Origin of the sequence: Paraburkholderia nodosa DSM 21604 (assembly GCF_000519185.1) — a bacterium.
Taxonomy (GTDB): domain Bacteria; phylum Pseudomonadota; class Gammaproteobacteria; order Burkholderiales; family Burkholderiaceae; genus Paraburkholderia; species Paraburkholderia nodosa.
The window spans coordinates 1-57,671 of the sequence record NZ_JAFA01000049.1; the positions used below are offsets into that span (position 1 = coordinate 1).

At 61.3% G+C, this 57,671-nt stretch carries 39 protein-coding genes and 2 pseudogenes (1 of these 41 running past the window's edge); 22 read left to right on the forward strand and 19 right to left on the reverse strand.

Features of this window, described 5'->3' with window-relative positions; translation table 11 throughout:
* From A3CW_RS49065 to A3CW_RS0139040, 3 genes and pseudogenes are all read left to right on the forward strand, one after another.
* Nucleotides 1-360, forward strand: a pseudogene (locus A3CW_RS49065) (amidohydrolase family protein); the annotation flags it as partial.
* 938 nt (nt 361-1,298) lie between these two features.
* A complete protein-coding gene (locus tag A3CW_RS49070) occupies nt 1,299-3,092 on the forward strand; it encodes a B12-binding domain-containing radical SAM protein (RefSeq protein WP_035515263.1) in 1,794 nt (597 codons plus the stop codon).
* Nucleotides 2,998-3,903 (forward strand): substrate-binding domain-containing protein, encoded by a 906-nt coding sequence (locus A3CW_RS0139040; protein WP_154678173.1) that lies wholly within the window; start codon nt 2,998-3,000, stop codon nt 3,901-3,903. The genes A3CW_RS49070 and A3CW_RS0139040 overlap by 95 nt, the downstream gene beginning before the upstream one ends.
* Before the next feature lie 87 nt (nt 3,904-3,990).
* On the opposite strand, the gene A3CW_RS0139045 is transcribed toward A3CW_RS0139040, so the two are convergent.
* The 14 genes and pseudogenes from A3CW_RS0139045 to A3CW_RS49085 form a co-directional block, all read right to left on the reverse strand.
* Nucleotides 3,991-4,854 carry an isocitrate lyase/PEP mutase family protein gene (locus A3CW_RS0139045; protein WP_028208382.1) on the reverse strand — a complete coding sequence of 288 codons (864 nt, stop codon included), beginning with the start codon at nt 4,852-4,854 and terminating at the stop codon, nt 3,991-3,993.
* Nucleotides 4,851-6,263: an FAD-dependent oxidoreductase gene (locus A3CW_RS0139050; protein WP_028208383.1), complete on the reverse strand. Its 1,413-nt coding sequence runs from the start codon at nt 6,261-6,263 to the stop codon at nt 4,851-4,853. Before A3CW_RS0139050 ends, A3CW_RS0139045 begins: the two co-directional genes overlap by 4 nt.
* A complete protein-coding gene (locus A3CW_RS0139055; RefSeq protein ID WP_028208384.1) occupies nt 6,260-6,880 on the reverse strand; it encodes a cysteine hydrolase family protein in 621 nt (206 codons plus the stop codon). The genes A3CW_RS0139050 and A3CW_RS0139055 overlap by 4 nt, the downstream gene beginning before the upstream one ends.
* Before the next feature lie 10 nt (nt 6,881-6,890).
* Nucleotides 6,891-8,966 carry a hydantoinase/oxoprolinase family protein gene (locus A3CW_RS0139060; protein WP_028208385.1) on the reverse strand — a complete coding sequence of 692 codons (2,076 nt, stop codon included), beginning with the start codon at nt 8,964-8,966 and terminating at the stop codon, nt 6,891-6,893.
* Complete coding sequence (locus A3CW_RS0139065) at nt 8,963-10,678, reverse strand: hydantoinase B/oxoprolinase family protein (protein WP_028208386.1); 1,716 nt, start codon at nt 10,676-10,678, stop codon at nt 8,963-8,965. Before A3CW_RS0139065 ends, A3CW_RS0139060 begins: the two co-directional genes overlap by 4 nt.
* Nucleotides 10,672-11,217, reverse strand: coding sequence for a LeuD/DmdB family oxidoreductase small subunit (locus A3CW_RS0139070; protein WP_051482019.1), 546 nt, complete (start codon nt 11,215-11,217; stop codon nt 10,672-10,674). Before A3CW_RS0139070 ends, A3CW_RS0139065 begins: the two co-directional genes overlap by 7 nt.
* A 4-nt stretch (nt 11,218-11,221) precedes the next feature.
* Nucleotides 11,222-12,481 (reverse strand): 3-isopropylmalate dehydratase large subunit, encoded by a 1,260-nt coding sequence (locus tag A3CW_RS0139075; protein WP_211254123.1) that lies wholly within the window; start codon nt 12,479-12,481, stop codon nt 11,222-11,224.
* Between the two features lie 73 nt (nt 12,482-12,554).
* Nucleotides 12,555-13,355, reverse strand: coding sequence for a GntR family transcriptional regulator (locus A3CW_RS0139080; RefSeq protein ID WP_028208389.1), 801 nt, complete (start codon nt 13,353-13,355; stop codon nt 12,555-12,557).
* A gap of 197 nt (nt 13,356-13,552) precedes the next feature.
* Nucleotides 13,553-14,464, reverse strand: coding sequence for an MmgE/PrpD family protein (locus A3CW_RS53665; RefSeq protein WP_211254124.1), 912 nt, complete (start codon nt 14,462-14,464; stop codon nt 13,553-13,555).
* A 17-nt stretch (nt 14,465-14,481) separates the two neighbouring features.
* Nucleotides 14,482-14,958, reverse strand: a pseudogene (locus tag A3CW_RS54625) (MmgE/PrpD family protein); the annotation flags it as partial.
* 17 nt (nt 14,959-14,975) lie between these two features.
* Complete coding sequence (locus A3CW_RS49080; RefSeq protein WP_051482020.1) at nt 14,976-16,322, reverse strand: MFS transporter; 1,347 nt, start codon at nt 16,320-16,322, stop codon at nt 14,976-14,978.
* Between the two features lie 586 nt (nt 16,323-16,908).
* Nucleotides 16,909-17,688 (reverse strand): GntR family transcriptional regulator, encoded by a 780-nt coding sequence (locus A3CW_RS0139095; protein WP_028208390.1) that lies wholly within the window; start codon nt 17,686-17,688, stop codon nt 16,909-16,911.
* 213 nt (nt 17,689-17,901) lie between these two features.
* The gene (locus A3CW_RS0139100) at nt 17,902-19,068 is read right to left on the reverse strand and encodes a porin (protein ID WP_028208391.1); all 1,167 of its coding nucleotides are present in this window, start codon (nt 19,066-19,068) and stop codon (nt 17,902-17,904) included.
* Between the two features lie 1,036 nt (nt 19,069-20,104).
* Nucleotides 20,105-20,641, reverse strand: coding sequence for a hypothetical protein (locus A3CW_RS49085; protein WP_154678174.1), 537 nt, complete (start codon nt 20,639-20,641; stop codon nt 20,105-20,107).
* Between A3CW_RS49085 and A3CW_RS52790 the strand changes: the two genes are divergently transcribed.
* The 10 genes from A3CW_RS52790 to A3CW_RS0139155 all read left to right on the forward strand — a co-directional run bounded on the left by A3CW_RS52790 (nt 20,641) and on the right by A3CW_RS0139155 (nt 39,931).
* A complete protein-coding gene (locus A3CW_RS52790) occupies nt 20,641-20,859 on the forward strand; it encodes a hypothetical protein (protein WP_154678175.1) in 219 nt (72 codons plus the stop codon). The two genes, A3CW_RS49085 and A3CW_RS52790, sit on opposite strands and share 1 nt — an antisense overlap.
* Nucleotides 20,847-21,305, forward strand: a complete 459-nt coding sequence (locus A3CW_RS0139115) for a hypothetical protein (protein WP_028208392.1) — start codon at nt 20,847-20,849, stop codon at nt 21,303-21,305. Before A3CW_RS52790 ends, A3CW_RS0139115 begins: the two co-directional genes overlap by 13 nt.
* 944 nt (nt 21,306-22,249) lie before the next feature.
* Nucleotides 22,250-33,568: a Tc toxin subunit A-related protein gene (locus tag A3CW_RS49090; protein WP_051482022.1), complete on the forward strand. Its 11,319-nt coding sequence runs from the start codon at nt 22,250-22,252 to the stop codon at nt 33,566-33,568.
* Nucleotides 33,569-33,590: 22 nt separating this feature from the next.
* A complete protein-coding gene (locus A3CW_RS0139125) occupies nt 33,591-34,664 on the forward strand; it encodes a glycosyltransferase (protein WP_028208393.1) in 1,074 nt (357 codons plus the stop codon).
* 17 nt (nt 34,665-34,681) lie between these two features.
* Nucleotides 34,682-36,418, forward strand: a complete 1,737-nt coding sequence (locus A3CW_RS0139130) for a glycosyltransferase family 2 protein (protein ID WP_028208394.1) — start codon at nt 34,682-34,684, stop codon at nt 36,416-36,418.
* A gap of 668 nt (nt 36,419-37,086) precedes the next feature.
* The gene (locus A3CW_RS0139135; RefSeq protein ID WP_028208395.1) at nt 37,087-37,746 is read left to right on the forward strand and encodes a tyrosine-type recombinase/integrase; all 660 of its coding nucleotides are present in this window, start codon (nt 37,087-37,089) and stop codon (nt 37,744-37,746) included.
* 177 nt (nt 37,747-37,923) lie between these two features.
* On the forward strand, nt 37,924-38,478 hold the full coding sequence (locus A3CW_RS0139140) for a hypothetical protein (protein ID WP_154678176.1): 555 nt from the start codon (nt 37,924-37,926) through the stop codon (nt 38,476-38,478).
* A gap of 61 nt (nt 38,479-38,539) precedes the next feature.
* Nucleotides 38,540-38,887 carry a hypothetical protein gene (locus A3CW_RS0139145; RefSeq protein ID WP_028208397.1) on the forward strand — a complete coding sequence of 116 codons (348 nt, stop codon included), beginning with the start codon at nt 38,540-38,542 and terminating at the stop codon, nt 38,885-38,887.
* Nucleotides 38,888-38,918: 31 nt separating this feature from the next.
* Complete coding sequence (locus tag A3CW_RS0139150) at nt 38,919-39,377, forward strand: hypothetical protein (RefSeq protein ID WP_028208398.1); 459 nt, start codon at nt 38,919-38,921, stop codon at nt 39,375-39,377.
* An 86-nt stretch (nt 39,378-39,463) separates the two neighbouring features.
* Entirely contained in the window at nt 39,464-39,931 is a 468-nt protein-coding gene (locus tag A3CW_RS0139155) for a hypothetical protein (RefSeq protein WP_028208399.1), read from the forward strand.
* Between the two features lie 133 nt (nt 39,932-40,064).
* On the opposite strand, the gene A3CW_RS52795 is transcribed toward A3CW_RS0139155, so the two are convergent.
* Both A3CW_RS52795 and A3CW_RS0139165 read right to left on the reverse strand, forming a co-directional pair.
* Nucleotides 40,065-40,415: a hypothetical protein gene (locus tag A3CW_RS52795; RefSeq protein WP_154678177.1), complete on the reverse strand. Its 351-nt coding sequence runs from the start codon at nt 40,413-40,415 to the stop codon at nt 40,065-40,067.
* A gap of 75 nt (nt 40,416-40,490) precedes the next feature.
* Entirely contained in the window at nt 40,491-40,829 is a 339-nt protein-coding gene (locus A3CW_RS0139165) for a hypothetical protein (RefSeq protein ID WP_028208401.1), read from the reverse strand.
* A gap of 313 nt (nt 40,830-41,142) precedes the next feature.
* Here A3CW_RS0139165 and A3CW_RS0139170 point away from each other — a divergent pair, with 313 nt between their 5' ends.
* Both A3CW_RS0139170 and A3CW_RS0139175 read left to right on the forward strand, forming a co-directional pair.
* A complete protein-coding gene (locus A3CW_RS0139170) occupies nt 41,143-43,545 on the forward strand; it encodes a xanthine dehydrogenase family protein molybdopterin-binding subunit (RefSeq protein WP_028208402.1) in 2,403 nt (800 codons plus the stop codon).
* Nucleotides 43,482-43,910 carry a (2Fe-2S)-binding protein gene (locus A3CW_RS0139175; RefSeq protein ID WP_322787986.1) on the forward strand — a complete coding sequence of 143 codons (429 nt, stop codon included), beginning with the start codon at nt 43,482-43,484 and terminating at the stop codon, nt 43,908-43,910. The genes A3CW_RS0139170 and A3CW_RS0139175 overlap by 64 nt, the downstream gene beginning before the upstream one ends.
* A 49-nt stretch (nt 43,911-43,959) precedes the next feature.
* Here the strand turns inward: A3CW_RS0139175 and A3CW_RS51620 are convergent, their stop codons facing one another.
* Nucleotides 43,960-44,199 carry a GMC family oxidoreductase gene (locus A3CW_RS51620; RefSeq protein WP_407669808.1) on the reverse strand — a complete coding sequence of 80 codons (240 nt, stop codon included), beginning with the start codon at nt 44,197-44,199 and terminating at the stop codon, nt 43,960-43,962.
* Nucleotides 44,200-44,712: 513 nt separating this feature from the next.
* Here A3CW_RS51620 and A3CW_RS52800 point away from each other — a divergent pair.
* The 5 genes from A3CW_RS52800 to A3CW_RS0139195 all read left to right on the forward strand — a co-directional run bounded on the left by A3CW_RS52800 (nt 44,713) and on the right by A3CW_RS0139195 (nt 53,654).
* The gene (locus A3CW_RS52800) at nt 44,713-44,931 is read left to right on the forward strand and encodes a hypothetical protein (RefSeq protein ID WP_154678178.1); all 219 of its coding nucleotides are present in this window, start codon (nt 44,713-44,715) and stop codon (nt 44,929-44,931) included.
* A gap of 265 nt (nt 44,932-45,196) precedes the next feature.
* Nucleotides 45,197-48,085: a hypothetical protein gene (locus A3CW_RS0139185; RefSeq protein ID WP_028208404.1), complete on the forward strand. Its 2,889-nt coding sequence runs from the start codon at nt 45,197-45,199 to the stop codon at nt 48,083-48,085.
* 28 nt (nt 48,086-48,113) lie between these two features.
* Nucleotides 48,114-52,889 carry a GMC oxidoreductase gene (locus tag A3CW_RS50470; RefSeq protein ID WP_051482023.1) on the forward strand — a complete coding sequence of 1,592 codons (4,776 nt, stop codon included), beginning with the start codon at nt 48,114-48,116 and terminating at the stop codon, nt 52,887-52,889.
* 28 nt (nt 52,890-52,917) lie between these two features.
* Nucleotides 52,918-53,484, forward strand: coding sequence for a sensor histidine kinase (locus tag A3CW_RS51625; protein ID WP_161782974.1), 567 nt, complete (start codon nt 52,918-52,920; stop codon nt 53,482-53,484).
* Nucleotides 53,454-53,654 carry a hypothetical protein gene (locus A3CW_RS0139195; protein WP_081772022.1) on the forward strand — a complete coding sequence of 67 codons (201 nt, stop codon included), beginning with the start codon at nt 53,454-53,456 and terminating at the stop codon, nt 53,652-53,654. Before A3CW_RS51625 ends, A3CW_RS0139195 begins: the two co-directional genes overlap by 31 nt.
* On the opposite strand, the gene A3CW_RS54095 is transcribed toward A3CW_RS0139195, so the two are convergent.
* Nucleotides 53,651-54,790, reverse strand: a complete 1,140-nt coding sequence (locus tag A3CW_RS54095) for a response regulator (RefSeq protein WP_245623855.1) — start codon at nt 54,788-54,790, stop codon at nt 53,651-53,653. The genes A3CW_RS0139195 and A3CW_RS54095 overlap by 4 nt on opposite strands.
* A 558-nt stretch (nt 54,791-55,348) precedes the next feature.
* On the opposite strand from A3CW_RS54095, the gene A3CW_RS0139205 reads away from it, so the two are divergent.
* Nucleotides 55,349-55,666, forward strand: coding sequence for a hypothetical protein (locus tag A3CW_RS0139205; protein WP_028208407.1), 318 nt, complete (start codon nt 55,349-55,351; stop codon nt 55,664-55,666).
* 336 nt (nt 55,667-56,002) lie between these two features.
* On the opposite strand, the gene A3CW_RS0139210 is transcribed toward A3CW_RS0139205, so the two are convergent.
* Nucleotides 56,003-57,268 (reverse strand): leucine-rich repeat domain-containing protein, encoded by a 1,266-nt coding sequence (locus A3CW_RS0139210; protein ID WP_028208408.1) that lies wholly within the window; start codon nt 57,266-57,268, stop codon nt 56,003-56,005.
* A gap of 397 nt (nt 57,269-57,665) precedes the next feature.
* On the opposite strand from A3CW_RS0139210, the gene A3CW_RS51630 reads away from it, so the two are divergent.
* Nucleotides 57,666-57,671: part of an IS3 family transposase coding region (locus A3CW_RS51630; RefSeq protein WP_028208409.1), annotated on the forward strand (this coding region is incomplete at its 3' end). 1,046 nt of the annotated region lie beyond the right edge of the window; the window shows 6 of its 1,052 annotated nt.

A 57,671-nucleotide genomic window follows, 5' to 3' on the forward strand; every position in this document is an offset into this window, starting at 1 on the left:
ACATGGTTGAGTACACAACCATTCGTGAACGAGGACGACGTCGGGCCGCTAGCGGGACCGATCCTCGACAAGTTCCGGGAAGTCATCGTGGGGACCGACAACTTGTACAAGCTCGCACGCAAGCACGAACTCAAGGTGGCGTTCGGGACCGACCTGATCTTCTCACCGGCCGTGACGGCGCGCCAAGGTTTGATGATCGGCAATATGGCCCGCTGGTACAGCGGCTCCGAGACTTTGCGGATGGTGACGGGGGGAAACGGGGAGTTGCTTGCGCTCTCCGGCGAGCGCAACCCCTATCCCGCCAAACTGGGGGTGCTGGAGCGGGGGGGCATGGGCCGATTTGCTGGTCGTCGACGGTAACCCACTCGACAACGTGGCATTGCTCGCCGATCCCGAGAAGAACCTGAAACTGATCATGAAGGATGGGCGCATCTACAAGGATGCCATGCGGACCTAGATCTGCCTGTACAGGTTGTTGACCAGGTGAAGGCGAATCATGCCGGCGGAGAGCTGGAGCAGCGCAGCGTGAATATCGAGCCAACATTCGAAGTGACAACCGGAGGAAGCGGCACCGATCAGCTGACAGCGGGATGAATGCGATCGTCTCGTAACAGCCCGTTGTCTGACCTGAGCCGACGTTTGAATCTCGGTCAAAATCTCCTGGTGAGCGGCAGGAGGTGGCCGCACTGCGTCCCACGACCGGGCACGGCCGGCGTCCCGGATGCGTGTCTCATGCAAAGGGCATGGGTCGACCCGTTGCTTCCGGTCGACCCGGTGTTCCCTCAACGGCAATTTTAAAAGGTACATCGGCCGTTCGCGTGGTCCGATTAGCGGGGGGCTTGTTCGGACGATTCCGTCCGCCAGGCAAAATATATGTATCTCGCGGGTCCGGACACCAAAGCCGATGATGCGAGGCGCCGAGTTCTCAAGCTGCTCGAGGATCGCATGCAAACGCTGCGTCCTTTCGCCGTTGCCAATCCTGACGAAGAGGAGTCTGCTGATCCTGAACTTGACGCCGCTGACCCATTGAAGGGATTCGGTAAGCCGGAACAACGAAAACGTGTCGAGCAAGCCGCGGAAAACCACTCATTGCCCACTACACTCAATTCAGATGGAGCCCATGCCGTCTCCTCGTCGATTTGCGCCTGGCGGCCGCGGAATTGTAAACACAGCAGGGGGCCAGGCGGGTAGGATGCGCGTTGTTGTACTGCGTGCCAGTTCACCATCCAACTCCAGTTTTCGGAAGACGGATGACCTTCACGGTTTTGTGACTCCCAGACAGGGCTACAGGGCAGACCATGGACACGATGTACTCGATTTCTGACAGTCTTCGATTCTCTCTCGTCCTCATCAAGCCGACCCATTACGACGACGACGGCTACCCGATCCAGTGGCTCCGCTCGGTCATGCCTTCCAATACACTCGCCTGTATGTATGCGCTCGCTGATGACGCGCGAAAGAGAAACCTGCTGGGCCCCGACGTCCAGTTTGAGATCGAAACATGCGACGAAACCAACCAGCGGGTGTGGCCAGAGCGCATCATTCGTGACCTGAAGGCAAAGGGCGGAAGATCGATGATTGGTCTGGTCGGTGTGCAGTCGAACCAGTACCCGCGCGCACTCGACCTCGCCCGCCAGTTCCGTGCCGCAGGCTTGCCGGTTGCGATCGGTGGCTTCCACGTTTCTGGCTGCATCTCCATGCTGCCGGAGATGCCCGCTGAGCTTAAGGAAGCGCAAGCAATGGGTGTGGCGCTCTTCGCTGGGGAGACCGAGGGGCGGCGTCTTGATGAGGTCCTTCTCGACGCGTGGAACGGTGCAATGAAGCCCTTGTATAATTTCATGGACACGTTACCGTCGCTCGAAGGTGCTCCCCAGCCCTTCTTGCCGCGCAGGCATATCGAACGCACGGCAGGTACCTATACCTCGGTTGACCTCGGTCGTGGTTGCCCGTATCAGTGCTCGTTTTGCACCATCATCAACGTGCAGGGGCACAAGAGTCGCTTTCGCACCCCTGACGATCTCGAAAAGATCATCCGCGAGAACGCAAAGCAGGGCATCGACCGGTTCTTCGTCACGGATGATAATTTCGCTCGCAACCACGACTGGGAAATCCTTCTCGACCGCATCATCGAACTTCGGGAAAAGGAAGGCATTCACTGCGGCTTCACGATCCAGGTCGACACGCTCTGTCACAAGATTCCAAACTTCATCGAGAAGGCAACGCGCGCGGGCGTACGTCGCGTGTTCATCGGGCTTGAGAATATCAATCCCGAGAATCTGATCGCGGCCAAGAAGCGGCAGAACAAGATCACCGAATACCGCGCCATGCTGCAGAAGTGGCGCGCCCACGGCGCGATTACCTACGCTGGCTATATCATCGGATTCCCGGCGGACACGAAAGAATCGATCCTGCGCGACATCGAGATCATCAAGCGTGAATTGCCAATCGACATTCTCGAATTCTTCATGCTTACCCCGCTTCCGGGCTCCGAGGATCATCAGACGATGGTAAGGAACGCTGAATGGATGGACCCGGACATCAACAAATACGACACCAACCACCGGGTCACGCACCACCCGAAAATGTCGGACGCTGAATGGGAAGAAGCGTATCGGTGCGCCTGGAGCGCGTTTTACTCGTACGAGCACATCCGCACTATCGTCAAGCGGGCAGCGCAGATCCCGAACGGCCGACCGAAGACGATCATGCGCACAATCGCCTGGTTCAGACTGATGATCGAACACGAGGGTGTGCATCCGCTCGAAGGGGGAGCCCTGCGAATGAAACACCGCCGTGACCGCCGTTGGGGGCTACCGGTCGAATCGCCGCTTCGCTTCTATCCGCGCTACTGGAGTGAGACCGCTGTCAAGTTGACAAAATATCTGCGCTTCTACCTCAGGACAGAGGCGACCCTCAGGGAAGTCATGAAGGCACCGGAACGTTACGCCTACACGGATATCGCCATCACGCCGCTGCAGGAAGAGGAGTTCGAGCAGCTTGGACTCTTTCACGCCACGAGCGGCGGCGAGGCAGCGCTGGCTGTCCACCACCGGCGTATTGCTATCCGGTCATCGGGCCCGTCTGCAGCGTGATATCGTTGACAATGTCATCCAGTTTTCCTGGGCATCTACCTGTTTTCTGGTCTGGCAGGCTGTTGAAATAGCTCCCGCCGTCGTTCAGAAGCCGCCGTCGCTCACGCCAATGGGAGTACAGGCTCTAGATCGCTGCCGGGAAATCCTGGATGGTTTCGCGCAGTTGAAATCCCTGGCCGCTACGCCCGAGCCGGAAGGCGTGTTTCGGCTGGGTCTCGTCAACGGACTCGCCGACGCGAGCCTGGCCGAGCGCGTGGCGGCCGTCATTGCGCGATTCCCTCGTCTCTCGCTTCGTCTGAAGTCCGGCTGGAGCAACGAACTGGCAGAGCAGCACCGCATGGGAATGCTGGACGCCGCGATCATCCTCGCCGGCGAAGACGTGGTTCATCACGCGGAGCCGATAGGGCAGGAAAGCCTCGTGGCGGTCGGCGCGCGCGGTCTTGCCGCAGCGCCCGACAGGTGGAAACGCCTTGGCTGGATTCTGAGCCCCGAACCGTGCGATGGGCGCCGCAGCCTCGCGAGGCGTCTCGCGCTAGACGACCGACCGCTGGTCGTGACAGCCGAAATCGAGCATCAGGGGCTCCAGACGGAACTTGTGCGCCAGGGCGTCGGCCTCGGGCTGATGCCAGAACGGTCGCTCGGAGCACCGAAATTGACCGGCATCGAGCCAATCATTGGCGCCTGCGGAACGCTGCGTTTTAACGTGCTGCTGCTGCGTTCGCCACATCTGGGACAGATGGGGAGGGTCGCGGACGCGATCGCCGAGGAGATGGGCGAAAGTTGGCTCGAAAAGACAAAAACATCTGGCTGAACTGGTATGTTCTTCGGCGCGCACGGTGGTGCGGCGGAATTGACTCAAATCCCCGCCGTCCAACAACCGCCCCGCGCTGCGTTTCTGCTATGCGTAGCGCTTCGCCTCCTGCAGCAATTCAGATGTCCCGATCACTGCATTGAGGCCGTCGAAATCGAGCATCCTTGCGCGCCAGTCGGCGGTCGATCCCGACGCGCGCAGCGTGGCGTAATACCCTTGCAGCGTGTGCGCCACCGCGCGCGCCGTGCCGCCAGGAAAGATCACGATGCCAAAGCCGAGTTCGGCGAGCGCCGACACGCTTTGCACCGGCGTCTTGCCGCCTTCGACCATGTTCGCGAGCAGCGGCACGCGCCCGGCGAAGCGCGTGCAGGCCGTTGCCATTTGCTCCTGCGTGCGTAGCGCTTCGATGAAAAGCGCGTCCGCGCCGGCTTCCAGGTAGTGCTCCGCGCGCTCGAGCGCGGCTTCGAATCCTTCCACGGCCACGGCGTCCGTGCGGGCGAGGATCAGCGTGCACGGGTCGTGGCGTGCGTCCACTGCGGCGCGCACCTTGCCAGCCATTTCCTGCACGCTCACCACTCCTTTGCCGTCCAGATGTCCGCAGCGTTTCGGGAAGGTCTGGTCTTCGAGCTGGATCATCGCGGCGCCGGCGCGCTCGAAGCCGCGTACCGTGCGCTTCACGTTGAGCGCGTTGCCAAAGCCGGTGTCCGCGTCGACGATCACAGGCAGCGCGACGCGATCTGCAATGCGCGCGAGTGTGTCTTCCACCTCGGGATAAGTGGTGAGGCCTACGTCCGAGCGGCCGAGCCGCGTATAGGCGATCGAGGCGCCCGAGAGATAAAGCGCTTCGAAGCCCGCTTGCGCGGCGATCAACGCAGAAAGCGCGTCATAAACGCCGGGCGCGAGCAACACCCCTTCGCCAAGCCTCGCTTCAAGTGACGGCGATGTCGTCATGCTGTGGACTCCTTTTCATTGGATATTGAGCGTTGCGCGATTACAGTTTGCGCCGCGATATGGCCGCCCGCGACCGCCGAGAGCAGGCCGTTGCCGGAGAGGTAACCCCAGACGGCATTACCCGAAACGCCACGCGCGGCGCCGCCCGCGGCCAGCAGGTTAGGCAACGGCGTGCCGTTTTCGCGCAGCACACGGCAGTGCGCGTCGATGTCGAGACCGCCTTGTGTGTGAAAGAGCGCGCCGGTTACTTTCACGGCGTACCAGGGCGCCTGGAGCGCGCGCGTGAACTGGCGCCCGTCCGGCGCCGTGACGCCGGGCACGATGCTCTCGAACGTGGCGCGCAGTGCGGCAGCGTCGCATCCGATGATCGCTGCCAGCGCATCCACGTTTTCGGCGGTTTTCAGCGCGCCGGCCGCCTCGGCTTCGCAGAAGTCTGGAAACGTGCGCGCGAGCGCGAGCGTCTGGGCGTCGAACACGTTCCACGCCACGCCGCCCGGTTGGGCAAGCACGTGAACGGCCGCTTCGGAATAGCCGTGCGTCTCGTCGTGGAAGCGCTGGCCCGCGCGGTTGATCTGTACGCCGCCATCCATGATCACGGCCCACGAAATCAGAATGCCGTGCGGGCTCGCCCACGAGCCGTGGCCCTGGTAGCCGCCCAGGTCGGCTTCGCCCGCGTCGAGCTGGCGGCCCCACAGCAGCGCACTGCCGTCGTTGCCTTCGTGGCCGCCGTAGACGGCTTCGGCCATCTCCGGCAACAGCGCCTCGCGCAACGCCGCATTACCGCCAAAGCCGTTGCAGGCAAGTAGCACCGTGTCGCAGAGCAGGTATTCCATCGTGCCGTCGGGCCGCTCGCCGCCAACCGCCACGACGCGCGCGTCGTCGTCCACCCAGAGTTCGCGCACCAGCGTACGCGTGAGGATCGCCGCATCGGTGGCGGCAACGGCGCGCTCCAGCGCCGCCATGAGCGCCGCACCGGTGCGCTCTGGCAGGCTGTGCATGCGCCGCGCGGTGTGGCCCGGATACAGGAAGCCGTCGAGAATCTCGAATTCGAGGCCGTGGCGCGCGAGCGCGTCGATGGCCGCGCCCGAAGCCTCGCTATAGGCGCGCACGAGATGCGGCGCGGCCGTGCCTTCGGTCTTGCCGAGGATGTCGGCGGCGAAGCGTTCGGGGTTGTCGTCGATGCCCGCGTCGCGCTGCACTGCGCTGGCCGCCGCCGGGATGAAACCGGAGGAGAGCGCAGTTGACCCTCTTGGCGCGGCGTCGCGTTCGAGCAGCACGCAGTCGATGCCGGCGTCCTGCAGCGCGAGCGCGGCGGTGAGTCCGCAGGCCCCCGCACCGACGATCACGACACTCACATGGGGCAGGTCGGCAGTGCCCGGCAGCCCGCGTTTGACGATAGGCGCGCTCATGTCGCGAGCCGGCCCGCGAAGGCCTCGCAAGTGGTGACGTCCGCCACGGTGCGCAGATCGGCTAGCGCCGCCTCGTGCGCCGTTTGCGTCGACGCCGCACAGCCGTCCGCAAGCACGAGCACGCGATAGTCGCGCATATGTGCGTCGCGCGCCGTGCTGGCCACGCCGCCGTTGGTGACGATGCCGCACACCGCCACGGTGGCGATGCCCGCGCGGCGCAGCACCCAGTCGAGCTGCGTGTTGAAGAACGCCGAGTAGGCGACTTTCCACACGCTGGCGTCGACGTATTGGGCCAGTTCGGGCAAGGTGGCGTGACTGGCGGAGCCAGCCACGAAATCGCCGCGCGCGAGGAACGGGCGCAACTGCCGCAGGTGGGGCGAGATCATGGGCTCGCCGTTGGCGTCGGGCCACAGCGTGAACTGGCTCGCCGCGACGTAGCCGCCCGCCGCCTTGAGCTGGCGGGCGAGGGGTGCTACGCGTGCAGGCAGCGCGCGAGCCTCGGGCGCCACCGCGCCGCCGCGATCGTAGGCGCCGCCCGCGCCAATGAAGTCATGCTGCAGATCGACGATCACGAGCGCTGTGCGCCGCGCGTCGATGCGGGTGTCGTGTGCTGTCATGGCGTGTCCGTCAGATCGCTTCGCGTGTGATGAGGAGGTTGCCGAGCGCATCCACCCGGGCGCTAAAGCCGGGCTCCAGCCAGATGGTGGTGTCCGACTGCTCGAGAATGGCGGGCCCGCTCACGGCCGCGTCCACGGGCAGTGCGAGACGCTCGTAGCGCGTGGCTTCCCACCACTGGCCCGCGTGATAGACCTGCTGCGTGCCGAGCGGCGCGGGCATGTCGTTTGCCTGCGGTGCGAGCACCGCGAGGTCGAACTTCGGCCGCACGCCGATCCGCGCATAACGCAGGTTCAGAATGCGCACGGGAATGCCGTCGAGCGCGCGCCCGAACGCTTCGCGATAGATCGTCTCGAACGCGCGCGCGATGCCCGCGCGATCGAGCGTGTCGCGCGTCACCGGCACGCGTACGGTGTGGCTTTGCCCCACGTACAGCATGTCGAGTTCGATGCTCTCGCGCACCGCCTCGAAGCGCACGCCGGCCGAGTCGAGTCGCTGCTGGCACGCCTGCGCCATGGCCTCGACGCGCGCGTTCAGATCGTCGACATCAAGCGCGGCGAGCGGCTGGTTGAGCGTCTGGACGCCGTCGTGCCGCATGTCAGCGATCACGCAACCGAGCGCCGAGGTCACGCCCGGGTAGCGCGGCACGATGCCCGTGGTAGTGCCCACCTCTCGCATCATCGCGCATGCATGCAGCGCGCCGCCGCCGCCAAAGGGCATGTAGGCGAACTGGCGCGGGTCGTGCCCGCGCTCGATCGAAACGAGGCGAATGGCGCCCGCCATACGCGCATTGGCGACGGTAAGAATCGCTTCGGCGGCGGCGTGTACGTCGAGACCGAGCGGCGCGGCAACGTGCGTGCGGATCGCTTCGGCTGCGCGTTCGCTGTCGAGCTTCGCGAGCAGGCCGCCGCCAAGCGGGCGGTCGGCGGCAATGCGCCCGAGCAGCACGTTGGCATCCGTCACGGTGGGGCGTGTGTTGCCGCGGCCGTAGCAGACTGGGCCGGGAATGCTGCCCGCCGACTCGGGGCCCACCTGGAGCAGGCCGCCCGCGTCTACGGAGGCGATCGAGCCACCGCCCGCACCGATGGTTTCGATCTGGATCATCGGCGAGCGCACCACCATGCCGAATTCGATCGAAGTCTGCGCGGAGAGCGACGCTTCGCCGCCCGCCACGAGCGAGACGTCGAATGACGTGCCGCCCATGTCGCCTGTCACGACATTGGGAAAGCCCGCCGCGCGGGCGATGGCCGCGCAGGCGATCACGCCGGCCGCCGGCCCGGAAAGGGCGGTGCGCACGGGCACATCGCTCGCCGTCTGGCGCGACATGATCCCGCCATTGCTTTGCACCACCAGCAATTCGCCGCCGAATCCTTGCGCCTTGAGGTCGCGCTCCAGCCGCCCGAGGTAGCCGCCCACGACCGGTTGCAGCGCGGCGTTGAGCGTGGCCGTCGAGCAGCGCTCGAATTCGCGGATTTCAGGTAGGACTTCGGTCGCCGCCGTGACGTTGCTGTTCGGCCAGAGTGCGCGCACGGCCGCCACGGCGCGCTGTTCGTTGACGGAGTTCGCGTAGGCGTTCACGAAGAACACGCAAACGGCTTCGCAATCCGCATCGAGGAGTGCCTGGGCGGCGGCCTTCACCTGTTCGAGGTCGACTTCGGTGTGCACGGTGCCGTCGGCGAGCACGCGCTCGTTCACTTCGAGTCGCAGGTTGCGCGGCACGACGGGTTCGAAGTCGCCGCGCAGGCCCCAGGTGGCAGGCCGGTCGCGCCGGCGCATTTCGAGCACGTCGCGAAAGCCTGCCGTCGTGATGATGCCGGTGCGCGCCACCTTGCGCTCGAGCAGCGCATTGGTGCCCACGGTGGTGCCATGCACGATGGTCGCGATGGCGCGCGCGTTGCCGGCGCTTGCACCGTCGCCCACGCGCTCGATGCCGTTCATGAAGCCGCGCGCCTCTTCGCCCCGCGTGGAGGGCACCTTGACGATGCGCGCCGCGCCGGCGGCTTCGTCGAGGACGAACAGATCGGTGAAAGTGCCCCCGACGTCGACGCCGACGACGAGCGGCGCTGCCGCGTTGATTGCTGCGCTCATGCCTGTCGCTCCTTGCTGCCTTGTATGCCGGTTATGCCGATCGTGTCGCTTTCGTCGTTCGCCGGCTGTGTCACGTAACCCATTGCCCGATCATGGCCGCGCGCCGCTGCGCTGCGCTTCGCTGGATTGCCATAGCCGCCGCCGCCCGGCGTTTCGAGGCGCACGCGCTCGCCGCGCGTGAGGCTGATGCCCAGCATCTTCGAAGCCATGGGAGGGCTGTGCCATTCCCCCTCGTGCTGATAGCGAAACACATTGGGCACCGAGGCCTCGCCGCCCGCGATGCCCTGCGGCGCCGAACGGCCGCGCTCGCCGAACACGAAAGCCTGTGCGCTCTCTTCGAGCAATTCGATCTCGTAGATGGCGCCGAGGCCACCGCGGTGCTCGCCGTCGCCCGCTGAGTCGGGGCGCAGCGCCCACTGCGTGAAGCGCACGGGGTACGCGGCTTCGAGGATCTCCACGGGCGGAATCGTCGCCGTCGAGATCGGGGCGTTGCCGTGCGAGAGGCCGTCGCCGTCGGCGTGTCCGCCGTGTCCGCCGCCGAAGAAGCTGAACATGACCCAGCGCTGGCCCTTGCGTTCCGGGTCGCTGCGGTAGCCCGCGATCGACAGCGCATTGATGGTCCCGTACGCCTGGGCCATGGCGCGCTCGGGCGCGGCCTTGGCCATTGCGCAGAAGATCACGTCGATCATGCGCAGAATGGTTTCGGTGTAGCCGCCCACCGGGCGCGGGCGCTGCGCCGAGATCAGCAGGTCGTCGGACAGTGCGAAGTCGACGGCGTCGAGCACGCCTGCATTCGCTGGCACGTCGGGGAACAGATGCTTGAGCGCCACGTAGCACGCCGCAATCGCCGTGGCGCGCGAGATGTTGACCGGCCCGAGGCAAGCGGGCGAGGTGCCCGCGAAGTCGAGCGTGAGCGTGTCGCCGGCCACGCGCATGGTGAGCGCGATGGTGAGCGGCTCGTCGCGTACGCCGTCGTTGTCGAGCGTGTCCTGGTAGGTGTATTCACCGTCGGGCAACGCGGCAATATGCGCGCGCATGAGCTTCACGGCGCGCTCGCGCAGCAGGCCGAGCGCGTCTTGCACCGTGGCGTCGCCATATACGTCGAGCAGATCGGCGAGGCGTTTCGCGCCGAGTTCAAGCGCGGCGAGCTGGCCGTTCAGGTCGCCCCACAAGCTATCGGGCAGGCGCGTGTTGGCCTTGAGAATCGCGAGCACGTCGGGGTCGAGTGTGCCGCCGCGCACGATGCGCACGGGGGGGATCTGCACGGCTTCCTGCCAGCATTCGGTGGCGGCCGGATTGTAGTTGCCCGGCACCGCGCCGCCCACATCGTGCCAGTGCGCGGCCGAAGCGAGGTAGCAGTAAAGCTTGCCGCCGCGAAACACGGGGCGCACGAGTTTGAAGTCGTTTGCGTGCGTGCCGCCTTCGTACGGGTCGTTGAAGAGCCAGACATCGCCCTCGCGCATGCCGCCGCGTTCGGCTGCCGCGCGCGCGGCAGCCTGCACGGCGAAGGCCATCGCGCCCACGAACACGGGCAGGCCCGACTTGCCCTGCACGAGCGTCGCGCCGCTCGCGGCGTCATAGATGCCGTGGCAGGCGTCGTGAGCCTCGGCGATGATCGGATTGAAGGCGCTGCGGTACAGGGTCGCGTCCATTTCGTCGGCGATCTGTTCCAGCCGGCCTTTGAGGACCGCAAGGGTGACGGGATCTAGCATGATGAAGCTCCGTTGGATTTCGGATAGCGCTGCTTGAGCAGATTCAGCAGGCCTCCGGCGTCGACCATGTCGAGGAGGAACCCCGGCACGCTTTCGCAGGCAAGGCGGCTGCCGTCGGCGCGTTCGATGTAGCCTTCGCGCGGTGCGAGCGCGAGGGCTTCGCCCTCGGCAATGCACGGCGCGTCGGCGCAGGTGAGCAGCAAGAGCCCCACGTTGAAGGCGTTGCGGAAAAAGAGACCGCTGAACGACGGCGCGATGACCGCGCGCACGCCGAGTTGCACGAGGGCGGCAGGGGCTTGCTCGCGCGAGGAGCCGATGCCGAAGCCGGGCCCCGCCACGAGCACGTCACCTGGCTGCACGTTGGCGGCAAACTCGGGGCGCACGCGTTGCAGGCAGTGGCGCGCGATCTCGTCGATGCCGAATTTCATGTAGGCGCCGGGCGCGAGCGCATCGGTGTCGATGTCGGCGCCCACGCACCAGGCGCGATGACGCGTGTCGAGCGCCGAGGCTGCGGAAGAAGTATGGACTGCGAAATTCATTGGCTCAGGCAAGCATGTCGCGCGCGTCGGCGATACGACCGGCGAGCGCGGCCGCGGCGACGGAGTAGGGGGACCCCAGGTAGACCTGGGCCGTTTCGGCGCCCATGCGCCCTTTGAAATTGCGCGCCGTGCTCGAGAGCACGGTAGCGCCTTCGGGAATCGAACCGCCGTAGCCGGCGCACGCTCCGCACGAATTGGCGAGCACCTGTGCGCCCGCTTCGCGCAGCACGTCCATCACGCCTTCGCGCGCCGCCTGCGCTTCGTCGCGCGCCGAAGCGGGCGCGACCACAAAGCGCAGCCCGTCGGCCACGCGGCGGCCCTTAAGCACGCGGGCCGCGGCGCGCAGGTCTTCGAGCTTCGCGCCCGTGCAGGCACCGAGGTACGCAACGTCCACGGCCACGCCGTCGAACGCGTGCACGGGTTGCGTGTTCGCGGGGCTATGCGGCGCGGCGATCTGCGGGACGAGCGTGCTCGCGTCGAAGCAGTGGACTTCTGCGGCGGCGTCTGGGTCGCCTTGCCAGCGCACCACGTCGATCTCGTCGGTCACGCCAACCGAGCGCAGGTAATCGAGTGTCACTGCATCGGGGGCGACGAGGCCGACCTGCGAGCCCAACTCGGCGCTCATGTTCGAGAGCGTCATGCGCTCCTGCATCGAGAGCGCGCGCACCGCCTCGCCGCAGAACTCCATCGCCTGATAGCGCCCGCCATTCATGCCGAAGCGGCCGATCATGTGCAGCATCATGTCCTTGGCGGTGACGCCGTCGGCCAGCCGGCCTTCCCAGCACATCCGGATCGTTTCGGGCACCTTCACCCAGATCTCGCCCGACACCGCCACGCCCAGCATCTCTGTGCTGCCGATGCCGAACATGTACGCGCCGAACGCGCCGCCGGTGGGCGAGTGCGAGTCGCCGCCCACGCAGAACATGCCGGGGCGCAGATGGCCGTGCTCGGGCAGCACGACGTGGCAGATGCCCACGGAGTCATAGACGTTGGGCAGCGACTGCTGCGCGGCCCAGTCTCGCGCAATGCGCACGATGCGGCGCGATTCGTCGTCCTGCGCGGGCACGTAGTGGTCGAGCACGAGCACGACTCTCGATTTGTCCCACAGCGTTGCGCCGAGCGTGTCGAGCATAGGCTGGAGGCGGCGTGGGCCACTCGAATCATGGAACATCGCGAGGTCGACGCGGCAGGTGACGATTTCTCCCACGGCCACCGTGTCACGGCCGCACGCTGCGGCCAGCAGTTTTTGAGTCAGCGTTTGCATGTCGAAAATTGATTACGCTCCGGAAGAGACCGGGAAAATGCAGCATGAATCCATGAGCGTGACTCCGGAAGATTCACCAGGTTTGGACGGTCAAATCTTCGCTAACCGACACTTTGGCGTCGACGTCGCCGACGCGGGAAAGCTGCAACTGGTACTGGTAGCGATCCGGCCGGTAGAGGCCTTGCAGCAGTTGAATCGGACGGTCCTGGCTATCGCGCACGAGGCGCGTGACGGAGAGCAATGCGGAACCCACCGCCACGTCGAGATGGCGGGCGATCACGGCATCGGCCAGACGTGCCCGGATGGTTTGCGTGCTGGCGCCCAGTTCGACGCCTGCTTCCTCGAGCAAGACCAGCAGGGGCTTGCGTTCGAGCGCCTTTCGGCTGATCGGGGCGAGGCCAGCCGGCACGTGCGTGGTGATGTGCGAGATCGGCCCGGATTGAGCACTACGCACGCGAATGCTTTTATGGACGAGTGCACCCGCTTCGAGTGAAAGCGCTTTCGCGACCGCGTCGGTTGCGTGCACAACGGTACTGTCGATCACGTGCACGCGCGTGCGCAGACCCATCGTGACGATGTTGCCAAGCAGGCCGTTCAAGTGGGCGGTTTCGCGAGAATCCTGCGGTGTCTTGCCATCGCCTGCGTTGCGGGCCTGATGCAGTGGCCAGGTTCCAAGGCCGGGCCGGCGCATGATCAGCCCATCGGCTACCAGCATTTCGAGCGACTTGCGAATGGTGATGCGGCCCACGCCGAATTGATCGGCGAGATGATGTTCTCCGGGTACGCCGTCGCGATCGAAACGTCCTTCCTGCAACTGCTCACGCAGGATGAGATAGATCTGGTGATACTTGGGCAGGGGAAGAGACATATCCATGAACGGCATTTTCGAAGTGTCGTATTGTTCCGTCAACCGAACAAACCACGTCGTGAATTGTTCTATCGGGAAAACACTTAAACGGTGTTGAGTGGCTGCGTTAAGAAACGTCCTTGGTGCGGCGTTGATGCTGCACAGGGCTCTTTGGCATCACGCCTGCGCTTGCGCCACGACGCGGGTCGTGCAATGGCTTGTCGTCACCGTGCTGCGCGCGGCGGTGTTGAGAGCAGATCGATGAGCGGGCGGCAGCTTGGCGCGCGATCGATCCCCATGACAGCCCGCTCGATTTCGGCCGAAAGCGTTTTTCCCCAAACCGGGTGCGCCAGGCGCCGGAACTTCGCGACGATCGCATCGAACGAATAGGGCGTTTCGGTATCGCCCCGATTGACACGTGTTTCGCCACTCAGACGCCGGCCATGCTTGAGCGTGATGGTCAGCCGCGCCGGTCGCTCGGCGGGCAGCGCGGCCGTCATTGCCATGTCTTCGCGAATTCGGACTTTCGCTGCGATCTCGATGATCGTGGGGTTGTCGAGCGCCTCCTGGCGGAACGCTTGAGGAGACGCCTCACCGTACACGAGCGTGGTAGCCAGCGCGAAGGGAATCGAGAATTTGCCGGCAAGCATGGTGCGGGGCGTGGGCGAGTCGAGTTGCGCCGCCCAGCTATACGTGTCGACATCGATCGATTCAATGGCTTCGGGGGCAATACGCCCGCCTTCACCGTGCATCAGTGTTTGCAGCACATCGAGTGACGCATGCGTATAACGGCAGGCCGCGTGCATCTTGAAGTAATTGCGCGCAATCTCCCAGCGCTCGCCGAGGCGATCCAACATGGCGTCAGGCGAGAACTCGTCGGCGATGATGCCGCCATAGACCGTTGCGACGGCATCGGCCTCGCCAGAGAGGCCGGAGCAGGCGAGGTCCCACGCGAGCAGGCCGAGTTGATTGGATAGCCCGGCGTAGGTGTTGCGTACCGTTGCCCCTTCCAGCATCGTGCGACGGCTGGTGGCGACACCAAGGCCGGCGGAGAGGTTGATCGTGTTGGCGAAGGTTGCCGCGTCGGCATTGCGAAGCGCGCTGCCACGGCAACGGCAGCGCCTACGGTTCCCCACGTTCCATGCGGATGCATCGTGACTCGCATTTTGGCGGCGATGCCGATGCGCGAGGCGATTTCGTAGCCGAGCGCCAGTGCTCGCAGCAGCGCGAGGCCGCTCTCGTCGCGGGCGCTCGCGAACAGTGCTGGAACTACGTGGATGGCCGGGTGGCCGCGCGCGAATTGATTGCCCTCGTCGAGTTCGAGGGTCGTGCCTGCCAGCCCGCAGAGGAACGCGGCCTCGCCAGGTGTGGCGTGCCTGCCGCTACCGAGCACGAAAGCGCTCCCGCCGGTGGCGCGACGGGCGACCAGCGCCGAAACATCGCTTTCCTGCATCCCTGCCGCGATGACGCCGATGCTGTCGAGCAAGACTAGGCGGGCGCGTTCGATCACATCTTGCGGCAACGCTTGGTCTCGCTGCGAGACGGCAAAGGCGGACCAGCGCTCGAGCCATCCCGAGCGGGGCTGTGCGAGCAGTACGCTTGCCGGGACCACAGTCGTATCGGTGATCATAAGTTTTCCTGTGTGATTCAATTATCGGACACGGAAAGTTGGCGCATGCGAGAGGCGAGCACGGCGAACCAGCCGGCTACGATCAGCGGGACAGCGAAGCAGGCAAAGGTAATCCACAGCGGCAGCTTCGCGGCGAGCAGCGCGCCACCGACCATCGGGCCGATGATCGCACCGCCGCGGCCAATCCCCACGGCCCAGCCGATCCCCGAACTGCGCACGCGCGCGGGATAAAGCTGCGCCGAGAGCGAGTAGAAGGCGCTGAAGCCACCTTGAAGGGTGAAGCCCAGCCCGAACGCGGTGAGGAGGACGAAAGCGAGCGACAGGTGTTGAGCGAAAACCATCATCAAGACCGCGCACAGCGTGAAAAAGAGGGCGATCAGCTTGCCGATCGAGCGGCGCACAGCGAGCCAGCCGATAACGAGATCGCCGATCACGCCGCCGAGATTGAAGATGCTGCCCGACCACAGCCCGTTGGCCTGGCTCAGGCCCGCTACCACTGCGATTTTCGGGATCCAGCTCGTCACGAAGTAGAGGACACCGAAGCTCAGAAAGGTGGAGGCCCAGAGCGCGATCGTCGCCTGGCGCAATTCCGGCGCGAGCAGGTCGCGCGGCTTTGGCAAATTGCCTGCCATGGCGCGCGGCGGCAGCGCCGGGAGTTCAGACCATCCCATACGCCGGCGCAGGCTATTGCTGAGCGCTAGCGCTCCGGCCGGCTGGCGCGATTCGAGGAACGCCACGGATTCCGGCAGCAGCGCCCAGACGAACGGCAGCAGCACGGCACTGATTGCGCCCGCACCAATGAGGGTCGCTTTCCAGCCAAAAGCCGGGATGGTGACGATTGCGACCAGCCCCGTGGCGACGGCCCCAATCGGGTAGCCGGCCTGAAAGATGCCCACGGCAAGCGAGCGGCGTCCAGCCGGCGCATATTCGCTGACCAGCGCGGCGACGCTGGCGAGCAGCGTTCCAAGTCCGATCCCGGTTAGCGCACGCAGCGCGGAAAACACGCCAATGCTGTTGGCGAAGCCGCTGCCTACCGCGCCGATCGTCATCAGGATCAACGCCAGCAGGACGATAGGCCGCCTTCCCAGGGTGTCAGCGAAGGGGGCGACTACGACGCAGCCGACCAACATGCCGGCCAGCCCCGCGCTGAACACGACGCCGAGTGTCGCAAACCCGACGTGCCAGTCGGCCGCCATCGCTGGCGCGATATAGGACATGATGAGCAGGTCCATTCCGTCCAGTGCGTTGATGACCGTGCAGATCGCCACGACGAGGATCTGGAGCGGAGTCCAGCGGGACGTGTGCACTCGTTCCCCTTGCTGCAGGCCGGGATGCGCGTCGTTGGTGGGGAGCGTTGCGCTCATGAGCTTCCTCCGATAATTTCTTTCCCTCAACTCGCGTATCGTCGCGATGGAAAGAAGTGAAAGCAGTTTTATTTAATGTCCACGCAAGTGCGCGGGGGATTCCAGTCAAGCAAATCTGCACAGCAACAAAAGATGATTCGAAACGCCGGATTAATTGATTCGTACTACATAGAAAGATAACGTGTGTTTAGTGCTTGTTCACGATTTCCAGTCTCAACGGATGCGGAAAATGTGGAAAGGAGCGAGGCTTGTCCTATGAAAATCATTCTCGATGTGCCATATTGGTTCGTCAATGGAACAAAGAATGTATTGAAATGTTCTGTAGGGAAAACAACTAGGCTGGAATGCCCGCGCGACGCCATGGAGCGTGACGATCGACTAGACAGAGCCTCATAAATCGCCATGGAGACGAATCTGTGAGGCCCAGTTTCTATGGTCAATGGAACAAACGGGCTGGGGGATACCTTATAGGGCAAATCCCCAGTGGGGTGCCGCGATGGCGATGCAAGATCGAGTCACGTCAGATATCAAAGGACTATTTAGGTAATCCGGGAATGAAGGCGCGCGGAAGCGTTAGGGCAGACAGCTATTCGCTCACTGAAATTTTGGCGTCGATGTCGCCAACGCGTGAAAGCTGCATCTGGTATTGATAGCGGTCTGGCCGATACAGGCCTTGCAACAACTGCACTGGGCGTTCGTTCATGTCGCGCACAAGACGCGTGACGGCGAGCAGCGCCGAGCCGACCGCCACGTCCAGGTGCCGTGCGACGTTGGCGTCGGCAAGCCGTGCGCTGACGGTTTGTGTGGCGGCGCCCAGTTTGACGCCGGCCTCTTCGAGTAGCACGAGCAGCGGCTTGCGTTCGAGTTCCTTGTGGCTGATCGGCGCGAGGCCGTGCGGCACGTGGGTCGTAATATGGGAAATCGGGCCCGCCTGGGCGCTGCGCACGCGAATGGACTTGTGTACCGGTGCGCCCACTTCAAGGCCGAGCGCTTCAGCAATCGCTTCGCTAGCATTGACAACGGTGCTGTCGATCACCTGCACACGGGTGCGCAAACCCATGGTGAGGATATTGCCGAGCAAGCCGCTGAGATGCGCTTTTTCGCGCGAAGTACCGGGCGTCTTGCCACCGCCGGTGGGCTGGCCTTCATGGAGCGGCCAGGTGCCTAGCCCCGGGCGGCGCACAATGAGGCGATCCGCGACGAGCATTTGGAGCGCCTTGCGTATCGTGACGCGGCCCACGCCGAACTGTTCGGCCAACTGGTGCTCACCGGGCACGCCGTCGCGATCGAACTGCCCCTCCTGCAGCTGTTCACGCAAGACGAGGTAGATCTGGTGATACTTCGGCAGGGGCAGAGACATATCCATGGCGTCGATTCTCGAAGTGTCATATTGTCCCGTCAATGGAACAAAATGCGCATGGAAATGTTCTATGGGGAAAACCCCTAAACGTCCCTGCCGTAATCCAAAAATGCCATCGGCGGCCGCTTGCGCGCTGCACGATGGCCTTGTACATGCAGAAGGCACGCATGACGTCGCAGGTGCAAGTCATGCGGTACCGCTCGCGGAAGAGGCGAGCGCCTAGAAGCGGTGGCGCAGGCCGACGTAGTAACTCATCTGGTTGTCGTGGCCGTTGAGCTTCACGCCGGAGCCACCCGTCCAGTTCGTCGTCGTGGTGCCGAACAGACCCGACCAGCCGCCGTCCACGCGGTCATAAGCGGTGGCGAAATAGACATCGGTGCGCTTGGAAAGGAAGTAGTCGACCACACCGTAAAGCGTCTGCCGCTTGCCGCTGAAGTTGCTCGCGGTCGTGTTGTTGTACATGTACGCGCCGATCAGTTGCCACGCGGGCGCGGGCGTGTAGCTCGCGCCGAGTGTGAAGAACTGGTCGCGCCGCGCCTCCGAGAAGACCGAGCCCATAGCGGCCACGGTTGTGGGCGTGGCGGCCGTGCTCATGTTCGTGATCGAGGCGTAGTCGGTGCCGCCGTTGGTCACATCGAAACCGGCATCGCGCTGGCTCTGGAGATAGTCCGCGTGCAGTTTCAGCGCACCGAGCGAGACCTTCGCGCCGAGCGACCAGGTTTTTGCCGAGCGGCTTTGCGAATCACGCGTTTGCTGAAGCTGCCCGGTGAAGACGTTGTCGCCGCGCGCGTACGAGAGGCCGCCTGAAGCCGACGAGCGCGCGGAGTTGTGCCCCGCGACGCCACCAAACGCATACTGGAGATTCACACCTAGCGGGCCGAACTTCTTCGTCCAGGTGAGCGCGTTGTCGTAGCGCTGACCGGTGAGGAACACGAGCCACGAGTTGGTGGGCGGCGCGCCGATAAAAATCGGATCGACATTGGAGATGGCCACCACCGCGCCGGTGTACTGGCGGCCCATATCGATCTCACCCCACGCGCCCTGCAAACCCACGAATGCCTGGCGGCCGAATAGCTGTCCCTGCTGGTCGAAGGTTCCCTTGTTCGAATTGAAACCGTTTTCGAGCACGAAGTGCGTCTTCACGCCACCACCGAGGTCTTCGAAACCCTGCAAACCAAAGCGGCTCGCGGAGAGAAAGCCTTCGCCGGCCTGGTTCATCGAAACGACACTGCGGCCCGATGGGTCGGCGTGATTTTGTACGACGATGGCAGATTCAATGACGCCATAGAGCGTCACGCTCGACTGGGCCATTGCGGGAGCGGCACAGGTGGCCAAGAGCACGGTGGCACCTGCCACGACTGGCCTGTTGCGTGAGATTCGATTCATGTTCTTTTACGCCTGGATGGGAAAATGCGTGAATAACGCCGTCGCCGCCGTTTGCGTTGCGCGCGTGCGCGCAGCCGCGACGCGTGCCGGAACACGCATCGGCGGTGACTAATACATATCAGCGGAAATCGGGCAGCGAATGGCGCGCACACCGCGCGCGCGAATCACTCGCGTTGAACGCGAGCGATTAAATGAGAACGGACCAAAGACATGAAAAACACCGTGCAAGTCATCACGGTTGCGACTCTATGAGGGCCGATATGTAGCGTCAATGGAACAAATGCGCTGGGGAATGTTCTATCGGGCAAATCCCTGGAATTTGGCCAAGCGCAGTTTTGCAGGTAATCGGACGGCTTCGATGAGTTGGCGTGCTGCATCGCCTTGATCGCCACCCAGGCGGCGACGTATCGTCGCCTCATCCACGAATTTCCGAAAAAACGAATGTTTTCGAACGGCTAAAGCATCCAGGTCTATCGAGCTGACGTCGACACGTAATGAGTGATAGTTTCGACAGCCTGCTCAACCGAGACGTCCGCTGTGTCGACTACCAGATGCGCTGATTCCGATACATCATATTGACGCTCAAGGACGCTCTTCCATGTCCGCAGCTTGTGACCAGGGATATCTGCCTGTCGCCCGTCGACTCTCAGACGGTGTGCGGTTGCATCGGAGCAAATCTGCTCTATCTCGAAGACGGCTACACCTGCTTCGAGTGCCACAATTCTCCAGTGACTACGCGTCGATAGGAACCATTCATCGGAACGCATCGGAACGTTTCCCGCCGAAACGCCAATATGGTCCCGGCCGGGAACACTGGATTGGGCTTGTGGTGGCAGCCACTGTCGGCAATCTGCCACGTTGCTGACGGAGAACCCGGCGCGCGCCAATGTCGGCTAAGGCCGATATGCGCGCATTCAATGGTAGGCGGCTTTCCGAGTGATCCGGCCGTTCGAGCGAGCGCCGCACGACTCACGTGACCGCCAGCAATTGGGCCGGTCTGCGCCTTACCGGACGAAATGGGGGCGCACGCGATCTCCTATCCGCGTTTATCCTCCCGATCGAGTGCCGAAAATGCTTCGCGCAGCAGCGCTTCCTGAGTAGCAAAGCGCTGTTTGTCGCGAGTCTTGAGCTTGCGCAGATTCTCGATCTTCCAGCGTATCGCGGGCATGCCTTGCAAATGGTCGTAGGGCATCAGCGCCCAGTCCGGATCGAGGCTCACGAGGGAGAGAAGAAATTCGCGGTGATCCTGGCTCAGCGCGCGTGGCAGATCATGATGAAGCTGCGCCTGAACTGCCTCGAGCTGGGCAAGAATGACCTCGTCCACCGTCATCCCAACAAAACCCGCCTCGTATTCGTGCGCCAGCGAATGGGGAGTTGCAAAAAGCACTTCGTGAACGGGGCGGTTGTGGCCGGCGAGGTAGCCAACGAACGCGGTAACGAAATCGTCGCGCAGACCGTACTGCGCAGTCTGTGGACTCAGAGACCACAAAGCCTTGGAGCAAGCATAAGGCCAATCGCGCGATTGTTCTCGTGGATCCGCTATGTGAAATTCCGCACAACTCGCCAGATGCAATGTCGGTGAACCTGACCAGCACGCTGCCCCGAGCCGTTGATATGTTCAAGCAAACCAGCCGGTTTGCGACCGCTGACATCTGTGATTTTCTTCATCAGGATGTGTACAACAGGTTTCTGGTTGCTCCGAAAAGAACCAATCCTCAACAGCCCACACAGTTTGAGGAAGGCGCAAACGCCAATGCGGAGAAGGCCTTGGGGCGTTCATGGGGTTCTTGACCCCGAAATTTCGGCATCACGATTTCATGCTGGGCCGGTTCAACTGCCAGGCTTTTCTCGAAGGCACCTTTACGCTTGCCTCGACGAACGAGGTCTTCGATAACACGCCAAGCCTCGCAACCCGGGTGGGCGCGCGCCCCGCAACGGGCACCTACGATGGCCCCCTCGCGCCCACCGGGGAATATCCCATTATTCCGCTGTGCGGGAGCGCAACTGTCCGCATCAAGGAACCTGTCTGGCCGCCGAAAGGCTCATTCAACCCGAATTCCATTCACGAAGATGTGAAGAAGCGCGCTAGAAAGACTATGAAGAGCCTCGGGCAGGTGCTACCCATGAATTGGTTTCAAAAGTTCGTTTACGGCATTGTCGTCTGGTGGATGGGCAGACGCGCCGCCGATAAATTTGTGCTGATGGTCCAATCAGCCCTGAAAGCGAAAGACCTGTAGTATCCGGCTACTACGCAAGAAAGGAGGGGGCAAGGCCCCCTTTGCATTCGAAAGGCGATACTCCCAAGTTAGGGCAGATACTCCTGGGAGGCACAAACTTCGTGCATACGAAGTGACTGCTGCAAGTCGCATCGACGGGGCGTGCCATTGCCAGATTGCCTGCATCTATGTTGGCTTGACAAAAGCACCTATTTTCCTAGATTGAAGGGGTATGTGACGAGCGGGTTGACTGATGTTGTGAGCGCAAAAATGTAGGGAATAATGTCGATCCTATGACAGCTACTCTTTCGTAAGTTCACTTCCCTTACCGATCTTCCTGTAAAGCGCATGTTGGCATGCGCGGAGAGGAGGGCGATTTGCTTTCTTTAACGAAGGTTTGTTATCCGTTGTCGCTTAAACGTTAGGAATGCTAGACAAACGGAATTGATTGCAGCAGCAAGCGTGCCCGTTGGAGCGATTTTGTTGATGTCGGTCTTCTCCTTTGAAGTTGGTCAACGAGGGCGCTTTTATCATTCGAGTACAGGTCCACTGAAGCTTGTGGTTGGATGAGCGAAATCAGAGGGCGGTGCCATGGTTAGTTTACTTCGTCACCATGTGAATAAGGATGTCCTCGTCTCGATTCCTGCGCTATTCGGGAGCGATGTGCCGTTTCGCTGCCAGCTCGTTGGCTTTGAACTCGCTGGACTGTGGCTAAGAAGTGATCGCCTGTCGCAGATTGCGCTCGCCGACGGCAAAGGCGAGCCGGCGACGACATTCGTGCCCTACACGCAGATCGCTTACCTCACCGCCGCACCCACCGAGCCGCCACCCGCCTCTGCAACCGGGGAGACGCCCGGGCGACGACGCAGCGCAACCCATGCGGGAACACGTAAACCACCAGGCCGTTAGCCTCCCGACGTTCAACGTACGAAGCGTGCTGACTTCGGGTGAAGAGGTGCAGAACAATGTCAAACTCCATCGTTCTCAGGCTCACTCCACCGGCCGCGGTCGATCCGGCCACCTTCGCCAACTATCTCACCGGGCTGACGGTCACGGTCTACGACATCTCCTACGCCCGGGCGACCAATCCGCAAGCGAGCGTTGGCCCGTCGCTCGGCTCCGCGACCACGTCCAGCAAGCCGCTGCCCATCGTGCAGACGCCAGGGGATTCGGTGGCAACAGCGGTTTTCCCGTACACGTCCGGCTCGCCTGAATACCAGTCCCCAGACCTGCTGGTGAAGTTCCAGTTCAGCGGCACGACCGCCCCGGTCTTCGCGCCGGAGGCCTATTACAACGTCAAGCTTTACACGGGCACGGTGTCATCAGCGGCTGATATCGCGGCGATCGCCGACGCCGACGTCAGCGCCTTCATCACGCTGCCGCCAGCCTCGACTCTCCTCGCATTTCAAGGCGGCGCGACGCCGTCGAGTTTTAGCGATCTCGACGCGGCGGTAAAAAAGGTGCTCGACAGCGACCCGGGCGCAGGTTCCGGCAGCGCCACCGTGATCGCGGGGCTCACGGTCGACCAATGCCGCAACATCGCGAACGAGATCATTGCCAGTAGCCCGGCGCCGCTTCCTTCGCCGCCCGATACCCTGGCGAACATGTACACGACGCCGACGAACGACGGGACCGTCTCCAACTTTTACGAGCAGGAACGGCAACAATTCGAAGGCCAGCTCCATGCTTACTATGCCGCCCGGGATACGCAGGTTCTTGCACTGACCAACTACGTCTTCGCCCTTTCGGCCGCGTACTGGATGGAGGCTCAAACCCAGTCAGCCACGCAGGCGCAGATCGCCTTCCCCACGAACCCCAATCCGCCGTCGACGCCGCAGGCGACGCCGGCGAGTTCGGAGGCCCCGGTGATCATTGCCGGCACATTGGGGCTGGACGTGCCGGCGGCGTATTTCTACGCGCTCAACTACGACGTGGCGGTGACGCCCGGTCAGGACAGCCAGCAAGCGAAACTGAATCGCCAGCAGCTCGTGTTCGGCGCAGACCAGCAGGCCAATCTGAATCGCCTGACCGCTTCGCTGAACAACGGCGTCATTGAGCAACCAACCACACCCCCACTCAACCCGGCGCAGGCCGTACGAATTATCGAAGCGCTCAATCTCCCCGTCACCTTGCCCGGGCTGCCGTGGCCCATTGCGTCCGCTTCCAGCACCCCGATCTACGCAACAGGGTGGCAAATCTTCGAAGCGGGCTTTGCCGGGTCCCCGGCAATTCCGGGCTGGTTCGGTTATCCGGCGGACGCGACCTCATACAAGGCCGGCGACGACGTCGCCGGGTTCTGGCAACCGTTGGCCGAGAATCAGGCCGCTGCGTTCCTGGACGTCGTTCTTTGGGCCTTGACAGGCGGCATCATTGTCGATGGGACCCCGCTCGCCTCAAAGATTGCAGCGGACCTCAAACTGAAGAGCATCGGCGATCTGATGGCGACGACCCCGGCGCAGTGGCAGACGTATTTCAACGCGCACCCAACGTATCTGCCCACGCAAACAGGAACGGTCTCCGAACAGATCGCGCTGTTCCTCCAGCGGATCGAACAGTTCCTCCCACTCGCGGGCACGCCCTTCGTCGCGCCTGCGCTGCCGAACAACGTTCCATCCCAATACGCCGCGCCTTCCTCCGACCTGATCTCCGGCGCTATCGCGGGCTACTCCGGCTTCTCCTTCGGCATGGTGATCGATCCTGCGACGCTGGAGTCCGCCGCGGCCGCGATTACAGGCGACGCAGCGGCTCGAGACTGGGTGGTGCAGGCAATCGGGACGCTCAATGAGCTGTACATCCTGTCGCAAATCCAGAACCAGCCGGCAGGCTTCAAATTCTCCTTGATGGAAGCGCTGTTCGCGCGCGGTTTCACCAGCCGAGAGATGGTTCTGGACCTCACGCAGGACGAGTTTCAGCAGGCGCTCACAGGAACGATCGCCTATGACCAGGCCGCGGCGATTTACGTCCTTGCGGGCACTCCACAGCCTGGCCCGACGCCCCCCGGCGGGCCGTTCGGACCGGTCAATCCCGGATGTCTGACTGATTGCATCGCGCCGCCGTGGTTCTCGCCGCTCGGGCCGGTCGCCTATCTGCATGAGATGCTGAATGTTTCGCAGCTTTCAACCTGCGATCAGCCGCTCGCACCGCCGGCGCCGGGAAGCACGACGCTGCAGGCGATCATCGACGCTCGACGCGGCCCCGTCGAAACGCTGGACGTCACGCGCGCCAACCTCGAAACACCGCTGCCGCTGATCGATATCGTCAACGAGTGTCTTGAGATGGTGGCGTCGAAGTCCCCGCCTGTGCCGCCGGGCGTGGTCTACAACACGTCGGAGCACGACCTCGGGCCCTACGCGCTTTGCGACGACCATTGTGATGACGACGAGCTACGCCACGATTGCGCCTGCCTGCCGGATCCCTGCGATTGCCACGACGAACGTCACGAGCCCGAATGCCACAAACCGGCCGCGATCTTCGCCGCGCTGCCGGAGCACTCCTCACCGTCGGCGAACACCGACGTGGAGCCAGCTGTCTGGAACACGCTCAAGGCCGACTTCTCGGCCTGTTGCCTGCCCTACGATCAACCGCTGGATATCAACCGGACCTACCTGGAGCATTTCCGGACGTGCCGGTTCGAGGCGATGCGAACCTTTCGCCGCTGCATCACCGAGTTCGCGCTTGATCCGGTCCATGAGCCTGCGGACTTCCAGACCCATCTCTGGCGCTATCCCGTGCGGCTCGACATTGCCCTCGAGTACCTCGGACTCTCGCCGGAGGAGTTTGCGACGCTGTTCAAGGGCGTCATGCCGTCACCCTGCGGAGCGCGCGATCAGGAGCCGCCGCCGATTCACGCCGGCAATCCCGGCGCGTGCCTGCGCAAGGCCATGTCGCAGCAAGGTGTGATTCGCTTGTCCAGCTTCCTCGAATGCACCTGCCTGACCTATTGCGAGTTCCTGGAGCTTTCGCGTTGCGGTTTCGTCCCGTTCGTCAACGATTGCGGTCGTGACAATGGCCGGACGCGCGTCTCGCCATGCTTTCCCGAATGCGAGCCATGCTGCCTCGACGATCTATGTTTGCGTTTTTCAGGGGACGACCCGGAAGTCAGCCTCGACAAGGTCGGCGTATTCGTGCGCTTGTGGCGCAAGCTGCGGCACCTTTGCGGGGCTGGCTATTCGTTCACCGAGCTTGCCGATATTTGCACGGTGCTCAACTTCTCCAGCCCCGACTTCATTCGCCAGCTTGCCGCGTTCCAGATGCTGCGCGACCAGTTCCGGTTGCCATTGACCGGCATGGACATGCCGGCGACGGGGGCCACTGGCGCGGATCGCACCTTCCTGCTTTCGCTGTGGAAGGGGCCTGCGGCGAAACATTGGCGATGGGCGTTGCGGCACTTGCTTGAAGGCATCGAGAAGCATGCCGAATGCCACCACGAATGCCGTCGCCGGGGGCCGGAATTCGTCAGGCTGCTGGAGGAAAATTTCGACGCGCTGTCGCGTCTGGCGGGCTTTGATCCTGCGGTGGCGATCTACACCTGGCACGCGGAGCCTACGCACACGCTGCGTTTTGCGGAAGTCCTGTCAAAGATCTACGCCTCCGATTTTTCCGTGGGCGAGGTGTTATACCTGTTCACGGCAGATACGCATCTGGATGGCGATGACCCGTTTCCACTCCAGGACATCAACGAGGCGGACGACGAACCGCTGGAACTGCCGGAGGATGCGCACCATCAGACGCTATGGGCGTTGCGCCAGAAGCTGCTGAAGGCGCATCCGCGCGACAAGGAGATCGATCGCTGGAACTGGCCGGAAATCGCATCGGCGCTGGAGCATGAGTTCGGGTTTGAAAGCGCCGCCATCACGCGCCTGGGCGCGCATTGCTTCGCGCACGTGCTGGAACAAGCGGGCCAGCCTGTCAGCCCGGCGGCGCGGCGCTTTGCCCAGCCTCTCGCGCCGACGTCGGCGTCGATGTGGAACGCGCCGCCAGCCGGTCCTTTCCATTACGACCCGGGCACGTCGGAACTCTGGGCCGATCTGCCCATCTCCGATCATGAAGTGCTCGAACAGCTCTCGCGCATCTCGCAACTGTCCCCCATCGAACGGCAAGCGGTGCAGGACGTTTATTTCCGCCCGCGGAGACTGCTTGCGCATTTCGCGATGCTGTTCGACGACTTCACCGAGGCGCAGCAGCGACTGATCGAAGAGCGAAGCGTTGAAGCGCGCTGGAACTGGTTTCGGCTGCAGTTCAGCAAGGCGCGCCTGCGCTGCCGGATCATTGCGGCGCATTTGACGGAGCATGTGGAGGCGGCGACGTCCCAGCGGCACCCGGAAGGCCGCGAGGCGGCGCTCGTCGTGCTGCGCCATCTTTTCGCCGACGAAAACGCATCGACCACAGGAACCTGGGAGAGCGACGCCGGCAGCGTGCCGCAGGTGACCTGGCACCCACCGGCGAATGGCGGCGCGTTCGCCGCCTTGCTGGGGCTGGTCGGGACCGGGCTTGACTGCGCGTTCAAGTCTGGCGGCGCCCTGGCCTGGCGCGAGATCGGCGATTCGATGAACGTGTTCGGGCATGTACGCAACCGGGAGAACTGCCCCGTGCCGACGGTGATACCCGCTTTGGGGCTGACCCTCACCGCGCAGCAGCAGGCGCATGTCAGCGTGCGAAACGGTCTGGCGATGGCCGACGTCACCGACACATGGCTCGGCGGCGCACAAGGCTTCGAGGCGAGGTTTCATGGCGTTTTGTGGGTCGACGAGGCGGGGGACTATGCCTTTGGCGCCGGAGCTCCAGGGGGGGAGCACAAGGAGCACGAGGAGTCGGGCGAGCGCGAAGCACGGCATCGCTCATGGCTGATTGTCCTGCGCCGTGGCCAGAAGAAGTGGCGCCTGCTGCGTCACCATTGGGAAGGCGAGGAGAACATCGACGCTGCCCGGCTGTACTTGCGGCGCGGCGCCTACGAGATCGAAATCGAACTCGTCCAGCACGCGCCCGATTTCCTGCATGACCCAGCGCACAAGCAGCACTCCGGGTTCGAGGTCAACTATTGCGGGCCGGACACGGACGGGCATCGGATCGCCTTGCCACGCTCGCATCTGTTCCGCACACATGTCGATCATGAATTGAGCGTCGCCGGCGTGAGCGGGGTCGCGGCGGAGTTCCTGCACGCCCGCTATGGCAGTTCGCTGCGCGATATGCGCCGGACTTATCAGCGTGCGTACAAGACGCTGCTGTTCGTTCATCGCTTTGCATTGTCGGCCAGGCCGCGCAAGGACGAAGGCTCCGAACTGGGATACATGCTGTCGCAACCGCAGCAGTTCGCCGGCCGGTCGACCTATTTGCGAGCCGGGATATGGACGACGCACCAGGCGTATTTCGACTTCAATTTCCTGCCCGTGGGAGACCCGTATATCTCGCCCGTGCCTGGAGACGATCGCGCCTATCCGACCGCGCAAAGAGTATCGGCGCTGTTCGACTGGTGGGAGAGAATTTTCGATTACACGCGCATGCGCAAAGAGGTTCGCGCGCACTGCGACCGCCATGTCTGGCTGTTGTTCGAAGAGGCGCGCGATCAGGCGCCAGCCGATCCGACCATCCTGTTACGCCATATGGGCGCCAACGCATTGCACTGGCCGCTCGATCTGACTTTCTACCAGAGCCCTGCGGCGCCCATTTACGCGGTGACGAGTGCGGACCTCGAAGACGCCCAATGGACGGAGCGCTCATGGCACGCCGACCTGTGGCTGCGCCGGCTGGAATGCCATTTCACGGTCAAGGACATACGCGCAGCCAAGCCCTGGCTGTGGGCCGAGGACGATCCGTCGGTAGCGGTCGCCGGAGAGAGCGGCAATGCCAATCTGCTGCGATTCCTCTGCGACGGCTGCTTCGAAAACAAGGAGCCGCGGCGTTACGAGGACGTCAGGCGATTGAATGACGGGCTGCGCGAACGCGCGCGGGAGGCCTTGATCGGCTATCTGTGCGGGCCCAACGGCCTGACGACTTCGCCGGAGGAACTCAGCGGGATCCTGCTGCTAGACGTGCGCGCGGGCCTGCGCGAGACGGCGAGCCGGATCGAGGAGGCGATCAGCGCGGTGCAGACCTTTATCCGCCGGGCGCGCATGGGGTTGGAGCCGGGCTGGCCAATTGGCGGCGCCTTCATCCATCTGTGGAACTGCCGGTTCATCAGCTTCCGCGTATGGCAATCCTGCAAGCGCCGCGAGCTCTATAAGGAAAACTGGATCGACTGGCACGAGCTGGAAAAGGCGTCGAAGATCGAGTCGTTCAAGTTCCTCGATGAACAGCTCAAGCGTGCGACGCTGACCCTCGCCGTTCCGGGCGGCGTCGACTACTGGCCCGACCACCTCCCGCCCGCGCATCCCGCGCTGTGCCTGCTGCAACATCGCGATCCCGCCGAGATGCACCTGCTGGCAAAGCCGCGCGAAGGCCTGGATCTGCTGGCGACGCCGGAACGCGACGCAAGACCTTCATGGATCACCACGGTTCCGCCGCCCCCTCCGTCGCAGGTCGCGCCGTTGCCCAAACTGCCCTACTGGATCGAGTGCGCCATTCGCCTCGGCGCTCGTTTCGTCCGTATCGCAGCGGCAACCTACCCGCCCGCCTCGACCGGGTTCAAGCCCTGGCACCAATGCGAAGACGAGGCCACGCAGAACGGGCAGGACAAGGCATGCTGCGGCACATGTTGCCGCGAATGCGGCTGCGAGCATCCGGCCCATCTGGATGAATACTATTTCTGGCTGATCGATTCCGAGCACTTCGATCCTGCAAGCCAGCCGGTCTACACGGGGAACTTCGACGGCGAACAGAACGAATACTACGACCAGAATGCGCATGCTTCGACGCCCTGGCGCGACCCGGCGAATCTGCCCAAGCTGCTGTCATGGCCCTCGGAACCGATGGTGCGGCTTGCCTGGTGCCGCGTGCACAATGGCGAACTTCAGCAGCCCCGGCGATCGGATTGGGGCATCGTCTATAAGTCTGGTGGTTCGCAGCCCGATCTGGTGTTCCTCGGCCGGGTTGGCGACTCGATCTATCTGGAAGTCACGAATCCGGGAACGTCTGGCTTCCGTTACGACATGGCGCCAGACGCTGCGGTGACGATCGACACGCTCACCTTGCCGTCGCCCCCACCGCCGCCTCCACCCGGCGGACTGCCGGCTTACCCCTGGTTCTCCTACTACGAGCCGGGCGCCCCGCTGTTTCCGCCGCGACTGTATTCGCCCGCCGTTGCCGTGGCGCATGCGCTGCGCGCGCATTGCCGGTTCGAGGCTGCGTTGAAGTGGTACGAACTCGAAGAAACGCCGCTGCAGCGCGACAACCGTTGGGCACTGTGCGCAACGCAAGATCAGCAGCCCGACGGCGATAGCCAGATCGCCACAGAAAACGATTGCTGCTGCGACACCACCGACATCACCTGCCGAGAGGCCAGGGACCGCTCGTTGCTGCTGCACTATCTCGATACGCTGCGGGAATGGGGCGATGCATTGATGCGACGCAACTCGCCAGAGGCATTCGAGCAGGCGCGGGTCGTCTTCGACATGATGCGCAAGATCATGGGGCGGCATCCGCGCGTGGTGCGGAATCCTTATCATCCCGTGTTGACGGTTGCGACGTTCGCGCCGCTGTGGGCACCCATCAATCCGCGGCTCATGACGCTCTATGACCAGCTCGATGACCGTTTGGCGCTGATCCACGAAACGTTGAGCCGCCGCCGCTTGCGCGAAATGCGGCGTCACATCGATGCGCAGTACTGGGACGACGACCGCGTGCACGAAGGCTGGCGGGACGACGAAAGCGGCTGTTGCGACACCGATGGGTCTTGTCGGCCCTGTACCCCCTATCGCTTCGTCACGAAGGTCCAGAAAGCCAGGGAGCTGGCCATCTTCACGCGAGAACTCGGAGGCCAATTGCTCGCCGCGTTCGAAAAGGGCGATGCCGCGTTCCTGGCCTCCGTTCGAGCGCGACAGGAGCGGGAACTCGTCCATCTACATATGCGGGTGCGAGAGGATGTATGGCGTGACGCCGACTGGCAGGTGCAGGCACTAGGCAAGTTGAAGCTCAGTCTGCTTTCGAATCTTGACTACTACAACGGACTCATAGCCGCAGGCAACAACAGCCATGAAAATTCCTTCGTCTCGGACATCAACGACTCCAATCAATCTCGAAACTCGGCGATCCAGTCGGAAAACTCAGCTGCTACGGATCAGGATATTCCGGACGTCTTCGAGGGCGAGGTTGTTCTCACATTGAATAAAATGACTAGCGGCATCAAGACCGCTGATGTCGACCAGACACAAGCGCGAATCCAGAACACGAATGCCGCCATTTCGCTCGCGAAGGCATGGCTCGACCTGACCCAGGCGGGTTGGGATCGCCGTATGCAAGAATGGAAACAACAGGTCAAGGTGCTGAATATCCAGATCGAGCAGGTCGAGCTTCAGATCCTGGGAGCGGAACGCCGGCGCGATCAGGCGCTTCGCGAGCTCAATATCCAGCAGCGGTCGATCGAGCAGGCGACCGAGGTTCTCGACTATCTGCGCGACAAGTTCACCAATCACGCGTTTTACCTGTTCCTGCAGAAGCAGACGGCGGACCGTTACCGTCAAGTCTACGAGCTCGCCGTGAACGAGGCGCACGAGGCGGAACGCTCGTTCAACTTCGAACTCGGACACACGAGCGCCAGATTCGTCGACTGCGACGAATGGGACAACCTGCATGAGGGCATGCTCGCCGGCGATCGGCTGCAGGTCCAGTTGGCGAGCATGGAAAAGGCCTATCTGGACCATCACTGCCGTGAATATGAGCTGACAAAACATATCTCGTTGCGGACGTGTTTTCCCATTGAGTTTTTGCAGCTGAAATTGACCGGATGTTGCGAGATCGAAATCCGCGAAGCCATGTTCGACGCGGATTATCCGGGGCAGTGGATGCGACGTATCCGGAGCGTTAGCCTGACCATTCCTTGCGTAAGGAGTCCATACGATGAGGTGCACTGCCGGCTGACGCTGTTGCGCAGTGGGACCCGCATCGACCCGCTCTTGATCGACCCTGCCACGCGCTGCTGTGACTGTTGCCGGTCGCGAAACGGATATCCGGTGTGCCCGCATGACACCCGCTGGGTCAGCGAGAACGGAGCGCAGGAAGCGATCGCGACTTCGAGTGGGCGCAACGATGCCGGCCTTTTCGAGCTGTGCTTCCGCGACGATCGCTATTTGCCGTTCGAATTTCGCGGGGCAGTGAGCCGGTGGCGCGTCGAGTTGCCGCAGGAGAACAATCCGTTCGACATGGATCTGCTGACCGATGTGGTCATGCGCGTGCACTATACGTCGCGCGAAGGCGGCGAGGCGCTCCGCCGCGCGGCGCAAGAAGCCAGTATTTGCGACCTGCCCGGGTCCGGCTGGTGTCTGTTCGATCTGCGGCGCGATTTTGCCTACGCGTGGGAAAGGTGGGAAAAGCTGCATCCGTGCGACGAGGATGAGCCTCGCGAACGCTATATAGATCTGCAGTTCAGGCGCAGCATGTTCCCGTTTGTACCGGGCGACGGTTACCTGTTCATCAAGGGCATGGCGCTGCTGTTCGACCGGCCGCGCCATTGCGGTTGCGAATGCCCGGGCCAGTGTCCGTGCTGTTCCGATCCGGCATGCACGCACCACGAGCTGGTTCTGCGGCGCCGCGACGAGGAGGAGCGGCGGTTCACCTGCGTGGAAACCGATGATTGGCCACGCAGCTATTTTGGCGTCATCGATTGCCTGACAATCGGACCTCTGCATGGGAAGTGGGAGCATGCCGAGGTCAGGATCGGGTTCCCGCATACGGTCCGCAAGATCGAAAATGCCTATTTGCTTTGCCGTTACTGTGTCAGGGACGAATGCTATTCGATGGAGGCCCCAAGGCCGAGACCGCAGCCGGTCCCGCCCTGTCTGCCGCCGGGTTCAAGCTCCAGTTCAAGTAGTTCATCGAGCAGTAGCTCGTCGAGCTCGAGTAGTCCGCCCAGTTCCAGCAGTTCGTCGAGTTCGAGCAGCAGTCCGCCCAGTTCGAGCAGTTCGTCGAGTTCGAGCAGTAGTCCGCCCAGCTCAAGCAGTTCGTCGAGCTCGAGCAGCAGTTCGTCGAGTTCAAGCAGCAGTTCGTCAAGCTCAAGCAGTTCCTCGAGTTCCAGCAGTAGTTCACCGCCGCCGTGCGTCGAAACGATTGGACAGCCCAGCACGTACAACGTCGTGCCAATCCAGCTTACTTCTTCCTCGAGTCCTTATACGCTCGACCCGACCGCGCTGAACTACACCTTGGGAACCGGCCCGCAGCTGATCGATCACAAACTGGTTGTCGCAACCCTGCCAGCGCCGTCTAACACTGCGCTCACTTTTACCCCTAACGAAGATCTTCGTTTTAACACGACCCAACCCACCTATCAGGCGCTGCTTTATGAATTGCAGGATGGAAGCGGCAATCCCTTAAATGCCGTGCCGAATTGGTTCGGCGTTGCGATTCCTGATCCGGACAACTTCGATCTCTCCGGCGACGTCTACGTGATCCTCTATTTTCATCCGACGCTCACTCAATCTGGCGCCCTCTATAGCAATGCCGATTATCTTGGAAAGACCGGCGCAACAGGAACAGACTGGAAACAGCTATACGGCTATATCGACCGGCTCGGCGCCCAGATGGCGGGGGCAATTCAAGCCGGTGCGCCCGCCAATCGGCTGGCTATTTTTCCGTTCTTCCAGACGCCGCCGTATGCATCTGGCGCTACCGCAGTATCAACAAGCGACTTGTTCAACATCATTCACGACATCCTGCAAAATATAAACAGCAATGTGATCAATAACATCTGCACCCGGCCGAAGAAGCTGATCGTCGCTACTATCAGCGATGGCTCCGCTTACCTGAACCCATTTCTGGCAGACGCAGCTGCGGCGGCAGATCAAACCAATAACAATGCTATCGTTGAGGTTTGGGACTTCGACAGCGATATCGCGTCGTCGCCACCGGGGCCGGTCAATCCTCTTGGGAAACCTTTGAGGGCCTATTGGCAGAACGCCCACGCAAATACATCTACTGCCATCTACACTCAGTTGCCGGACTCGAGCTGGACGAGTTATCCTCCGAATCCGCCTGTGGAAGTGCCGCCTTTAGTTCCCAATCCCAGCAATAGTAACCCGGCCAACAGCACACCCGATACACGTCCGGGTTTGTTTTTCAATCACCACTGTATCCGCGACACCATGTTCCTGGATGCGATCCTCAACATCGAAAATGACAGGACGTCCTTTGGGTGGTGATTGACAATTTCGGAGGGCCATAATGGCGCGCCAGCTTTGGGTTGCAGGCTTTCCGTCCAGGTACGGCGGGGCCGATACGGAACTGGACCATCAGATCGATCTCTGGCGCGCTTATGGCGTCGACGTTCATCTCGTTCCCATGTACGGAGCAGACGAGGACATGCTAAAGAGCGTCCGCGGCCGCGGTTGCCACGTTCACGACTATCGAGACGACATCTTCAAGGACCGGTTGGTAGTGAGCTACTGCAATGGCTCTTTCCTGGAGCGGTTGCCGGCCATTGCCGCGGCCGGACGGCCGCAATTCACCGTCTGGTTCAACTGCATGACGTGGATCTTCGAAGCCGAGAGAAAAGCGCACGCCAAAGGGCTCATTGACGGATTCGCTTTCGTGAGCGCGTACCAGAGACAGAGACTTCTCCCCGAGCTCGAGCGAATCGCTCCAGTGCACGAAGTCAAATACCGACCGTACTTCGCTTCCGGGCGGGTCGAGTGGCGCTATCGGGAATGGAACGGATGCTACCGACTCGGGCGCATTTCGCGTGACGACGGGGCAAAATTCGCGCCGGACACGTGGCGGATTTTCGATCGCGTGCTCACGCCGGCGCATTTGAAAAAGAAGGTCTTCATTCTGGGGTTCGGCCCAAATGCACAGCGGGCAATTGGGTCAGCACCACCCTCGCTTGACTGGCGAACCTGGGCGGGAAACGAGATCTCCTCGACCGACTTTTTTCGCACTGTCGACACCATGGTCCACAAGACCGGCGGTTCGCGGGAATCGTATTGCCGCGTGCTGGTGGAGGCCTATGCGCACGGCGTCGTTCCCATCGTGGAAAACGACTTCGCCTTTCCGGACCTGGTGATTCATGGAGAAACGGGCTTTCTCACGTCCGACTCTGAGGAAATGAGCTACTTCGCGAGCTGGCTCGCAATGAACCCCGCGGAGCACCGCCGCATCGCGGAAAATGGGCGGTCGCATCTCGAGCGGGTGTTGAGCGATCCGGACGCCTGCTGGAGATGCTGGGAGGATCTCTTTCGCTCGCTGGAAGCGCGGGCGAGCAGAGAAGAGCGGACCAGTCTTGCCTCGCTTGAGCAGTAGTCTCACCGGAGACTTCAATGGGAGCGCTACCGTTCATCAGTTGCATCATGCCGACCTACGGTCGGCCGGACTACGTGAATGAATCGGTCGCGATGTTCCTAGCACAGGATTACCCGCACAAGGAACTTATCATCATCAACGATTGTGCCGGTCAGCATTTCACGAGCAAATTTCCCAGTGTTCGCGTCTTCAACCAGAATGCCCGTTTTGCGTCGCTCGGTGAAAAGCGCAATCAATGTATTGACTTGGCTAACGGATCGGTGATCGCCGTCTGGGACGATGACGATGTCTATCTGCCGTGGCGGCTTTCACTTTCGTGGTCGGAGATGGATCGACTGGGAACACCGTTTTATCGGCCCGCTGAGTTCTGGGCGTACTGGGGAAGCGAGAATCTTCAGGACAACCAACCCGTTCATGGGTGGTTGGGCCACGCGTGGGTCATGTTCAGGAAGGCGTTGTGGGAAAAGGTAGGCCGCTATCCGGCCGCAGATCTTGGCGAGGATGCTCAATTCTTTGAGCGCATCCATCGGGAACTCGGGGAAACGTTCATTAAATACCCCCTCGCTCCGAAAGACCGCTTTGGCATCCTGCGAGGCACGTCACAGTACCAGCACATGTCGATTGGCGGCGGAAAGCAGCCTCTCGACACCACTCCCAGGAATTATCCAATCACGCCGGCCGCCATTTGCGATCCGGTCTTGCGTGCCGCTCGCGATCGCCTTGTCGCAGCGCATCCTCGCAAATCTGAAACCGTCAGCGAACGCAATGGCGGGTTGTGTCAGGTCGTCCACGAAACGAGAGGTGCCAATACGTATGCGAAGCCGGCGATCTCTGTTTGCATCAGCTTGAAGAATCGGTCGAGAATCAAGAATGGGGAGCGCGAGTTAAGGCTCTTCCCTCGTTGCGTGTCCTGCCTCGCCGCCAGTCATCGTCCCGACATGCCCATCGAACTCGTCGTTTCGGACTTTGCCTCAGATGACTGGCCTCCCGGCGAATGGATTGCGGATTGCGCGGCCAGGATGCCCGTGCGGGTCGTTTCGGTGGAAGGGAGCTTCTCGCGAGGCCGTGGGTTAAATGTGGCGGTGGCGTATGCCAGAAGCGATCTCCTTTTGCTATGCGACGCCGATCTCCTCGTCTCTCCAGCGACGCTCCGCCGTGCGATCGAGGTTAATAACAATCAGCAAGCGTGGTTTCCTGTCATACGTTGTCTTAACGAAGATGGCGCCCCTGGGTTCTGGCTTGACAATGGCTACGGCGTCGCTGGAGTGAGCCGCAGCGTGTTCAATGCCGCGGGCGGAGTGCCGGAATTCCTGAGCTGGGGTGGTGAGGACGATATCTTCGCAGCGCGGGTCGGAAACCTTCTCGACATTGTGCGGGAACGGTTTGATGGGATTCGGCACCAGTGGCACCCTGAGTGGTGCCGATACGAGAATTACGAACACCCCAGGCATGCGGACTACCAGGACCATGTCGAAGCGCAGGCATTGTGGGCGTCAATGCGCTCGGGAGAAATCTTCAAAGTATTTCGCGCCTCGCATCCGCTGTGGGGAGGCACCAGCCAACTGGTCATCCTTCTTCGCGATGGAAGGATGGAACGAGCAGGCGTCGACAAAGGCGGGTATGAATACGAGGAGGAGGAGTACATCGCCTTAAAATGGGACCACTGGCCGGCAGAGATTCTTAAGTGGAACGAGAGCCAGAGAATTTTTTGTGATTCGACGAAGTCATTCACCTTAGTACCAGTTGTTCTATAGGCTGAAATCCAGCCTCATGGTTGCGGGGGCAAGTCATTTGACCTCTCCTCTCATGTAACCCGTGGCCCGAAAATCACGCAGCAGAGACTCGATAGCCTGCTCCTCGCCGGCCGCGCAGCCGACGGTGCGCAAGACGGGCGTCCCCGAAAAACACTAAACTTCGACACGCCGGCTGAGCGATTTAACCAAATCGTTGCATCGACCCGTTGAATCCGTGACCGACCCGGCCCGACCCGATTGCTGACTTGCGCGGCTGGCGCTTTCATGACGCAACGGCACATCGCCCGCGGAGATTGGACGTGGCGCCGTGCCAGCGTCCGGCTCCGCTGGAAGCCCTGAATCCCAATCGCACGGATTGTCATTGCACATGGCAGCGCTGGCGGGTTGTTGCGCCGGCAATCGAAGACTCGGCTTCCGTTTGAATGCGCAACTAACAGTTCCGTCGCCACAACCCCCGTAACCGCCGGTCCCCGGCGCGTTACTTCAGCCGGCAGGGCAGGTGGTGTGCACGGCCGTTTTCCTCCGGCTGGCCTGGGCGTCTTGAGCGTCGATGGTCAACGTCCTTGGATTTTCCGAGGAAGTTCGATTTGCTGCGGCCGCTGGTTGTGTTTGCAAGCAGGCAGGACCATACTTCCTCGTAATGCGTTCAATATCGAGGGCATTACAGGATGGCAAAGCCGCCAGTCATCGCGCCACACGAGATTCGCCACGCGCTCAAAGTCGCTGCGGTGACTGGGCGAAACCCGGTCCGCGATGTTGCGCTGCTGACCGTGTTCTACGGGACAGGACTCACACCCAATGAAGTTGCCAAGTTACGGGTATCGGATTACCTGATCGAGGATGGGCAGATTCGCGTTGATTCGAAGCTACGGCCGGAGATTGCTTTCAACGGTAAGGCTAGGCCGCTTGTTTGGGCAAACGCCAAGACGTGCGCTGCTATCGATAGCTACTTAGCCTATCGCCTGTCTGCGTATCACGGAATTACCACGCGCCGCGCGGCGTATCGTGGCCTCGATCCGCACAGCCCGCTGTTCCTGACGGGCGAGGGAGAGCCGTTTGCGTTCACGAAACGAGTCACTGGAACTGGTGCGGTCAGCTATTCTTGCGAGTCTCTGACTGAGATCGTCCGGCGCCTGCATCAACAGGCCGGGATCGAGAATGGGAATGCCAGCGCTGCACGCCGAACGTTTGCTGTACGACTCCATCGCGATGGCCGTTCGTTGAAGCTCATTCAAGAGTTGATTGGAGTTTCGAGTCTTACTGCCGTTAAGAATCTGGTAGAGGGCAACCCTGTCAGGCTGTCGGCGATCGTACGCGGCGTTATCTGATGGCGTGAATTCGTGACAGCGGCACCAGGTGAATGTGACGACTAATGGCAAGGAAAGGGGCAATTTCGAACTACGCGACCTGGTCTTTCCTAACGTGTTAGCGTGCCCATGAAGCGCTGAGCATGTGGATTGCGCCACCAGAAATAGCTGCAGCATCGCTTTCAAACACGTACTCGCATGGAGATGCTTTCCTTTATGGCAGACACGCACACCTATCTCGTGAACTATGATCCATCGACGATTGCCGGCGCAATTCTTTGGGGAGTCGTGGCTGGTATTTTCACCACTGCCATACTGATGTTGTCCGGCCAGCTGCTTCAAAAGATTGTCTTGCCATCGTACTTGGGCTTGATTTATAAGGGTGTCGACTTGCGAGGCAAGTGGATTGCGCAGAAAACGTTCAGCGGTGGCATTACGTACCACTACGTCTTGATCCTGAAACAGAATGCACATAGCCTGAAAGGCTCAATGACGATTGCAAAGATGAACTCACAACCTGGGTCCCCGGGCGGGTATTTGGGAGACTACGTGCAGGGATTCGAAGCCAGCGGTGTAACCTGGGAGGGATTTGTGACACTCAACATGAGCAGTGACGATCGTCGGAGTCTGTCGTTTGTCACGACGCTTCTTCAAGTGCGTAATCGCGGACAGTCCCTTGTCGGGCACATGGCATATCGCAGTTCCGTCGTCGACAAAGTCGACAGCGAAGAAATGACGTGGACGCGCGGCTAACCCTTGTGTCTCTCTGTCAGGGTCGGCATGAAATGAGGAAGAGTGCAAGGAGAAGGCGAGAATGGATCGAACGACTTTATCGCGGCTGCGTCAATCTATTGACGACCTCGAACGCTTATCAATGACTCTTCCGCAAGAGAGTGAACGATTCATATTTCTCGCTCGGATCATCCACCAGTTGCGGATCCTTCAGGACACGGTCATTGCGGGGGATGCCCGCGAAACTGTATTTGTGTGCTCAGAGCAGATTGCGTCGATCGGGCGCTCGCGTGAGACGTTCGTGCGTGTTGCTGGCCTCGTCCTGTTTGCCCAGACCCTTGATATCCTGACGGCGCTACAGAAGGAGGCGCACGTATTCGCCGCCATTCAGCCGCAACATCACGGTCCTAGGAAGATGATTCACGGGTAATCAACGCGCTCCCAACGGAAAACGAGAAGAAATGAAGGCATCGCTTGTTGGCACGGTTTTGCTCGCCTCAGTCTTGAGTGCAGCTCTCGCGCTGGCTGAACAACCGGTAGAGTCGGGGCAGAAACCGTCGCACGAGGCAGCTTGGTGGTCTCGTGGCGTGGTCCTCGAACGAAGGGCAGCTGACCGCACTTGGGCTATTCGATGGTTTGATGATCTGACAGTGCGCGGGGCCTCGAAGGCCTACGCGGGAAATGAGAAGGATGAGCCGCTCGTCGAGATTACTGCGCTTCGCTCCGAGGATGACGCCATTTCCTCGCGTGGGATCACCGTCAGCTGCTTGGGCAATTACGAAAGACGGTTCATCGTAGCAGCCGATGTGGTTGATGGGGACGATCTGAAGCAGGTCTGGATGCAGCAGTTCCGATGCGGCGATAGCGAATGGCGAGTGAGAACCGCCAATGCGACCAGATTGCCGTCGACGGATCACTGATAACGGAAAATGGAGCCCCGCGGAGCACAGGGAAATCGCAATGCGGTGGACGAACGGTAAGACGTGACTACATGGAAAGCGACGCCATGGACTCGCAAGACACTCGAATCGCGGAAAGGATCGTGCTCTGCAAGCGGGAACGCAGAGCGTATGAAATCTGGCTTGAGACTCTGACACCGGTGAATTTCCTGCTCGTCGGCGTTGGTGGCGTGATGTCCCTGGTCGCTGGGCTGTCCATCGTCACAAAGGCCGGCGTCGATCCAAAGATCGCTGGCTGGGTAGCGATCGTCGGCGCACTGCTAACTGGTTTGCACAGCCGACTTAAATGTGATCCTCACCAAAAGGAATGCGTCCGATTGTCCAACCAGTTCGCCGAACTGCAAATCGAATACGAACGCCTTCAGGTTGACACAGACGCGAGCAGAAGGACCGCGCAGTTACTGGCACTCGAACATAGGTTGGCTACGATTAGAGGTACAGGGGAAGCACGGCCAAGCAAAAAAAGTATTGCCCAGGCAGAAAGAGAAATCGAGGGTACTAAGCAGTCGGCGTGATGCGAAGGAAAACAGCCCGCACGGCTGTTCAAATCTCGAAAATTCGATCTGTAGTGTCAAGATTCGCGTGGCGAACAACTCCGCGTCTCGTGCATGTCGGGGGAGGGCGGTGATCCGCCCGCCTGCAGCGTAGTCAGGCATCGGACGCCCAGAAGGTCGAGAGTAGGGGCGGTGTGAAAGCTGGCGAGCTACGCGTCCCGTTGCTATGCACCGGCTCAATGAATGCGCGGTGTGCGTCACCGCGTTGCTCGCCTCCGATCAACGTGAGCCCGCCCGGTCCCGATACCCGCCGGACGAGAAATGCACCATAGCGCGCGGGCAATACACGGACGTGTTCTGGCTCGTTCTCGAAGCTTTCCTCGGTCTTATCTTTGATCTTATTCACGACCTTACGCTTGACGTGCGGCACGAAGCAGCGAATTGACGCATCGTATAGCGCTTCTGTATCGCCATTTCGCGAGATGCCGAGCTGCGAAAACACCATGTCCGCGTGCTGCTGATGCCCGGTACGTCTGGCGGGTCGATACGGGTAGGCGAGTACGGCTATATCGAGTTTCGTTTAATCGGACGGCAAAGGTGCGAGCGAGTAGAGATAGTTTTCGATCAGCTCGATATTTTCCAGACTGACGCCAGCATCGGGCGAGGGACATTCCGAAAGCGCGAGCAGGTGATAAAGCAGGCTGCGTGCTGGGCCACCCGGTTCTATTGCGCGTTCGGTGCTTCGGCAAAGATCCTGGACGCGTGAATCTTGCCAGTCGATATTGAGTATCTCGCTCAGCAACGCGGCGGTGCGCTGAGGCGAGTCCAACGATGACAGATCGAGACCATGCTGTCGCAGCACGCTCTTCCACGGGGATGATAACCCGGCAAGGAGCGCATGGATTTCATCGATCAGCATTTACCACCTCCCAGTGAGTGGCTTGCTAAAGGCTGTGCGAGGGGAGTTTTTCTCCTGTTTGCATACCTTCCGTTGATCTACTGTTGAGTATTCCGTTTTCAGCGATCGCTACAAATTCATACTGTATTTCGGATTCGCAATCGCCACAGGCAGTGACTAATATAGGTGATTCAAGAAGGAGAGAAGTGCACGTTTTTATGCAGCTGCTCGTAACTCGTATTGCAACCGATAACGGTGCAAGATGCAGGGAGAATTCCGGGCTTCGGCCTTCGCCGACCACAATGCGCGGTAAGAACATTCGGTGGACGATGTTATGTTGACGCGAAGAACCTTTCTTGTCGGCGGTGCGAGTTTGGCGGGGATGAGCGTGCTCGCGATCGGATGGTCGGTATCGCAAGCACGTGAGGAAATATGCACCGGGAGAACCATCGGGACGTCCGGTACCAACGTGAAGCTCAACGGCTGGCTAATGATCGATCGCGCCAACAACGTCACGATCATCATGAGCAAGGCCGAGATGGGGCAGGGCATTCACACCGGCGCTGCGATGCTGCTGGCAGATGAACTCGGAGCGGACTGGTCCCAGGTCCGGCTCGCCGATGCTTCCATAGAGTCGCTTTATAAAAACCGCGTAAGCCTCGCGCGCGCGCTTCCTCGCCGCCCCAAGGATCACAGCTGGCAGGCGAAGGGCGAAGAGGATCTCGCGCGGCTTCTAACGCTTTTAGGCGGAACGATGGTGACGGGCGGTTCGACGAGCGTCGCCGATCTCTGGGGACCGATGCGCGAGGCTGGTGCTTCCGCTCGCGCGATGCTTTGCAGCGCGGCGGCGAAGGCGTGGGGGGCGCCGGTTGACGAATGCGAAGCACGAGCGGGCCATATTGTCTGGGGTTCGAAAAAATCGGCTACATTTGGCGAGCTTATCGACAAGGCGAAGCTCGAGCACCCGCCCACGCACGTCACGCTCAAGGATAGATCGAAGTTCACGATTATCGGCCAGCGGCGCAACCGGATAGAGGCGCCTTCGAAAATCGACGGATTGGCGCGGTTCGGGATCGACGCGCTGCCAGAAGGCCTGCTATACGCGAGCGTCAAGATGTGTCCAACACTCGGCGGAATCGCAACCGGACACGATAGTTCGAACGTGAAGAACACCGAGGGTATTCACGACATCTTCACAGTTGATCCCTACCACGGCGGTACCGGCGGAGTCGCAGTCATTGCCGACAACCCGTACATCGCCATGCGCACGCTCTGCCAGTTGTCGTACACGTGGGACCATGGTCCGTCAAAAAACCTCAGCGATGCAGAGATCAGCGTAGCCTTGGTCAAGGCGATCGAAGGTGGCGCTCAGCCCCAGTACTTCTATTCGACCGGGGACGTCGAAACGAAATTGAAGCAGTCAAAGCCGCTGAAAATGCAGTATGAGGCCCCGTACCTCGCACATGCGGCGCTGGAACCCATCAACTGTACTGCCCAGGTGAACGAATGCGAAGCGTCGATTTGGGTATCCACGCAGATCCCGATGGCGGCGCGCAAGGCTGTGGCAAAGTTCCTTGGTCTGAAAGAAGACAATGTGCAGGTGCATCAGTGCCTGATCGGCGGCGGATTTGGCCGTCGACTCGAGGTTGACTATATCGTGCAAGCGGTGGCAATCGCGCGCCATGCCAACGGACGTCCCGTGCAGACAATCTGGCCACGTGCACAAGATACGACGCACGATTTCTATCGCCCCGCATGCGTGTCGCAATTCTCCGGGGCGCTCGATAAAGACGGCAAACTGATTGCGTGGAAGAACCAGTCGGCCAGCCAGTCGATCAGTGCACAAGCGCTGCCTCGAGCGTTCGGCATCCCAGCGTTGGCCGCAGAGATGTTCACCGACACCACGAACGCAGAAGGCGCGTTCGATCAGCCGTACGAGTGCCCGAACATTTCGGTCACGCACAACACGGTGACGCTGCCGATACCCGTGGGTAACTGGCGCTCGGTTGGGCATTCGCTTCATGCGTTCTTTGTCGAGAGCTTCATCGACGAGATGGCGGTAGCCGCACACAAGGATCCCTTTCAGTTTCGGCTTGACATGCTGACGAAGCCGGAACACAAGCGACACGCCTATGTACTGCGAACACTCATGGATTTTTCCAGGTGGCAGAGCCGGCCGAAGGGTGATGGAACAACGGCCAGAGGCATGGCAATGCACGAAGCGTTTGGCAGCGTGGTGGCACAGGTTGCTGAGGTGGAGCGGCGTGGCGACACCTTTCGGGTTACGCGAGTCCACTGCGTGATCGATTGCGGGGTCGCGATCAATCCGAATCTCGTCGAGCAACAAATGGAGAGCGGCATTATTTTCGGGCTTTCCGCCGCCTTGCATCAACGGATCAGCATCGTGAATGGCCAGGTTCAGCAGAAGTATTTTTCTGAATTTCCACTCGTCAATATGTCGACCTGTCCTGAGATCTGCACAAAAGTGCTTCAGTGTGGTACTGAACCACAAGGCGTTGGCGAAGCGGGTACGCCGCCCATTGCGCCTGCCGTAGCGAATGCGCTTTTCGCACTCACAGGGAACCGGGTTCGGCACCTTCCACTCCTTGATCCGCCAGCGCCTTCCGGAGGTGATACATGGTGTCAGTCCGTATCAACGGAAAAACCGTTGTCATGCATTCTGCCCCCGAAACTCCCCTGCTCTGGGCACTCCGATGCGAAATCGAACCAAAACTGACGGGAACCAAATTCGGCTGCGGTATCGGCGTTTGCGGTGCCTGCACGGTCTTGATCGATAACGTAGCTTTTCAGTCTTGCCAGATACCCATATGCGCCATCGACAAGGCGGAAGTCGTCACGATTGAAGGACTGGAGAGTCCGGAAGCTCGCGCGCTAAAGAAGGCATGGATCGAATGCGATGTCGTGCAGTGCGGCTATTGTCAAAGCGCGCAACTGATTGCCGCAACGGCGTTGCTTTATTGTCATCGTCATCCGACCGACTGCGAAATCAACGATGCCATGCAGGGCATCGCATGCCGCTGCGGCGCGTTTCCCCGGATTCGCAGGGCAATCCACCAGGCGGCCGAGTCGCTGCGGCCGTAAGTGGACGCGTAAGAAGGCGCCGCGGATGAACTCGCTGAATCACCGGCGGTCAAGCAGCCTGCGAAGTTGGCACATTACGCTCAGCCAACGCGGCGATCGTACGCGACGGATTCGGCCCTAATGCGCGCGGAATGACCGCGCCGTCCATCACGTACAGACATTCGTAGCCGAACACTTTACCGCTGGCATTCACTACGCCATCCGCTTTGGTGGGGCCCATGTTGCAGCCGCCTGGCGGATGTGGGGTGATCAGCTCGCCATGAAAGGTATTGAATGCTGACTGTGGCACATTTTCCCGTATTCGCAAGGCAATCCACGAAGTACCTGATCGCTGCGGCTGCAATTGGCCGGGCGAACAGGTTGTCCGGGTGTCTCAACAACGAATATGCTTTGCGCATTGGCGTAAATGTTGGGGTTTTACGGATAGTTGGAGGGTGCCGCGCAAGAGATGCACGCAGAGGCTTCTTAGCCGCATTGTCGAGTCAGTCTGCATCGTTGACGCATCCTCTGCGTGGCTTTTGTGAGAATCGATCAATGAGAAGGATTCCGAACCAGTGGAACATAATTGACATTCGATAGGCGTCGCCTATATTCTCCTCACGATCGGACAACGTATGTAGGTGACGCCAGTACACGAGCGGGCCAGACTGCCCGCCATCGGGCTGCGGTATTGAGCGTTTCGAGAGTGCGGCCGGAGGGTGCCGGCCGCGCGCGCCACGGCACCCCGCTTTGCGGGAGCAACACTGAAGCCATCGCGCCTCGGGTTTCGCACCTTCAGAGGAGGCGCGTCCATGCGTTCACTATGCAGTTCACGAAGCGAACGACCTGTGCTGGCGAAGCAGCACCGAGTTTTGCGGCCCGCGCTAGTGAGTGCGCTAATGGTCGCTTCTTGCCTTTTGGCATGGAGAGCGGCGAATGCCGCTGGAACGTCTGCATTGGCTCCGGCGACGTGCGCAGCGTCGAGCTGCCCGCCAGCGGCGTCAAAGCCGGCGGCGTGCAAACACGTTGCATCGGCGGCTAACGCAACGTGTGAGGCTGATGCGACCGAGCTGGAGAATGCGATCAAACGCTATCCGGCTGCGTCGATCGCGCCAACGCTCGATAGGGATGCCCCGCCGGAGGGCGAGGTCGAAAAGGGCGCTCCACCCGACGAAGCCAGGGCCACGAAAACGGCAGGCGGCGTACGCCTGTTTCCGCGTAACGAGCAGTGCTTTCCGACGGAGACGCGAAACATTTTCAGCGAGGTTGACAAGGTCGTCGTTGGCGACGACCCCAAGCCGCGACCAATGGACTGGTTCGACGGGCAGACCGTTCCGAAGGGCGCTCGCTCAGCCATCATGGGGCAGAACACCTGGATGCTGTGGGGCGAGGGCAATGAAGCGTTTTGGGGCTGGGTCCAGGAGAACGGGTACGGCATCGCGGACTTTCTTGTCCTGCTGAATTCGAAGAACAGGACACATCGTTTCAGGGACGGCGGGCTGATCAATCAGCCTGGCATGGTGGAGCGCGACACGCCGATGACCGGGCTGGGTCTCTATATCGACGGACCCGACGGCGACAAGATCAAAATGCACGCGCCGGAGAATGACGTCGGCGCGGACGGAAAACCTGTCGAGCGTGTGACCATGCCCAAGGACGCGGCGCACGATCACCAGACATTCTTCGAGGTCGGCGACCCCGCGCTGTATGACCAGGCAATCGCTCAACTCGGCGACGATGGCGTCGACCCGCTCGTCTACGGCTATCCTTCCGGCGTCGTGGGGCTGCGGCTATTTCCGAATCCGGACTTCTTCGGCAAGTCGCCAGCCGCGGAGAAAGCACGCGAGCATTGGAAGGAGCAGGTCGTCAGCGATAATGGCGCGAGATACTACTCGACCGATCCCAAGGACGCCGACTTTCACGCGGACCCTTTGCTCGTACGGCCATTTCGCGTGAGCATGGCGTGCTCGTTCTGCCATGTCGGTCCGCATCCGCTCGTGTCGCCGCAAAGTACGGAGCATCCCGAGTGGGGGGAGATGTCGAGCATGATTGGTAACCAGTACTGGCTACCCTCGAACGCATTCACAAACCTGAAGACGCCGGATAGTTTCCTCTGGCAGTTCGTCGCGAGCCAGCAGCCGGGGACCATCGACACGTCGCTCGTGGCCACGGACCACATCAACAATCCGAACACGATCAACGCGATTTTTGAAGTGAACGCGCGCCTTGAGCGCGCCGCCATCAACCCACCCGAGGAGCAAGGCAAGAGCAACCTCATGCTGCGGGGTATCGAGGATGCTCCCGTTTTCACGCTCGACCCGCGCCACACGCCACGCGTGTTGCTCGATGGCGCCGACAGCATCGGCATCGAAGGCGCGCTATTGCGGGTGTATCTCAACATCGGCGCTTATTCGGAGCAATGGCGCATGGTGCAGAACACGATCGTCGGATTCAAGCCGCAGCGGCCGTTCGATATCGCGACCATCAAGGCCAAGTCGGTCTACTGGAATACGACTGAAGCCTTTCGCGTGCAAGAGCTGGAGGCCCTCTTTACTTACGTCACGCAATCTGGCGCCACGATAACCCAGCCGATGAAGCTGGCCTCGACCGAGGAGGGGCTCGCGCGGATCAATGCCAACAAGGAAGATAGCGGCAAAGGCCGCGAGGTGTTCATCCGCAATTGCGCGATCTGCCATTCGAGCAGGCAGCCGCCAGATCTGCAAATCACATTTTCGCGCGAATGGCGCACCGCAATCGCGGGCAACCAGGGCGGAATTACGCTGCCCATGGACTTTGCCGACTGGGAAGCGTTCAAGCTGAGCAAGCCGTGGCTCGCCTATGTGGACCGGCTTCAGAAGTACATCGTGGCACAGCCGGACGGAGGGCAGGACTTCTTCGAGAAAAATAACTATCTCTCGACGGATGTGCGTGTGCCAATCACCCTCGTCGGCAGCAATTCGCAGCGCGCAGTGGGCACGAATGCCATGCGCGGCCAGGTTTGGGACAACTTCTCTTCGGAAACGTACAAGTCCCTGCCTGCGGTGGGACTGATTCACTTCTTCAATCCGTTCAGCAAGACGAGCGCCGTCGACAAGTGGGGGAACAACGACGAATATGCGCCGCCTGGCGGCGGCCCGGGCTACTACCGGCCGGCCTCGCTCGTGAGCGTCTGGGCGACCGCACCATTGCTACATAACAATGCACTAGGCATCTATAACCGCAAGCCGTCGGTGGAGGGCCGGCTCGAGGCGTACGACGACGCCATCGACAAGCTGCTCAACAATAGCAAGCGTGCTGTCATTGGCACGCTCGCGCATGGCGCGGCGCAGCGCGTGAACTTCTATCCCGCGCAAAAGGAGGAGTTCTGTCGCGACAACCCTGCTGACCAGAGCCTGGAATGCAGCGCGCTGCGCGGGGACTTTCGCCGGTCGTTCGCGGCGGCAGGCGTAGCCGATCAACCGGGCTTCCGGGACATCGGCTTTATCTACAGGACGACGAAGGATTCATATATCGACTTTGCGCCGAGGTTCATCAAGCCGCTCATCACCGGCATAGTGGGCGAACACATGACACCTTTCCTGTTCATCTATGTGTGGCTGGTGCTAGCACTGATTGCCGTCGTGCTGATTTTCGTGGGGCAACCGCGCCTCGCAGGCGGTCTGCTCGCTTTGCTCGTGGCGGTGCTCGCGACGCTGCTGCACGTTTCGGGCGTGGCCGCGATCTACCCATGGCTATGGGTCATTCCTCTCGTCGTGTTGGGGCTTGCGGCCGCGTTCTTCCGCTTTCCCGACGCGCGGCGTTGGGCGCGTGCGTTCTTCGCAGTTAGCGCCGTGGTTTTCGTCGTTATGGGCGGCGTGGGGAAGGCCTTCCTCGACGGCCGCCTGATTGGCATTAACGTCGGTCCCATTCCGCGCGGCACGCCGGTGAATCTCCTCATGAACATCAACCCCGACGCACCCACGTTCGATCTCCTCAGTGCGGTGGCCGGACTCTCGCGCGGGGTGCTGCGGGTGCGTCGCGACGACCCGAAGGATGGCAGCTTCAGGGCGCTCGACGAATTCCAGCAGGAGGCCGGCCCGGCGCTGCTCAAAGCGAGCAAGTGTCCCGACTTCGTGCTGGACCGGGGTCACTGGTTCGGCGAGTCGCTTACCGACGACGAAAAGCGGCAATTGAAGGCTTTCCTCGAAACGCTCTGACTTGTCAATCTTGTCCACGGGAGCTGCGATGAACCCCGATGACCCGCTGTGGCAAGCCAGGAATCCGCAAACCACGCCCTTCGATTACGTGATCGTGGGATCGGGCGCGGGCGGCGGCCCGCTCGCCGCACGGCTTGCGCTCAACGGGCGCCGCGTTCTGCTGATCGAGGCAGGCAACGACCCCGCCGTCGCGCAGCCCGATGCGCGGGCTCAGCCGATGACGCGGGGCGCTCCCGATCTCGCGCAGCAGCAGATGCGCCAGGTGTACGCGGTGCCCGCCTTCCATGCCAGCGCGACCGAAGACCCGGACATGAGCTGGGAATTCTCGGTGCGCCACTACACGAGTACGGCGCGACAGCAAGCCGATCCGAAATATGACGGCGCGAAGGACCCTTGCGCGGCAACGGATGGGCAAGGGCAGGGCGGCATCTTCTATCCGCGCGCGGCGGCCATTGGCGGTTGCACGTCGCACCACGCAATGATCATCATTCGCCCGAATGATGCCGATTGGGATCGCATTGCCGAATACACCGGCGACGATTCGTGGCGTTCGCAGAACATGCAGGGCTACTTCGCCAAGATCGAGAACTGTCTTTACTACTCGGTCTACCGGACCTTCGCTGGCAAAACGCTGGGGCTCCTTTTCAGGTTTCTGGAATGGACCGCACGCAAGCTCGATCCGCGCGGCCAGCTCGATCCCGGCGGCCACGGTTCCGCGGGCTGGCAAAAAACGAGTTTCATCGACCCGTTCGTGATCGCCGCCATCGTTCGAGGTGACCGCACCTTTGTCGGCGTGCTCAAGGACGTGCTGTTCGCCTCGCTGGCGAATCGCAACGCGGCCTCGATGTTCGGCCGCGCGCTCGCCCGGTTTCAGATTCTGCAGTTCCTCGACCCCAATGTCCGCTCGCCGGACATCCAGAGCCGCGCCCACGTTTCGCTGATCTCGATCGGCACCGACGGCAAGCGCCGTTGCGGTCTGCGCGACCATCTGCTCAACGTCATGGCCGAATTCCCCGACCGGCTCGTGATCCTGAACCCCGCGCATGCTACGCGGATCGTGTTCGAGAAGAGCGAGAGCGGCGTGCCGCGCGCGATTGGCGTGGAAGTCCGCATCGGTCCTTACCTCTATGCGGCCAGCCCGAAGTACGCCGGCAAGGACGGGACGCCCGTTACGCAACAAGTGTTCGCCCGGCGCGAAGTGATTGTATGCGGTGGCGCATTCAACACGCCGCAACTGCTCATGCTGAGCGGTATTGGCGACTCGGAGAATTTGAAGGGCAAAGTTGACGGACCGCGCGACCGCGATGGAGCGCTTGTCGGGCCGGTCGTGCATCTCCCGGGCGTCGGCCGCAATCTTCAGGACCGCTATGAAGTCAGCGTAATCAGCGAGGCGAGCGAGCCGTTTTCCACACTTGACGGCGTGACCTTCGACCCGGGCGACGCCAAAGACCCCATGCTGCTCCAGTGGCTCGCCGACCAGACTGGCCTTTACTCGACCAACGGCGGCGCGCTCGCGATGATGATGTCGTCCGCGAACGGCGCCTGTTTGCGCAGCGACCCGGATCTGTTCATCTTCGGGCTGCCGGTCGCGTTTCGGGGCTACTACTGGGACTATTCGCAGCAGTTGCTGTGCCGGAGCATGACGTCGAGCGAAAGGACGCGTAATTTATGGAGCTGGGTCATTCTCAAGGCCTACACGAACAACAACAACGGCACGGTTCGCTTGCGCAGTGGCGATCCGTTCCAGATGCCGGAAATCAACTTTCACTCGTTCGACGACACGAGTGAGGGCGCGCAAGACTGCACGAGCGACGTGGATTCCCTGTGCGACGCGATCAAGCGCATCCGCGAGATCAATGGGCACGTTAGCGCGTTCAGCTGCGAGGTCCAGCCGGGCGTCGATAAACCCGATTGCTCGCCAACGCTGCGTCAGTGGATCAAGGACGAAGCGTGGGGGCATCACGCATGCGGCACTTGCCGGATTGGCTACGATCCGTGGTGCAAGAATCCACGCGACCTCCAGGACCGGTATGCCGTGGTGGACAGCAAGTTCCGCGTGCATGGCGTGGAGGGTCTGCGCATCGTCGACACATCGGTCTTTCCGACCATTCCGGGCTACTTCATCGTGACTCCTACCTTCATGATCAGCGAGAAGGCCGCCGACGTGTTGCTGGCCGACTCGGAGAACTACCCACGCGAGCTCGAGAGCGTAGAAGCGAAGGCGGTGCGCGAGCGCCGGGGCTCTGCGCTGCCTGCATGGGAGGAGGCGGCCAATGCGGATCGCGCGCGATTGCCAGAGGACACGGTCGGTCTCGCGTTGTCGGGCGGCGGCGTGCGCAGCGCCACCTTCTGTCTAGGCGTTCTTCAGGCGCTCGCGAGCCGGCGACGCCTGCGCGATATCGACTTCATGTCCTCGGTTTCGGGGGGCGGCTATATAGCGTCATTTCTCGGCAAGCTGTTTACGGAGATGCCGGACCAGGATCGCCAGATACCCGCGGACCGCGTCGAACACACGCTCACGAATCTGGGCTCGTCGACAATCCAGTGGCTGCGTTACAACGCGCAATATCTCGTGGGCGGCGGCCGTCACGACGTGTTGTTCGACATCGTAGTCATCCTGCGCAACCTCGCGGCGGTGCATGTGTGGATCGGTGCGCTGTTGTTTGGCGTGCTGGGCACGCTGCACTGGTTCGCGCTCGACTGTTCGAAGGTCAGCGTCGTTTCGCTTGTGTGCGAGAGCGCGCCGCCGCAATGGTACGGTGTTACGCTGTCGGCCTGGTGGCGGCTGCCGCTGTGGTTCCTCGTGATCGGCATGTTGCCGCCTTCCATCGGCTACTGGCTTACCATGAGGCGGCGCCCGAAACGGGACTGGCGCTTGTGGTTGCCCTTCGCAGTGTGGCTCGTGATGATCGGGTGCGCGATCTATGGACTGACGCTACCCGACATCGGAGGCTGGAGCGCCCTCGCGCTCGGTGTGCTTCTGCTCGCGTGGTTCGAGCAGCAGGCGGCCGGATTGCTAGTCGCCAAACCCGTGTCATCCGGCGCGAGTGCGCCGCCGCTTGATCCCGGCACGGCGCAGCCCGAGGGCGGAACCATCGTGATACGCAACCGGCTGACCCGGCTGCTCGGCGTGGCGCTGTTCGGTTTCGTCGTGACCACCCTATTCGTGGTGGTCGATACGCTCGCGCAATTCCTTCCGGCATGCGGGTTTCGTGCGATGACCTGGTCCCTTGCTGGTGTCGCGCCCGTTTTGGTGCTGCTACGGGGGATCGCGGCGAGCGTGTTGAAGCGTCAGGCGAAAACGGCCACGACGCCAGCGCCAGAAGCGGGAAAGACTCTCGGGAGCGGCCTCGTGAAAGAGGTGCTGCTTGCGCTCTTCGCCTTTGCGCTGGCATTCGTGCTGCTCCTGTTCCTCGATGTGCTCGTCTATCTGGTCTTCGGCCTCGATCCGACGACTGCGCGCTACTGCGTGATTGCCGCGTTGCTCATTTCGGCGGTGAAGGGCCGCGTGCTGCTCTTTCTCAACTTGTCCTCCCTGCAGCAGAGCTACGCGCAGAAGCTGGTGCGGACCTATCTGGGCGCGTCCAACGATGCCCGCGTGAATCCGCCAGGCACCAGCAAGCCTGTTCCGGTGGGTGTGAGCGATCTGGGCGACGACGTCATGTTCGACGATTACCATCCGGAAAGACATGGTGGCCCGCTGCATTTGGTCTGCTCGTGCCTGAATAACACGGTCGACCCGCTCTCCGGCAATCAATTGCGCGACGACAAGGGCATGCCGATGTGTGTCGGGCCCGCCGGCATCAGCGCGGGCAGGCGCTTTCACGCCCTCTGGGGCGCGCGCGACGCGACGACTTCCGTGCGCTTCGCGCCTGTCACCGCGGTGCGAGTGGAGCCCGATCCCAACGCGTTTCACGCCTTCGTAAAATCCAGCGGCGCGCAGGTCGATGTCGAGCGGCTCAGCCTTGGCCAGTGGATGGCGATTTCGGGCGCCGCCGCATCGACCGGTCTTGGCCGCAACACGAAGCTCGCAGAATCGCTGCTGCTTGGCCTGCTGAATGTCCGGATCGGTTACTGGTGGAACAGCGGCATTCCAGCAGGCGGGCGGCCGGGACAATATCGGCGCGGGGGCTGGCGCGTGATCAAGTCACTACCCTCGATCATCTTCACACTGCAGGCCAGGCTGCTTGACGAATGGCGTGCATATTTCGAGGGGCCTTCCGCGAAGCTGTGGTATCTGAGCGATGGCGGCCACTTCGACAACACGGGCATCTACGAGCTGATCCGCCGCAGACTGCCCTTCATCGTCGCTGTCGACGCGGCCGCGGACCCGGATTACCGCTGTGAATCGCTCGCACTGCTGACGAGGCAGGTGCGCTACGACTTCTGCGCGACGATCACCTGGCTCGATCCGCGCCCCGTGCGCGCGAGTCATCAGTCAGGCGATGCCGGATGGAGTGCCTTTGAGCGCGGGGCCAAAGAGCCGCACGTGCCAGACTGGGTCAAGGCATCGTTTGATCCAGAAGCCATTGGAGCGTTTTCCGAGCTGAAGCGCGATGGATCTCGTGGCGCCGCGCTCGCCTGTATCACCTATTCCAACGAGCCCGACCGCCCAAGCTGGATGTTGTATGTCAAGCCGAGCGTTGGCATCGGCGCGCCCACCGACGTGAGCACCTATGCAAGCAGCTACAGAGATTTTCCCCAGCAAAGCACTGCGGACCAGTTCTTTACCGATAGCCAGTGGGAAGCGTATCGCGAGTTGGGCTATTGCGCGGGCATGAATGTTTTCACCACCCGCGCCTGAAATCGACACGAACGCCAGGAGTTCACTCATGGCTGATCACAACGATCCGGGTGCGGTCAACACGATTCTCCCCGTTATCGACATGAGCGATCCGGCGATAGCGGGTCGCTGTGCGGTGATTGTGGGTTTGCTACGCATGCGGAATTATGTGCAGCTAGACGTTCTCGATAACGGCATAGGAGTCGCGCCGGAGCATCGGGAGGCAATCTTTTCAGCCGTTCGTGCAGCTCGGAAACCCGGAGCGGGACCGCAAGAAAGGGCTTGGACTAGGGTTGTCCTCGGTTTGTCGATCGTGAATGCGGTGATGTCATTGCTTGAGGGACACCATCTCGAACTGAAGTCGATCGAGGGTCGCGCGTCGCGCTTCTCGGTGTGCATGCCCCTGGCGGATCCGTTATCGCTCCAGAATGCGGCGATATCACCCTGCGCTGCAGCAACGTTGCCGTCACCGTCGTCGCTGCGTGGTCTATACGTGTTGCTGGTGGAGGACGACAGTCTGGTGCGCGCGTCTATGGAAGTGCTCTTTGGGCGATGGGGGGCGATTCGGTACGTTCCGCGCCGGAGATGTCGACCGCACGCGACGTCATCCGTCTGACGGGCGAGCACATTGCGCGTCTGGTGCCGTGCCTCGTGGTGACGGGTGAAGCCATGGCAAGCACGCAGCGTGCGTTGCCGGAGCGCCGCGTGCTCAGCAAGCCATTGTCTCCTGACGTACTGGTTGAGCACATGCTCGAATTGACGGAGGCATCGACCCGGGCGAATTAGATCGCTGGAGCGTTCGCGACGGTGGGAATCTCAATGCCGCGCCGCGCCATTTCCACGATCAGGAAAGTGCGCCGCGACACGTTGAAGCGGCTCAGCAGATAGCTGATGTACTCCTTCGCCGTGTTCTCTGTGATATCCATCTTTCGCGCGATTGCCTTGTTTGACAAGCCCTGCAGGAGAAAACCCAAGGCTTGTGCGAGGCGCGGCGTCAGGTTCAACGAGTCGATCGGAATGCCCTTGCTCGGGCCCGGGGACTGCGGGGTATGGCCGCCTTTGCCGAGCACGCTGTTCGGCAGAAAAACCCGTCCATTCAGGATCGCCTGCAGCGCTTCCCTGAACACCGCACCGCCTTTCTCGCTGGCCTTCGAGATGAAGCCGCCGGCGCCATTCTTGATGCACTCCAGCACGGTCTCGCGGTCGTCCTGCGCGGACAGCATGACCACACGCGCAGCACGCTCGTTTTCCTGCAGCCAGCGCAGCAGGTCTAGCCCGGTGTGATCGCCCCCGATCTGGTAGTCGAGAAAAACCAGGTCGTAAGCCTTGTTCTGCAGCCGCTCGACAGCGGCGGCATATGAGCCGGCCTCGTCGATGTCGAGCGTCGGTTCCGAGGTCAGAATCTGGCTCTTCATCGCGATTCGTTTCAAGCCTTCGTCCTCTACGAGGAGTACGTGGCGGAAATACAGGTTGTCCATGGGCGCCTCTCCAGTCGATTGCATCTTATCCGTAACCCTCCAGGTCGTTATCCCCTCAAATCGGGGGACGTTTCTACGGCCGCCTTCTGGAGGCGCTTTTCTCCCGCCATCGCCGGGTTTGCGCGAGTCCCGGAACGCGCAGGATGGAGTCGCTGCAGTTCGGACGATGAGGGACACCATCATGCGCCCGCCACATCTCGACTTGAAAGGCTTGCCGGACACTTTCCGCTTCGCGTCGGATGACGAAACTCGCTCACGCTCGCGCGAGCCGGAGCGAGAACCAGCAACGCAGCAGCGGCGCGCGCGGACGCAACCCCTTTCACTCACGACGATACTGGCCGGACCGTCATTCGCAACTGCATGGAGATGCTCGACGGCAATTGCTGAACGATCAGCGCGTGGCCGGTTGAACAGCCTGGCTGATAAGGAGATCGTGCGATGCAAGAGGATTCCATTCCATTCAGTACGCCCCTGATGGACGTCGTCTTCAGGCCCTGTTTGCGAAAGAACACGAAAGCAAGCTGGAGGGCAAGCGGACAGGGCGTCAGAGTCGGGCAAAGACGGAGACAGCGATGGACCGGCGACCTTTCCGCCCTGACACAGTCGCCAAGCTTAATACCGCAATGGCTCACCTCAAAAGCGCGATGAGCGCGGGTAAGGCGATGGTGATTTTTGGTCTGGGCTATTGGTGCTTACGCATGCTCGGTCTCCGTTCCACACCGGAACGACTCTGTTCAATCGGTCAATCGAAGGCAGGCACGATGGCTACATGTAGCGCAAATGGCCCTGTGCAAATTGCGCGTGCGGATCGGCTATCCATTGAAGGCTTCGCGGGCCTTGTTATCCGGCTTGATGTCTGATTGACACATTAAATGTCGCAACGTTGACAGATTTAATGTGCTCTACGGGTAGTGATATGCCGGACAACTTCCGCTACGCATCATAACTGCGCGAGCTCGCGAGGGGATACACTGTAACTTGCGATGGATACAGGAGGCGGAGATGATCAATTCTGACCCCCAAAGCACTTTCCGAGGACTACCGCTTACGCCAGAGCAGGACGCGGAAGTGCGGCACTATATCAAGGTCCGTACGCAGCACGGTTTGCCCTGGGATACGGCGGAACTGCGCGCGATGCTCAGGGATATGCTGCAGCCCCCAGTTGACGACAACGGTGATGTTGATCCGGCAGCGGCCGAAATGAAAGGAGCCGCCGAACGTGCGACGGGATTGATCGATGAGGAGATAGACCCCATCGAGGCGAATGAGGAGCAAAACGCGGCGATGGAGTCGGAGTGGATGAAAGGACCCAGACGTTAGGACTGTGAGCACGCATGTTTGTCCCACTGGCCTCGGGTTTTGGAGTACGAAAGAATGAAGATCACGATCGTTGATTCGCGGAACTGAAGTCTGTGGCGCTCGCTGCCCCCGGCAGACGCAAGCTGCGCTCCTTCATGGCAGGAGGACTTCTTCCAGATGTCGCCGACGGCAGGTTTGGGTCCCGTTGCTAAATCTTATCCATTGAAAGCTTCGCGGGCCTTGTTATACGGCCTGATGTCTGATTGACACATCAAGTGCCGCAACGTTGACAGATTTTATGTGCTCTACGCCAGGCGCTAGTGACAGACAGTCGTGCGAGCGGGGCAAACCGGGTGGTCACCATACAACTCGAGCGTTTGGTAAGGCCGCTTTGAGTTCATCGACGTTCCGGGCCTTGGTGCCATAGAGAACGAGCTCCCGCAGCCCGGTCAGGCCTTTCAGTACGTCGACGTCCCTGACTGGCGTGTTCGCGAGATAGAGCTCTTGCAGCCCCTTCAGTCCCTTCAGCGCGTCGATGTCTTGAACGTCAGTGCGAAAGAGATTGAGTGTTCGAAGGGCAGTAAGATTGCTCAGCGCATCAATGTTCTCGATGCGGGTGTCGGAGAGATTGAGCCTTTGCAGGCCAGTCAGGCCTTTCAGTGCGTCGATGTTCGTGACTTGCGTGCGGGCAAGAACGAGTGTTTCCAACTCGCGCAATCCCCGCATCGCCTCGATATTCTCGACTTTGGAGCCGTCGAGCACGAGCGTCTTCAGGTGTGGTACGCCCATCAGCACATCGATGTCACGAACAGACGTGTTCGCGAGATAGAGCGCCTGAAGATCGTGAAGATTCCTCAAGGGATCGAGGCGCTCGACTTGCGTCTCGTTGAGATCGAGCGTTGTCAACGTGGTCAATTGACCGAGTGGCTCGATGTTCCTGACATTTCTCGCGCCACCCAGTTTGAGTGCTTCCAGGCGAGGTAGCTTCGCCAGCGCTTCGAGGTCCCGAACCTGCGTATCCCGAAGATCGAGTTGGCGCAACTCAGTCAAGTCCCTCAGCGCTTCGAGATTCGAAACGCGGGTGTCCCAGAGATTGAGCAATTGGAGACCGGTCGATTCCTGAAGCGCATCGATGTTCTGGACTTGGGTGCGGTGTATCACGAGTCTTTTCAGGGAACGCATTCCCTTCAGCACGTCGATGTTCCAGACCGGAGTGCCCGTTAGGTCGAGCGATTCCACATCATCCAGCTCTTTCAGCGACTCAATGTTATCAACAGAGCTGCCCGCCAGACTCAATTCGAGTTTCAGGTGAAGCTTGGCTAGATGGGTGACCGCGGCGGCGAGCTGAGACGTTGTCACTGTCGGTTTTGCCCGCAATGCCAGGCATCCCGACTCGGGTGTGGCAGTTGAATCGCCACCGTCATCGCACGCGCCCGTGAAAAATCCCAGGCCGCTCAGCGCCCGTTCATCCAGTTTTTCCCGATCAGGGGCGAAGACCACCAACAGGCTCACGAGCAAAAGGCCGATGCCGCCGCAGAGGGCCCAAAGCCTGACAGGACGCGAGACCGAAGTGCGCGCGCCTTCGGTAACTGGCTTTGAGTTGGACGGTGGGGTTTCGGCCACGGTGGCCTCCGTTTGTCTTGGGTAGCCTCATTTATACACGAAGACCGAGGGCGCGATTCCCCGTCAATTGCGACCCCACGCCGTGGCACAAGATCGCAACGAAGGCTGGCGAGCGCCAAACGCGCATCCATCCGTAAGCAATGTCAATAGCTGCAGCTCTATCACTCAATTGAGCGACCGTATACGCGCTACCGCGATGTTGCGAATTGCGATCATCAGGGGGACTCCTAGGCCGCATCCATGACGTCGAGTGATCTTCAGTGCGCAGCAGGAGGTACACATGCCTTCCGTCTTCTACGACGAGTGCGAGACTTATGAGCTTCGACGCGGCTTGGAAGTATCCAATGTAATCGGTGGGGGGTGCGGCCAAAATCCTGGACTACCTGGGAGGTAGTTCATGTTC

Bases quoted from the DNA above. Each gene is read 5' to 3' on its own strand.
- A3CW_RS49070 (WP_035515263.1), top strand. From the start codon at position 1,299: ATGGACACGATGTACTCGATTTCTGACAGTCTTCGATTCTCTCTCGTC.
- A3CW_RS0139045 (WP_028208382.1), bottom strand. From the start codon at position 4,854: ATGACGACATCGCCGTCACTTGAAGCGAGGCTTGGCGAAGGGGTGTTG.
- A3CW_RS0139050 (WP_028208383.1), bottom strand. From the start codon at position 6,263: ATGAGCGCGCCTATCGTCAAACGCGGGCTGCCGGGCACTGCCGACCTG.
- A3CW_RS0139055 (WP_028208384.1), bottom strand. From the start codon at position 6,880: ATGACAGCACACGACACCCGCATCGACGCGCGGCGCACAGCGCTCGTG.
- A3CW_RS0139060 (WP_028208385.1), bottom strand. From the start codon at position 8,966: ATGAGCGCAGCAATCAACGCGGCAGCGCCGCTCGTCGTCGGCGTCGAC.
- A3CW_RS0139065 (WP_028208386.1), bottom strand. From the start codon at position 10,678: ATGCTAGATCCCGTCACCCTTGCGGTCCTCAAAGGCCGGCTGGAACAG.
- A3CW_RS0139070 (WP_051482019.1), bottom strand. From the start codon at position 11,217: ATGAATTTCGCAGTCCATACTTCTTCCGCAGCCTCGGCGCTCGACACG.
- A3CW_RS0139075 (WP_211254123.1), bottom strand. From the start codon at position 12,481: ATGCAAACGCTGACTCAAAAACTGCTGGCCGCAGCGTGCGGCCGTGAC.
- A3CW_RS0139080 (WP_028208389.1), bottom strand. From the start codon at position 13,355: ATGGATATGTCTCTTCCCCTGCCCAAGTATCACCAGATCTATCTCATC.
- A3CW_RS49080 (WP_051482020.1), bottom strand. From the start codon at position 16,322: ATGAGCGCAACGCTCCCCACCAACGACGCGCATCCCGGCCTGCAGCAA.
- A3CW_RS0139095 (WP_028208390.1), bottom strand. From the start codon at position 17,688: ATGGATATGTCTCTGCCCCTGCCGAAGTATCACCAGATCTACCTCGTC.
- A3CW_RS0139100 (WP_028208391.1), bottom strand. From the start codon at position 19,068: ATGAATCGAATCTCACGCAACAGGCCAGTCGTGGCAGGTGCCACCGTG.
- A3CW_RS52790 (WP_154678175.1), top strand. From the start codon at position 20,641: ATGTCGGTGAACCTGACCAGCACGCTGCCCCGAGCCGTTGATATGTTC.
- A3CW_RS0139115 (WP_028208392.1), top strand. From the start codon at position 20,847: ATGGGGTTCTTGACCCCGAAATTTCGGCATCACGATTTCATGCTGGGC.
- A3CW_RS49090 (WP_051482022.1), top strand. From the start codon at position 22,250: ATGTCAAACTCCATCGTTCTCAGGCTCACTCCACCGGCCGCGGTCGAT.
- A3CW_RS0139125 (WP_028208393.1), top strand. From the start codon at position 33,591: ATGGCGCGCCAGCTTTGGGTTGCAGGCTTTCCGTCCAGGTACGGCGGG.
- A3CW_RS0139130 (WP_028208394.1), top strand. From the start codon at position 34,682: ATGGGAGCGCTACCGTTCATCAGTTGCATCATGCCGACCTACGGTCGG.
- A3CW_RS0139135 (WP_028208395.1), top strand. From the start codon at position 37,087: ATGGCAAAGCCGCCAGTCATCGCGCCACACGAGATTCGCCACGCGCTC.
- A3CW_RS0139140 (WP_154678176.1), top strand. From the start codon at position 37,924: ATGGAGATGCTTTCCTTTATGGCAGACACGCACACCTATCTCGTGAAC.
- A3CW_RS0139145 (WP_028208397.1), top strand. From the start codon at position 38,540: ATGGATCGAACGACTTTATCGCGGCTGCGTCAATCTATTGACGACCTC.
- A3CW_RS0139150 (WP_028208398.1), top strand. From the start codon at position 38,919: ATGAAGGCATCGCTTGTTGGCACGGTTTTGCTCGCCTCAGTCTTGAGT.
- A3CW_RS0139155 (WP_028208399.1), top strand. From the start codon at position 39,464: ATGGACTCGCAAGACACTCGAATCGCGGAAAGGATCGTGCTCTGCAAG.
- A3CW_RS52795 (WP_154678177.1), bottom strand. From the start codon at position 40,415: ATGGTGTTTTCGCAGCTCGGCATCTCGCGAAATGGCGATACAGAAGCG.
- A3CW_RS0139165 (WP_028208401.1), bottom strand. From the start codon at position 40,829: ATGCTGATCGATGAAATCCATGCGCTCCTTGCCGGGTTATCATCCCCG.
- A3CW_RS0139170 (WP_028208402.1), top strand. From the start codon at position 41,143: ATGTTGACGCGAAGAACCTTTCTTGTCGGCGGTGCGAGTTTGGCGGGG.
- A3CW_RS0139175 (WP_322787986.1), top strand. From the start codon at position 43,482: ATGCATTCTGCCCCCGAAACTCCCCTGCTCTGGGCACTCCGATGCGAA.
- A3CW_RS52800 (WP_154678178.1), top strand. From the start codon at position 44,713: ATGCAGTTCACGAAGCGAACGACCTGTGCTGGCGAAGCAGCACCGAGT.
- A3CW_RS0139185 (WP_028208404.1), top strand. From the start codon at position 45,197: ATGGACTGGTTCGACGGGCAGACCGTTCCGAAGGGCGCTCGCTCAGCC.
- A3CW_RS50470 (WP_051482023.1), top strand. From the start codon at position 48,114: ATGAACCCCGATGACCCGCTGTGGCAAGCCAGGAATCCGCAAACCACG.
- A3CW_RS51625 (WP_161782974.1), top strand. From the start codon at position 52,918: ATGGCTGATCACAACGATCCGGGTGCGGTCAACACGATTCTCCCCGTT.
- A3CW_RS0139195 (WP_081772022.1), top strand. From the start codon at position 53,454: ATGTCGACCGCACGCGACGTCATCCGTCTGACGGGCGAGCACATTGCG.
- A3CW_RS0139205 (WP_028208407.1), top strand. From the start codon at position 55,349: ATGATCAATTCTGACCCCCAAAGCACTTTCCGAGGACTACCGCTTACG.